The 55379-nt window shown below is 67.5% G+C and carries 57 protein-coding genes and 3 tRNA genes (2 of these 60 cut by a window edge); 10 read left to right on the top strand and 50 right to left on the bottom strand.

Features of this window, described 5'->3' with window-relative positions:
• The 10 genes from BRESU_RS09780 to proS all read right to left on the bottom strand — a co-directional run.
• On the bottom strand, positions 1–97 hold the 5' end (the start) of the coding sequence (locus BRESU_RS09780) for a serine hydrolase domain-containing protein (protein WP_013269382.1). 1088 nt of this gene lie to the left of the window's left edge; only the first 97 of its 1185 coding nucleotides appear in the window; the start codon lies at positions 95–97; the stop codon falls past the left edge of the window.
• 130 nt (positions 98–227) lie between these two features.
• Entirely contained in the window at positions 228–1175 is a 948-nt protein-coding gene (era, locus tag BRESU_RS09775; RefSeq protein ID WP_013269381.1) for a GTPase Era, read from the bottom strand.
• On the bottom strand, positions 1172–1885 hold the full coding sequence (rnc, locus tag BRESU_RS09770) for a ribonuclease III (protein ID WP_013269380.1): 714 nt from the start codon (positions 1883–1885) through the stop codon (positions 1172–1174). Before rnc ends, era begins: the two co-directional genes overlap by 4 nt.
• Entirely contained in the window at positions 1885–2793 is a 909-nt protein-coding gene (lepB, locus tag BRESU_RS09765; protein WP_425358226.1) for a signal peptidase I, read from the bottom strand. The genes rnc and lepB overlap by 1 nt, the downstream gene beginning before the upstream one ends.
• A 322-nt stretch (positions 2794–3115) precedes the next feature.
• Positions 3116–3517, bottom strand: a complete 402-nt coding sequence (gene acpS, locus BRESU_RS09760; protein WP_013269378.1) for a holo-ACP synthase — start codon at positions 3515–3517, stop codon at positions 3116–3118.
• Complete coding sequence (locus tag BRESU_RS09755; RefSeq protein WP_013269377.1) at positions 3514–4281, bottom strand: pyridoxine 5'-phosphate synthase; 768 nt, start codon at positions 4279–4281, stop codon at positions 3514–3516. The genes acpS and BRESU_RS09755 overlap by 4 nt, the downstream gene beginning before the upstream one ends.
• Positions 4278–4862 carry an orotate phosphoribosyltransferase gene (gene pyrE / locus BRESU_RS09750; protein ID WP_013269376.1) on the bottom strand — a complete coding sequence of 195 codons (585 nt, stop codon included), beginning with the start codon at positions 4860–4862 and terminating at the stop codon, positions 4278–4280. Before pyrE ends, BRESU_RS09755 begins: the two co-directional genes overlap by 4 nt.
• A 54-nt stretch (positions 4863–4916) precedes the next feature.
• Positions 4917–5618, bottom strand: coding sequence for an ABC transporter ATP-binding protein (locus BRESU_RS09745; RefSeq protein WP_013269375.1), 702 nt, complete (start codon positions 5616–5618; stop codon positions 4917–4919).
• Positions 5611–6891, bottom strand: coding sequence for a lipoprotein-releasing ABC transporter permease subunit (locus BRESU_RS09740; RefSeq protein WP_041761512.1), 1281 nt, complete (start codon positions 6889–6891; stop codon positions 5611–5613). The genes BRESU_RS09745 and BRESU_RS09740 overlap by 8 nt, the downstream gene beginning before the upstream one ends.
• 17 nt (positions 6892–6908) lie before the next feature.
• Complete coding sequence (gene proS, locus BRESU_RS09735) at positions 6909–8222, bottom strand: proline--tRNA ligase (RefSeq protein ID WP_013269373.1); 1314 nt, start codon at positions 8220–8222, stop codon at positions 6909–6911.
• A 134-nt stretch (positions 8223–8356) separates the two neighbouring features.
• Here proS and BRESU_RS09730 point away from each other — a divergent pair, with 134 nt between their 5' ends.
• Positions 8357–8767: a DUF2141 domain-containing protein gene (locus BRESU_RS09730; protein ID WP_013269372.1), complete on the top strand. Its 411-nt coding sequence runs from the start codon at positions 8357–8359 to the stop codon at positions 8765–8767.
• A 5-nt stretch (positions 8768–8772) separates the two neighbouring features.
• On the top strand, positions 8773–9300 hold the full coding sequence (locus BRESU_RS09725) for a DUF2306 domain-containing protein (protein WP_013269371.1): 528 nt from the start codon (positions 8773–8775) through the stop codon (positions 9298–9300).
• Here the strand turns inward: BRESU_RS09725 and BRESU_RS09720 are convergent.
• From BRESU_RS09720 to BRESU_RS09600, 25 genes are all read right to left on the bottom strand, one after another.
• Positions 9297–9560 carry a DUF1467 family protein gene (locus tag BRESU_RS09720; protein ID WP_013269370.1) on the bottom strand — a complete coding sequence of 88 codons (264 nt, stop codon included), beginning with the start codon at positions 9558–9560 and terminating at the stop codon, positions 9297–9299. The two genes, BRESU_RS09725 and BRESU_RS09720, sit on opposite strands and share 4 nt — an antisense overlap.
• Positions 9560–9982 carry a methylmalonyl-CoA epimerase gene (mce, locus tag BRESU_RS09715; RefSeq protein ID WP_013269369.1) on the bottom strand — a complete coding sequence of 141 codons (423 nt, stop codon included), beginning with the start codon at positions 9980–9982 and terminating at the stop codon, positions 9560–9562. Before mce ends, BRESU_RS09720 begins: the two co-directional genes overlap by 1 nt.
• 22 nt (positions 9983–10004) lie before the next feature.
• On the bottom strand, positions 10005–10934 hold the full coding sequence (locus tag BRESU_RS09710; protein WP_013269368.1) for a hypothetical protein: 930 nt from the start codon (positions 10932–10934) through the stop codon (positions 10005–10007).
• 4 nt (positions 10935–10938) lie between these two features.
• Entirely contained in the window at positions 10939–12615 is a 1677-nt protein-coding gene (locus tag BRESU_RS09705; RefSeq protein ID WP_013269367.1) for a ribonuclease J, read from the bottom strand.
• The gene (locus tag BRESU_RS09700; protein WP_041761507.1) at positions 12612–13394 is read right to left on the bottom strand and encodes a type III pantothenate kinase; all 783 of its coding nucleotides are present in this window, start codon (positions 13392–13394) and stop codon (positions 12612–12614) included. Before BRESU_RS09700 ends, BRESU_RS09705 begins: the two co-directional genes overlap by 4 nt.
• Complete coding sequence (locus BRESU_RS09695; RefSeq protein ID WP_013269365.1) at positions 13391–14152, bottom strand: biotin--[acetyl-CoA-carboxylase] ligase; 762 nt, start codon at positions 14150–14152, stop codon at positions 13391–13393. Before BRESU_RS09695 ends, BRESU_RS09700 begins: the two co-directional genes overlap by 4 nt.
• Before the next feature lie 4 nt (positions 14153–14156).
• Positions 14157–15602 carry an NADH-quinone oxidoreductase subunit NuoN gene (gene nuoN, locus BRESU_RS09690; RefSeq protein ID WP_013269364.1) on the bottom strand — a complete coding sequence of 482 codons (1446 nt, stop codon included), beginning with the start codon at positions 15600–15602 and terminating at the stop codon, positions 14157–14159.
• Positions 15603–15609: 7 nt separating this feature from the next.
• A complete protein-coding gene (locus tag BRESU_RS09685; protein ID WP_013269363.1) occupies positions 15610–17097 on the bottom strand; it encodes an NADH-quinone oxidoreductase subunit M in 1488 nt (495 codons plus the stop codon).
• A gap of 3 nt (positions 17098–17100) precedes the next feature.
• On the bottom strand, positions 17101–19194 hold the full coding sequence (gene nuoL, locus BRESU_RS09680; RefSeq protein ID WP_013269362.1) for an NADH-quinone oxidoreductase subunit L: 2094 nt from the start codon (positions 19192–19194) through the stop codon (positions 17101–17103).
• A 5-nt stretch (positions 19195–19199) separates the two neighbouring features.
• Positions 19200–19508 (bottom strand): NADH-quinone oxidoreductase subunit NuoK, encoded by a 309-nt coding sequence (gene nuoK / locus BRESU_RS09675; RefSeq protein WP_013269361.1) that lies wholly within the window; start codon positions 19506–19508, stop codon positions 19200–19202.
• Positions 19508–20134 carry an NADH-quinone oxidoreductase subunit J gene (locus tag BRESU_RS09670; protein ID WP_013269360.1) on the bottom strand — a complete coding sequence of 209 codons (627 nt, stop codon included), beginning with the start codon at positions 20132–20134 and terminating at the stop codon, positions 19508–19510. Before BRESU_RS09670 ends, nuoK begins: the two co-directional genes overlap by 1 nt.
• 122 nt (positions 20135–20256) lie before the next feature.
• Positions 20257–20748 carry an NADH-quinone oxidoreductase subunit NuoI gene (gene nuoI / locus BRESU_RS09665; RefSeq protein ID WP_013269359.1) on the bottom strand — a complete coding sequence of 164 codons (492 nt, stop codon included), beginning with the start codon at positions 20746–20748 and terminating at the stop codon, positions 20257–20259.
• Positions 20745–20963 carry a hypothetical protein gene (locus BRESU_RS09660; RefSeq protein ID WP_013269358.1) on the bottom strand — a complete coding sequence of 73 codons (219 nt, stop codon included), beginning with the start codon at positions 20961–20963 and terminating at the stop codon, positions 20745–20747. Before BRESU_RS09660 ends, nuoI begins: the two co-directional genes overlap by 4 nt.
• On the bottom strand, positions 20960–22030 hold the full coding sequence (gene nuoH / locus BRESU_RS09655) for an NADH-quinone oxidoreductase subunit NuoH (protein WP_013269357.1): 1071 nt from the start codon (positions 22028–22030) through the stop codon (positions 20960–20962). The genes BRESU_RS09660 and nuoH overlap by 4 nt, the downstream gene beginning before the upstream one ends.
• A gap of 3 nt (positions 22031–22033) precedes the next feature.
• Complete coding sequence (gene nuoG / locus BRESU_RS09650; RefSeq protein WP_013269356.1) at positions 22034–24079, bottom strand: NADH-quinone oxidoreductase subunit NuoG; 2046 nt, start codon at positions 24077–24079, stop codon at positions 22034–22036.
• Positions 24079–24573, bottom strand: a complete 495-nt coding sequence (locus BRESU_RS09645; RefSeq protein ID WP_013269355.1) for a hypothetical protein — start codon at positions 24571–24573, stop codon at positions 24079–24081. Before BRESU_RS09645 ends, nuoG begins: the two co-directional genes overlap by 1 nt.
• Before the next feature lie 3 nt (positions 24574–24576).
• Positions 24577–25890: an NADH-quinone oxidoreductase subunit NuoF gene (gene nuoF / locus BRESU_RS09640; protein WP_013269354.1), complete on the bottom strand. Its 1314-nt coding sequence runs from the start codon at positions 25888–25890 to the stop codon at positions 24577–24579.
• 402 nt (positions 25891–26292) lie between these two features.
• On the bottom strand, positions 26293–26574 hold the full coding sequence (locus BRESU_RS09635) for a hypothetical protein (RefSeq protein WP_013269353.1): 282 nt from the start codon (positions 26572–26574) through the stop codon (positions 26293–26295).
• Complete coding sequence (locus tag BRESU_RS09630; protein ID WP_013269352.1) at positions 26571–26792, bottom strand: hypothetical protein; 222 nt, start codon at positions 26790–26792, stop codon at positions 26571–26573. Before BRESU_RS09630 ends, BRESU_RS09635 begins: the two co-directional genes overlap by 4 nt.
• The gene (gene nuoE, locus BRESU_RS09625) at positions 26789–27457 is read right to left on the bottom strand and encodes an NADH-quinone oxidoreductase subunit NuoE (protein ID WP_013269351.1); all 669 of its coding nucleotides are present in this window, start codon (positions 27455–27457) and stop codon (positions 26789–26791) included. The genes BRESU_RS09630 and nuoE overlap by 4 nt, the downstream gene beginning before the upstream one ends.
• On the bottom strand, positions 27454–27852 hold the full coding sequence (locus tag BRESU_RS09620; protein ID WP_013269350.1) for a hypothetical protein: 399 nt from the start codon (positions 27850–27852) through the stop codon (positions 27454–27456). The genes nuoE and BRESU_RS09620 overlap by 4 nt, the downstream gene beginning before the upstream one ends.
• A 1-nt stretch (position 27853) precedes the next feature.
• Positions 27854–29032, bottom strand: coding sequence for an NADH-quinone oxidoreductase subunit D (locus BRESU_RS09615; protein WP_156796288.1), 1179 nt, complete (start codon positions 29030–29032; stop codon positions 27854–27856).
• Between the two features lie 116 nt (positions 29033–29148).
• The gene (locus BRESU_RS09610; protein ID WP_050762558.1) at positions 29149–29754 is read right to left on the bottom strand and encodes an NADH-quinone oxidoreductase subunit C; all 606 of its coding nucleotides are present in this window, start codon (positions 29752–29754) and stop codon (positions 29149–29151) included.
• Positions 29755–29840: 86 nt separating this feature from the next.
• Positions 29841–30443: a NuoB/complex I 20 kDa subunit family protein gene (locus BRESU_RS09605; RefSeq protein WP_156796139.1), complete on the bottom strand. Its 603-nt coding sequence runs from the start codon at positions 30441–30443 to the stop codon at positions 29841–29843.
• Positions 30413–30790: an NADH-quinone oxidoreductase subunit A gene (locus BRESU_RS09600; protein ID WP_013269346.1), complete on the bottom strand. Its 378-nt coding sequence runs from the start codon at positions 30788–30790 to the stop codon at positions 30413–30415. Before BRESU_RS09600 ends, BRESU_RS09605 begins: the two co-directional genes overlap by 31 nt.
• A gap of 196 nt (positions 30791–30986) precedes the next feature.
• Here BRESU_RS09600 and BRESU_RS09595 point away from each other — a divergent pair, with 196 nt between their 5' ends.
• From BRESU_RS09595 to BRESU_RS09585, 3 genes are all read left to right on the top strand, one after another.
• The gene (locus tag BRESU_RS09595; RefSeq protein ID WP_013269345.1) at positions 30987–32570 is read left to right on the top strand and encodes an AbgT family transporter; all 1584 of its coding nucleotides are present in this window, start codon (positions 30987–30989) and stop codon (positions 32568–32570) included.
• Positions 32571–32671: 101 nt separating this feature from the next.
• A tRNA-Asp gene (locus BRESU_RS09590) sits at positions 32672–32748 on the top strand.
• 184 nt (positions 32749–32932) lie between these two features.
• On the top strand, positions 32933–34180 hold the full coding sequence (locus tag BRESU_RS09585; RefSeq protein WP_013269344.1) for a Coenzyme F420 hydrogenase/dehydrogenase, beta subunit C-terminal domain: 1248 nt from the start codon (positions 32933–32935) through the stop codon (positions 34178–34180).
• A 6-nt stretch (positions 34181–34186) separates the two neighbouring features.
• On the opposite strand, the gene mfd is transcribed toward BRESU_RS09585, so the two are convergent.
• Positions 34187–37639, bottom strand: coding sequence for a transcription-repair coupling factor (mfd, locus tag BRESU_RS09580; RefSeq protein ID WP_013269343.1), 3453 nt, complete (start codon positions 37637–37639; stop codon positions 34187–34189).
• Positions 37639–37959, bottom strand: coding sequence for an FAD assembly factor SdhE (locus BRESU_RS09575; protein WP_013269342.1), 321 nt, complete (start codon positions 37957–37959; stop codon positions 37639–37641). The genes mfd and BRESU_RS09575 overlap by 1 nt, the downstream gene beginning before the upstream one ends.
• Positions 37960–38057: 98 nt before the next feature.
• Here BRESU_RS09575 and recG point away from each other — a divergent pair, with 98 nt between their 5' ends.
• Positions 38058–40148 carry an ATP-dependent DNA helicase RecG gene (gene recG / locus BRESU_RS09570; protein WP_013269341.1) on the top strand — a complete coding sequence of 697 codons (2091 nt, stop codon included), beginning with the start codon at positions 38058–38060 and terminating at the stop codon, positions 40146–40148.
• Here recG and BRESU_RS09565 read toward each other — a convergent pair.
• From BRESU_RS09565 to kdsA, 4 genes are all read right to left on the bottom strand, one after another.
• On the bottom strand, positions 40145–41245 hold the full coding sequence (locus tag BRESU_RS09565) for a DUF3089 domain-containing protein (protein ID WP_013269340.1): 1101 nt from the start codon (positions 41243–41245) through the stop codon (positions 40145–40147). The two genes, recG and BRESU_RS09565, sit on opposite strands and share 4 nt — an antisense overlap.
• Before the next feature lie 2 nt (positions 41246–41247).
• The gene (rfaD, locus tag BRESU_RS09560; RefSeq protein ID WP_041762362.1) at positions 41248–42237 is read right to left on the bottom strand and encodes an ADP-glyceromanno-heptose 6-epimerase; all 990 of its coding nucleotides are present in this window, start codon (positions 42235–42237) and stop codon (positions 41248–41250) included.
• Positions 42238–42245: 8 nt separating this feature from the next.
• Positions 42246–43706 carry a D-glycero-beta-D-manno-heptose 1-phosphate adenylyltransferase gene (gene rfaE2, locus BRESU_RS09555; protein ID WP_013269338.1) on the bottom strand — a complete coding sequence of 487 codons (1461 nt, stop codon included), beginning with the start codon at positions 43704–43706 and terminating at the stop codon, positions 42246–42248.
• Positions 43707–43878: 172 nt separating this feature from the next.
• Entirely contained in the window at positions 43879–44745 is an 867-nt protein-coding gene (gene kdsA / locus BRESU_RS09550) for a 3-deoxy-8-phosphooctulonate synthase (RefSeq protein WP_013269336.1), read from the bottom strand.
• Positions 44746–44862: 117 nt separating this feature from the next.
• Here kdsA and BRESU_RS09545 point away from each other — a divergent pair, with 117 nt between their 5' ends.
• Entirely contained in the window at positions 44863–46335 is a 1473-nt protein-coding gene (locus BRESU_RS09545) for a cryptochrome/photolyase family protein (RefSeq protein WP_013269335.1), read from the top strand.
• 33 nt (positions 46336–46368) lie between these two features.
• Complete coding sequence (locus BRESU_RS09540) at positions 46369–47589, top strand: SAM-dependent methyltransferase (protein WP_013269334.1); 1221 nt, start codon at positions 46369–46371, stop codon at positions 47587–47589.
• On the opposite strand, the gene BRESU_RS09535 is transcribed toward BRESU_RS09540, so the two are convergent.
• Complete coding sequence (locus tag BRESU_RS09535; RefSeq protein WP_245528555.1) at positions 47576–49150, bottom strand: cryptochrome/photolyase family protein; 1575 nt, start codon at positions 49148–49150, stop codon at positions 47576–47578. The two genes, BRESU_RS09540 and BRESU_RS09535, sit on opposite strands and share 14 nt — an antisense overlap.
• Between BRESU_RS09535 and sseA the strand changes: the two genes are divergently transcribed.
• Positions 49149–49982, top strand: a complete 834-nt coding sequence (gene sseA / locus BRESU_RS09530) for a 3-mercaptopyruvate sulfurtransferase (RefSeq protein WP_013269332.1) — start codon at positions 49149–49151, stop codon at positions 49980–49982. The two genes, BRESU_RS09535 and sseA, sit on opposite strands and share 2 nt — an antisense overlap.
• Before the next feature lie 4 nt (positions 49983–49986).
• Here the strand turns inward: sseA and BRESU_RS09525 are convergent, their stop codons facing one another.
• Positions 49987–51315, bottom strand: coding sequence for a dicarboxylate/amino acid:cation symporter (locus tag BRESU_RS09525; RefSeq protein ID WP_013269331.1), 1329 nt, complete (start codon positions 51313–51315; stop codon positions 49987–49989).
• Positions 51316–51364: 49 nt separating this feature from the next.
• Positions 51365–52477, bottom strand: coding sequence for an amino acid ABC transporter substrate-binding protein (locus tag BRESU_RS09520; RefSeq protein ID WP_013269330.1), 1113 nt, complete (start codon positions 52475–52477; stop codon positions 51365–51367).
• Positions 52478–52577: 100 nt separating this feature from the next.
• Between BRESU_RS09520 and metC the strand changes: the two genes are divergently transcribed.
• Positions 52578–53744 (top strand): cystathionine beta-lyase, encoded by a 1167-nt coding sequence (gene metC, locus BRESU_RS09515; protein ID WP_013269329.1) that lies wholly within the window; start codon positions 52578–52580, stop codon positions 53742–53744.
• Here the strand turns inward: metC and BRESU_RS17160 are convergent.
• The 6 genes from BRESU_RS17160 to BRESU_RS09485 form a co-directional block, all read right to left on the bottom strand.
• On the bottom strand, positions 53741–54001 hold the full coding sequence (locus BRESU_RS17160; protein ID WP_013269328.1) for a hypothetical protein: 261 nt from the start codon (positions 53999–54001) through the stop codon (positions 53741–53743). The two genes, metC and BRESU_RS17160, sit on opposite strands and share 4 nt — an antisense overlap.
• Before the next feature lie 22 nt (positions 54002–54023).
• Positions 54024–54100: transfer RNA gene (locus tag BRESU_RS09505), tRNA-Arg, on the bottom strand.
• A 104-nt stretch (positions 54101–54204) separates the two neighbouring features.
• Positions 54205–54510 carry an ETC complex I subunit gene (locus tag BRESU_RS09500; protein ID WP_013269327.1) on the bottom strand — a complete coding sequence of 102 codons (306 nt, stop codon included), beginning with the start codon at positions 54508–54510 and terminating at the stop codon, positions 54205–54207.
• A 128-nt stretch (positions 54511–54638) separates the two neighbouring features.
• Positions 54639–54715: transfer RNA gene (locus BRESU_RS09495), tRNA-Pro, on the bottom strand.
• 48 nt (positions 54716–54763) lie between these two features.
• On the bottom strand, positions 54764–55240 hold the full coding sequence (locus BRESU_RS09490; RefSeq protein WP_013269326.1) for a DUF192 domain-containing protein: 477 nt from the start codon (positions 55238–55240) through the stop codon (positions 54764–54766).
• A gap of 21 nt (positions 55241–55261) precedes the next feature.
• On the bottom strand, positions 55262–55379 hold the 3' portion of the coding sequence (locus BRESU_RS09485; protein ID WP_013269325.1) for a cold-shock protein. The gene runs 443 nt beyond the window's last position; the window shows 118 of its 561 coding nt (coding positions 444–561); its start codon lies off the right edge, out of view; it ends in the stop codon at positions 55262–55264.

Raw genomic sequence — 55379 nt, 5'->3', positions numbered from 1 at the left:
CCGGCAAGGCGGCCTCGTACGAAGACGGCGTCGGCAGGGGCCGGGTCGTCCAGGCCGCGGCAAGGGCGGCTCCGCCCAGCAGGACGGCGACGGCCATGAGACTGAGGACGAGCCGAGGATGAGCCCCCGAGGTACGCGGAACATGGAACATCAGGCTTGGTAGCGACTCCCGGCGATTCGTCACGCCCGACCGGCGTTTCCGCGCTCAACTCTGCGCGAGCCGCGTCCTAGACGTCGAAATCGAGTCCGAACTGGGCATAGAGGGCCCGGCTGTCCTGCCATTTCGGGTCGACCTTGACCGTCAGGAACAGGTGGACGGGACGGTCCAGCAATTCGGTCAGTTCCTCGCGCGACTTCTGGCCGATCCACTTCAGGGTCTGGCCGCCCTTGCCCAGAACGATGGGCCGCTGGCTCTCGCGCTCGACATAGATGGTCTGTTCGATGCGCGCCGAGCCGTCGGCCTTTTCGTCGAAGGCGGTCGTCTCGACCGCCGCCGAATAGGGCAGCTCCTCGTGGACGCGCAGGTAGACCTTCTCGCGCGTGATCTCGGCCGCCAGGACGCGGATCGGCACGTCGGCGGACTGGTCCTCGGGATAGAGCCAGTGCCCTTCGGGCATCGACAGGGCCAGTCGCTGCTTCAGGTCGTCCACGCCGTCCCCGGACAGGGCCGAGATCATATAGACCTCGGAATAGACGCCAGTCTCGAACAGGGCGTGCGAGAGGGCCAGCAGGGTGTCGCGGCGCATCCCGTCGATCTTGTTCAGCGCCAGGATGACCTGGGTGTTCGAGGCCTTCAGGTTGGCGATGATGGTCTCGGTGTCCTCGGCCGAGCGCCGATCAGCGGCCTCGCCCTCCTTGCCCGCTGACGCGATATGGGACGCTGCGTCGATCAGGTGGACAACCACGTCCGCGTCCTGGGCCCCGCCCCAGGCCGAAGCGACCATGGCCCGATCGAGACGCCGCCGCGGCGTGAAGATCCCGGGCGTGTCGACCAGCACGATCTGGCTCTCGCCCTCCATCGCGATGCCGCGCACCGGGAAACGGGTCGTCTGGACCTTCTGGGTGACGATGGAGACCTTGGACCCCGTCAGCCGGTTCACCAGCGTGGACTTGCCGGCATTGGGCGCGCCGATGATGGCGGCGAAGCCCGCGCGGGGGTTTGTGGGTTCGGTCAAATCACGCCTTCTCGTTGAAGCAATGCGGTCGCGGCCGCCTTTTCCGCGTCCTGACGCGAACGCCCGACCGCGGTCAAGGGTTCGACGCCCTCGATGGAGACCTCGACCGTGAAGGTCGGGGCATGGTCGGACCCGGTCTGGGACGCCACACGATAGCTGGGCAGCGGACGCCCGTGGCCCTGGGCCCATTCCTGCAGCGCGGATTTCGGATTGTTCAGGGCCCGCGGCGCGGGCGAAGCCAGTTCATGGGCCCAGGCCCGGTCGAACACGGCGCGCGCGGCCTCCAGGCCACCATCCAGAAACACGGCGGCCAGCAAGGCCTCCACGGCGTCGGCCACCACGCCTTCCTTGCGCCGGCCGCCGGTCTTGGTCTCACCGGGGGACAGGCGCAGGGCGTCGCCGATCTTCAGGGCCTCGCCCACCCGACCGCAGGCGTGCTTGTCGACGAGCGCATGCAGGCGAGAGGACAGTTCACCCTCGTCCGCCGCCGGAAAGTCGTGATGAAGACGCTGCGCCACCAGCAGGCCCAGAACCCGGTCACCCAGGAACTCCAGCCGTTCATTGTGTCGGGCGGGCTTGCCGGCGGCCTTGTCGGCCCCCTCCCCCACGCTGGAATGGGTCAGCGCCCGCTCCAGCAGGGCGGGATCGCGAAAGTCATGGCCAAGGCGTTGGACCAGCGCGGTCACTGCCTCGGCGCGGATATTTGCCATCAGTCGAGGATCTTGAAGAAGCGGCTCAGACGGATGTTCTGGAACCAGCTGACCGGGTTCCACAGCGAGGCCCCCGGCTCCCAGGAGAACATGATGATCTCGGCCTTGCCGACGAGATTCTCGTCCGGCACCAGGCCGACACCGGCCGATTCCTGCACGCGGCTGTCGATCGAGTTGTCGCGGTTGTCGCCCATCATGAAGTAGTGGCCGACGGGGACCTCATAGACGCCCGTATCGTCCAGATCGCCGCCCGGACCGAAGTCCTGCGTCATGAAGGTCCGGCCGTTGGGAAGCGTCTCGCGCACCTGGGTCACCGGACGGGGCCCGAAGACGTCGGCGACTTCGGACGCGCCGACGGTCACGTCCTGAACCGCCGTGCCGTTGATGTAGAGCTTGTTGGCGATCATCTGGATTCTGTCGCCGGGCAGGCCGATCACGCGCTTGATGTAGTCGGTCTTGTCGTCGCGCGGCAGTTTGAACACGACGATGTCGCCCCGGTTGGGCGCGCGGCCGAACACGCGGTCGTCTCCCAGCGGCAGGTTGACCGGCAGGCCCGACGAGAACTTCGAATAACCATAGGCCCACTTCGACACGACGATGTAGTCGCCCTCGTAGAGGTTGGGCTCCATCGAAGCCGAGGGGATGGTGAAGGGCTGAAACAGCAGCACCCGCAGGACGAAGGCGATGGCCAGGGCCACGACGATCGTTTTCACGATTTCCAGCGTCTCGGAGGCCGCCGAGCCACCCTCGTCGTCGTCGTCGCGGGTCGCGACGCGGGCGGCCGCCGGGATCTTCTCCTTGCGATCGTCGAACGGCGCATCGCCCTGATCGCTCCAGATCGGGCGCGGCGCGGAGGTGGAGGTCACGGGCGGCGGGGCGGCCGGCGCAACGGGCGTTTCCGGCGCGATCGCAGCCTCGACACGCGTCGCGTCCGCCTCGGTATACGGATCGGGATCCTGCGCCGGCGCCTGATGCGCATCGAGCGCTTCGGGTGCGTCGCTTTCGGAGGCGGCGAAGGCTTCCTCGGTGGTCTCCGGGGCGCGGTGATCCGGGCCGTGCTCCGCCGGGGCCGCGGTCTCGTGGGCGGCCACGCCCGGGGTCTCCGGCGTGGTCGTCGGGCCGTCGTGCGTCTCGTCCGCGCGCGGGTCGCGCTTGATCTCTTCGCTCATCGTCTGAAAGCCTGTCCCCGGCCGCGCGACGCGGCCTCGTCTCCGCACGCGTATATATCGATTACGCCATCGGCAAGGCTTCGATCACCACGAAGGCGAGTGCATAGGGGTGTTCGTCCGACAGGGTCAGATGAATGTGCGCGGTGTGGCCCGGCGGCGTCAGGCGGGCCAGATGGTCGGCGGCCGGCCCGGTCAGGGCCAGCGTCGGCTGACCCGACCGCAGGTTCACCACCCCCATGTCCTTCCAGTAGACATCGCGGCGCATGCCGGTGCCCAGCGCCTTGGCACAGGCCTCTTTGGCGGCGAACCGCTTGGCGTAGCTCCAAGCCGCATCGGGCTTGCGCTCCGATCTTGTGCGCTCGATCTCGGTGAAGCAGCGTTGTTTGAACCGATCGCCGAACCGATCGATGGACGCCTGGATCCGCCGGATGTCCGACAGGTCTGCGCCGACGCCGATGATCACAGGGCAGGCTCCGCCGCCCGGGCCTGGTCCATCAGGGCCCGCATCCGCCCGATCGCCGGGCCAAGCCCGACGAAGATCGCCTCTCCGATCAGGAAGTGGCCGATGTTCAGTTCCATGATCTCGGGAATGGCGGCGACGGCGGCGACGGTCTCGTAGTCGATCCCGTGACCCGCGTGGACCTCAAGGCCCAGGGCATGGGCCTGGGTCGCGCCTGCCTTCAGCGCGACCAGCTCGCGCTCGGCATCGTCCGGCCGGCCGTCGCGGACCGCGTCGCAGTACGCCCCGGTATGAAGCTCGACCACGGCCGCGCCTGTCCGGTGCGCCGCCGCGATCTGGGCCGGATCGGCCCCGATGAACAGGGAGACGCGCGAACCGGCCTCGTTCAGACGACCGACCACAGGCGTGATCCAGTTGTGTCCGCCGACCACGTCCAGGCCGCCCTCGGTCGTCCGTTCCTCGCGCTTCTCGGGCACCAGGCAGACGGCACGGGGCCGGTGATGCAGGGCGATGGCCAGCATCTCCTGCGTCACCGCCATCTCGAGGTTCAGGGGCCGGTCCTGATCGCGCAGCACGGCCGACAGATGATCGATATCGGCGTCCGAGATATGACGGCGGTCTTCGCGCAGATGCGCCGTGATGCCGTCGGCTCCGGCCTCCAGCGCCTCGCGCGCGGCACGGACGGGATCGGGATAGAGGCCCCCGCGCGCATTCCGCACGGTGGCGACGTGATCGATGTTGACGCCCAGGCGGACCCTGTCGGTCATTTCGACAGCCTGCGGCTGCCCGGATCCTCGACCGGGAGGGCGGCGAGCTCGGGCGGCAGGGCGTCGGCGGGATAGGCCGGCACGTCCAGTGTGGCCAGGGCGACAAGCGGCACGCCGACGTCGGCGCGACCGCCCGAACGATCGACGATGCAGGCGGCCGCCACGACCTCACCGCCCGCCTCGCGGATGGCGACGATGCATTCGCGGCTGCTCAGGCCCGTGGTGACGATGTCCTCGACCATCACGACCTTCTGGCCCGGCTCCACGTGAAAGCCGCGCCGCAGCTTGAAGCTGCCGCCCTCGCGCTCGACGTACATCGAGGGGACACCCAGATGCCGCGCGGTTTCGTAGCCCGGGATGATCCCGCCGACGGCCGGCGAGATGGCGACATCCACCGGCCCGACGGCGGCGACGATCTTGTCGGCCAGCGCCTTGCACAGGCGCTCGCAGCGGCGGGCGTCCATGAACACGAGGTTCTTCTGCAGGAAGACGGGGCTGTGCAGCCCGGAGGACAGCACGAAATGCCCCTCGCGCAGGGCACCGGCGGCCCGGAATTCGTCGAGAACGTGTTCGGAGGTCATGGCCCGTTCTAGGACCGGATCGCGCTCAGGTGAAGCGTGGCCTTATGCCATGCGTCAGTATTCCCGACCCTCGGCCGGACGTTCTTCCAGATGGCCGTCCTTCAGGGCGAAGACGCGGTCCATGTGACCGGCCAGCTCCATGTTGTGGGTGGCGATCAGGGCGGCGACTCCGGTCTCCTTGACCAGCTTCTGCAGGGCCTCGAACACCGTCTGGCTGGTGGCGGGATCCAGGTTGCCGGTCGGCTCGTCCGCCAGCAGCAGCCGCGGGCTGTTGGCGAGGGCGCGGGCCAGGGCGACGCGTTGCTGTTCTCCGCCCGACATCTGGGCCGGTTGATGAAGGGTGCGTTCGGCCAGACCCAGCGACCCCAGGGCCACCTCGGCGCGGGCACGGGCGTCCGTTTCCGAATAGCCGGCGATCCGCATGGGCAGGGCCACGTTGTCGCGCGCGTCGAACTCCGGCAGCAGATGGTGGAACTGGTAGACGAAGCCGATCCGCGACAGGCGCAGCCGCGTGCGCGCCCGCTCATCGAGGCTGCCGACGTCTTCGCCGTCGATCCGCACCTCGCCAGAGGTGGGCCGTTCCAGCAGACCGGCGGCGTGCAGCAGGGAGGATTTGCCCGATCCCGAGGGACCGATCAGCCCGACCAGTTCGCCCGGGAAGATGTCGAGGTCGACGCCCTTCAGGACGGTCAGACCGCCCTGGCCCGTCGTATAGGTGCGGGTGATGCCGCGAAGGCTGAGGACAGGACTACTCATAACGCAGGGCCTCGACCGGATCGATGCGCGAGGCGTTCCACGACGGCGGCAGGCTGGCCACGCAGCTCATGATAAGCGACCAGACGGCGACCCAGAAGACGTCGACCGGATCGACCTCGGCGGGGATGGCGTCCAGCATATAGACGTCGGCGTTGAACAGCTGGACGCCCGTGATGGCCTCCAGGAAATGCTGGATGGGGCCGATGTTCAGGCAGAACAGCAGGCCGAGTGTCAGGCCCGCCAGCGTACCGGCCACGCCGATGGTCGCGCCGGCCATGAAGAAGATGCGCAGGATCGACGAGGGACTGGCCCCGATCGTCCGCAGGATGGCGATGTCCCGCCCCTTGTTCTTCACCAGCATGACGATGCCGGAAATGATGTTCATGGCGGCGATGGCGACGACGAGGCCCAGGATGATGGACATGGCGACCCGCTCCACCTTCAGGGCACCCCAGAAGGCGGCGAGACGGTCGCGCCAGTCCTGGACGAAAGCTGCCGGTCCGGCGGCCGCGCGCACGGGCGCGATGTACTCGCCGACCCGGTCGGGGTTCGCGACCTTCATCTCGATCACGTCCCAGACACCCTCCTTGCCGAAGAAGAGCTGGGCCTGCTCCAGCGGCATGAAGATGAAGATGCGGTCGTAGTCGGCCGTGCCGGACGAATAGGTGCCACCGACGCGATAGGTCTTGGACAGTCCGCCCAGGTTGCCGAAGGCCGAATCGGCCCCCGTCGGCGAATAGATCTGGATCGGATCGCCGACCCGCAGACCCAGCTGATCGGCCAGGGCCTGCCCGATCAGGACATTGTCGCCGCCATAGGCACCCTGACCGAAACTGGCCTTGGCCTGGGCCGACAGGCTGGACGACACATATTGCATCGTGTCCAGATCCTCGGGACGAAGACCGCGCACCACGCCACCGGTCGTCTGACCGCCGGCGATAATCAAGGCTTGAGATTCGGTCAGCGGACTGACGCTGACCACGCCCTCGACGCCCCGCAGCCGATCGACGATGGCGTCACGATTGGGTGCGTTCAGCACCTCGCCCTGGACGTACATATGACCGTTGAAGCTCAGCATCCGGCCCAGCAGTTCGGTGCGGAACCCGGCCATGATGCTCATGACGCTGATCAGCACCGCGACGGCCAGCATGATGCCGACGAAGCTGATGATGGCGATGGTCGCGACCCCCCCCTCCTTGCGCTTGGCGCGCAGGTAGCGGAGCGCCAGGCCGATTTCCCACGCGGAAAAGGCCCCGGCCGGTTTGGGCGGCATCCCCAAGGGCGTCGCGATCAACCGATGCGCTCCATCGCCTGATCCAGCGGCAGGGTCGACTTCTCGCCCGAGGCGCGGCGCTTCAGCTCGACGACGCCCTCGGCGACGCCCTTGGGCCCGATCGTCAGCTGCCACGGAATACCGATCAGGTCGGCGGTGGCGAACTTGCCGCCCGGACGCTCGTCGGTGTCGTCGTACAGGACCGACTTGCCGGCGGCCTCCAGGGCCTCGACGGCCGCCTCGCACGCCTCGCAGACGCCCGGATCGTTGGCGCGCAGGTTGATGACGACCACGTCGAACGGGGCCACGGCGTCCGGCCAGATGATGCCGGCGTCATCGTGGCTGGCCTCGATGATCGCGCCCAACAGGCGGGAGACCCCCACGCCGTACGAGCCCATGTGGACCTCGGTGTCCTGCCCGTCGGGGCCGGCCACCTTGGCCTTCATCGGGGCGGAGTACTTGGTGCCGAAATAGAAGATGTGGCCGACCTCGATGCCGCGCGCAGTCAGGCGGTCGCCGTCCGCCGTCTGGCTTTCGAACTGTGCGGCGTCGTGCATTTCCTCGGTCGCCGCATAAAGCGAGGTGCGACCGTCGACGATGGCCTGCAGGTCATTCCAGTCGACGTCCGCCCCGGGGGCCGGCATCTCGACCAGCTGCTTGTCGCAGAACACCTGGCTCTCGCCCGTGTCGGCGAGGACGATGAACTCGTGGCTCAGATCGCCCCCGATCGGGCCGGTGTCGGCGCGCATCGGCACCGCCTTCAGACCCATCCGGGCAAAGGTGTTCAGATAGGCCACGAACATGCGGTTGTAGGCGCGGCGGGCCGAGGCCTCGTCGATGTCGAAGGAATAGGCGTCCTTCATCAGGAACTCGCGGCCGCGCATGACGCCGAAGCGCGGACGGCGCTCGTCGCGGAACTTCCACTGGATGTGGAAGAGGTTCAGCGGCAGCGCTTTGTAGCTCTTCACGAAGCCGCGGAAGATGTCGGTGATCATCTCCTCGTTGGTGGGGCCGTACAGCAGCTCGCGCTCATGCCGGTCGGTGATGCGCAGCATCTCGGGACCGTAGGCGTCGTAACGTCCCGACTCGCGCCAGAGGTCGGCCAGCTGCAGGGTCGGCATCAGCAGCTCGACGGCCCCTGCCCGCTCCTGCTCCTCGCGCACGATCTGTTCGATGCGGTTCAGGACGCGCAGTCCTAGCGGCAGCCAGGCATAGATGCCGGCGGCCTCCTGTTTGATCATCCCGGCGCGCAGCATCAGCTGGTGGGACACGATCTGGGCGTCGCTGGGCGCCTCTTTCAGTGTGGGCAGGAAATAGCGCGACAGGCGCATCGGTCGGTCCTTGCGTGGGGTGGTCTGCTCTAGCCCGTGCGGGCGAACCTTGGCAACGCGATGGCGAGCCGATTGACACAGTCAACGTCAGATGCTTTGTGTTTCAAAGTGCTTTTCATAGAAGGGAACTGATCATGCGTCTTTTGCTTGCGGCCGTTCTGGCTACCGCCGCCTTGCCCGGCCTCGCCAAGGCCGGAACGGTCGAGGTTCGATTGACGGGAGCCCGACAGGGCGGGCCCGTGATGGTTCAGCTCTGCTCCGAGTCCGAGGGGATGACCCGTTGTTCGCGTAACGCCCGCGTCGCGGTCAGCAACGGCGTCGCGATCGCCCGGTTCGAAAACGTCCCCGCCGGTCGCTACGGCGTCGGTGCCTTTCAGGACATCGATGGCAACGGCCGCCTCGGCTTCAGCATGATGGGCCGCCCGAGCGAGCCCTGGGGCTACAGCCGCAACGCCCCTGCGGTCATGGGCCCGCCGAACTTCGCGGACGCGGCCGTCAACGTCGGCGCGGCCGGCGGTGTCATCCCTGTCCAGCTGGGGCTCTGAGCGCCATGAACCTCGACCTCGTCCCGCTCGGCTGGATCCACAGCCTCGCCTGCCTGGTCGCTCTCGCGGCCGGAGGCTTCGTGTTCGTTACCCGCAAGGGCACGCGCCGGCATCGACAGGTCGGCCTGGCCTTCGTGGTGTCCCAGATCGTGCTGAACGCCACGGCGCTGGGCATCTATCAGGTGGGCCAGTTCTTCTTTCCACACGTGCTGGCGATCATCACCCTGGTGCTGATCGCGATCGGCTGGGGCGCGGGCCGGCTGATCCGGCACCATGGCGGGTGGCGCTTCGTCCACCTCAGTTCAATGATCCTCAGCTATTACCTGCTGATCGGCGGCGGAGTGAACGAGGTCTATCTGCGCATCGATGCGCTGAAGGCCGTCCTGAACCGCGAGGGGCCGCAACTGATCGGCATGACCCATGGCGTGGTCATGCTGGCTTTCCTGGTCCTGCTGCTGGGCTGGAACGCGGTGGAAATCGTGAGGATGATCCTCAGAAACCGTCGGCGCTCCCCCCGAATGGCCGCCGCCTAGACGCCGGGCGGAGCCATGTCCGGCAGGGGCATCCAGCCGATGAAGACCAGGAACATCACGAAGGCCCAGACGATCAGGGCGACCCAGGTAGTCGTGATGAACTTGCGCTTCAGGTTCGGCGTCTTGGGTGCCCCCCACTGGGTGCCGTCGGTCGGAGGCTCGTGCGTCTCGGCCGAGGTGCCCAGCGGCAGGATGCCGAACAGCACCACCCACCAGACGACGACGTAGATGGCGAACATGGTCAGGGGGCCGATGGGCATCAGTGCGGGTCCTTGGGGGTTTCCATCAGCTCGATCAGCACGCCGCCCATGTCCTTGGGATGCAGGAACAGGATGGGGGTGCCGTGCGCCCCGATGCGGGGTTCCCCCGTGCCGAGGATCGAGGCTCCCCGGGCGCGCAGGGCGTCGCGGGCCTCAAGGATGTCCTCGACCTCGAAACAGACGTGATGCTGGCCGCCCCTGGGGTTTTTGGCGAGGAAGCCGTGAATGGGGCTGTCGTCGCCCAGCGGCTCGATCAGTTCGATCTGGCTATTGGGCAGGTCGATGAAGCAGACGCGCACGCCCTGGGCCGGCAGGTCGAACGGTTCGCCGGCCCGGGTGGCACCGAGCATGTCACGATACAGGGCGACGCTGGCCTCGATGGAGGGGGTCGCGACGCCGATGTGGTTCAGTCTGCCGATCATGCCGACGCTATGGCCCCTCGCCTCACCCCGGGCAAGCCGCGCCGATGCCGGGAGCCCGCAAGGCCAGCAGGGTGGATCGTCGCACCTCGGCCGAGATCAGGCCCGCGTCTTCCAGAATACAGCCGACGACGGTGTTGGAGTTGGGGGCCAGCAGACCATAGGGCTGATCCAGGGCGTTCAGGCGCTGGCGCGCCGCTTCCAGCGCGGCGGGCGCGGCGGCCACGTCGGCCGGGTCGCGGCTGACGATGGTCATTTCGTGCAGCGCCTCGCCGGAACTGGGGAAGTCGTAGGCCTGGTCGTCATAGGGCGCGATGCGGGCCGACAGGCGCTCCGGATCGCCGGTGTGGATCGGGAATTTCGCCTCCTGGCTGGCCGAAAAGGCCAGCGCCTCGCCCTCCTCCGGCACGACCAGGATGTAGGCATGGCGGGGAAACAGGAGGTAGTGCGCCATCCATTTGGTGACCCAGACCAGCGGCGGATCGTCCGGCCCGAGGGCGTGGGCACCGACGTAGATGCCCGGCGGCATGACGCGGCTGTCGATGCGCCCGTTCACCGCCTGGATCCGGTCGATCATGACCTGGTCCAGCAGGAAGGTCCCCCCTGTCGACGCCTGCTCGAAATGGTCGCGGATATCCGGTGCCGAGGGATTCGGGCCGAGGGTCGGCCCGTGGATCACGCGAAACGCCTGGTCCGACGTCGGCGTCTCGCCCGTCGTGCTGAACCACAGGACGCCGAGCTCGTGCGCGGTGCGAGAAGCCGGGTTCTCGCCCCGGAAGGTGGACAGGCTGAGGCACAGGTTCGCGACGGCGAACAGGACCACGAACCCGGTCGCCCCCTGCCCGGCGATCACGGCCCATTTGCGCCAGCCGGTCAGCAGATGACGCGCTGTGCCGATGCGATGGCGCAGGCGGCGTGCCCGGTCCCGAACCCTGTCGAACACCGGGCGCGCCACGATTTTAGAGCCTCAGGATGACCGTCTCGACGATCGGACGGCGATCCCAGATCTGCTGGCTGGCCTTCTTCAGCACCCGGCCGACGGCCTGTTCGACGACCATGTCGTCGTCCCGCGCCTCGCCCTTCAGGCTGTTGACGGCCTGTTCGACCCGTTCGGCCAGATCGTCCAGCGAATCGCCGAGCGTCGTGACCTCGTCGCCCGGCAGACCGATGCCGCGGACGTCGATGTCGCTGACGATCTTGCCCCGCTTGTCCATGGCGAAGCTGACGACCAGCACGCCATTGGTCGAGGCGTGGCGGCGCTCGCGCAGGGCCTCGCCCTTCTCGGTCACCACCATGCCGCCGTCGACGTACAGACGACCGTTCGGGACCTCGTCGACGATGGCCGCCGCGCCGGGGGCCAAGCGCACCAGATCGCCGTTCCGGGGCGTCACCGTCTCGGGCACGCCCAGATCGCGGGCGAGCGCGGCATGTTCCATCAGGTGACGGCGCATGCCGTGCGTCGGAACCGAGACGCGCGGGCGGGCCCACGCATACATCTGGCGCATCTCGTCGCGGCACGGGTGGCCGGAGACGTGAATGCCGGGGTGGTCCTTCTCGGTGTAGAGGCGCACCCCCCGGTCGGCGAGCCGGTCCTGAAGCTCGGCGATCGCCAGCTCGTTGCCGGGAATGACCCGCGACGAGAAGATGCAGTGGTCGCCCAGACCCAGTTTGATGAAGGGGTGCGATCCATCGGCGACGCGCGACAGGGCCGCGCGGTCCTCGCCCTGGCTGCCGGTGCACAGATACAGGATCTCGTCGGCGGGCCAGTGACGGGCCTCGTCCTCGGACAGTATAGCCTTCGAGTCATTGAACAGGCCGACGTGCTTCGCCGCCGCCGTGATCCGGTGCATCGAGCGACCGGCCAGGGCCACGCGGCGACCGGCCTTGTCCGCCGCCTTGATGACGCTGACCATGCGGGCGACGTTGGAGGCGAAACAGCCGACGGCGATCTTGCCCTTCTTCAGGCTGCCGATCAGGGCGATCAGCCCGTCTTGGGCCTCCAGCTCCGACCCTGCCTCGCCCTCGACGAAGACATTGGTGGAATCGCAGACCATGGCCAGCAGGCCCTCGTCGCCCATCTTCTGGATGGCGGCGATGTCGGTCGGCTTGCCGATGATCGGGTTGGGATCCAGCTTCCAGTCGCCGGTGTGGAAGACGGTGCCCAGCGGCGTCGCGATCTTCAGCCCGCTCGGCTCGGCGATCGAGTGCGTCATGGTGATGAAGTCGATCGCGAACGGGCCGAGATCGACGTGGCCGCCCATCGGCACCTCGATGATCTTCACGTCGCGAAGACCGCGGTCGCGCAGTTTCTCGCGGATCAGGAAGGCGGTGAAGGGCGTGGCGTACAGCGGGGCCTTCATCCGCTCCCACAGCCACGGCAGGGCCCCGATGTGGTCCTCGTGCGCGTGGGTCAGCAGGATGCCTCGGATGGTCTCGCCCTCAAGGAAGGCGGGGTCCGGCACGATGATATCAACGCCCGGCGTCGACTGGTCGCCGAAGGTCACGCCGACGTCGACGATGATCCACTGGCGATCGTCTTCGGGGCCGTAGCCGTAGCAGTTGAGGTTCATACCGACCTCGCCAGAGCCGCCGAGCGGCAGGTAGACGAGTTCGTCGTTCGCTTTGATTTTTGTCATGTGTCCGTCAGATGGGTATTGCGGCGCCAGATTTCGAGCAGGCCGCGGATGGTCAGGTCCGGATCGAACCGGTCGATGCTTTCAGTTGCGCCTTCGAACAGGGAGGCCACGCCTCCGGTGCCGACGACGGTCATGGGTTTTCCCCACTCGGCCTTGATCCGGGCGACCATGCCCTCGATCAGGCTGACATAGCCCCAGAAGACCCCCGACTGCATATTGGACACGGTGTCCTTGCCGATCACCCGGTCCGGACGCTGGATCGCAATGCGCGGCAGCATGGCCGCGGCCTCATGCAGGGCCTGGAGGCTGAGGTTGATGCCGGGCGCGATGGCTCCGCCCTCGAACGCTCCGTCGGCCGCGACGATGTCGAAGGTGGTGGCGGTGCCGCTGTCGATCACGATCAGGTCGCCCGTATAGACCAGGTGGGCCCCGATGGCGTTGACCAGGCGGTCGGCCCCGGCCTCGCTGGGCTTGTTGATCCGCACCGGAATGCCGAGCTGGACGTTGTCGCCGATGACCAGGGGTTCCACCGACAGATATCGGCGCGCGAGGTTTCGCAGGTTGAAGATCGACTGCGGCACGACGCTGGAGATGATGCAGCCCGTGAGGGAGGCGAGATCGATCTTCCGCATGGCCAGAAGCTGGGTCAGCCAGACGGCGTATTCGTCGGCGGTACGGCTGGCCTCGGTCGCGGTGCGCCACTGGGCGATCCAGGTCTCGCCGTCATGGACGGCGAACAGCGTATTGGTGTTGCCCTGTTCGATGGCGAGCAGCATCAGGCGGCCCTCTCGTGCGCGTCGGGGCCGAAGAAAACGTCGCCGGCCGAGATGAGCCGAAGCTGGCCGTCGGCCGTGCGCAGACGCAGCGCGCCGTCGGGGGCCACCCCGTCGGCGATACCCGTCACCGTCTCATGTCCCAGCCGCGCGACGCAGGGCCCGTCGAGCCCTTGCGTGCGGGTGGTCCAGGCGTCGAGGATCGGCGCAAATCCCAGGGTCTCCCAGCGGGTCTGCCAGATGGCGAAGGCCTCGGCCAGAACAGTCGCGGCGGCCTCGACGGACGGCGGATAGGCGATGTCGGACCGCAGATGAGAGGCCAGGCTGGTCGCGGGCCGCTCCGTTGCGTCCGGCGCATGGGCCAGGTTCACGCCGATGCCGACGGCCAGCCACAAGGCAGCGGAGGCGTGGGTCCCGGATTCGATCAGGATGCCCGATGCCTTGTCGCCGTCCAGCATCACGTCATTGGGCCATTTGATGCTCACCACGCCCGGAACGGCGAAAGCGTCCAGCAGGTCGGCGACGGCGAGGGCCGCGACGAAAGTCACCTGCGCTGCCTCGGCCGGCGGCTTGCGGGTCAGGGTCAGCAGGGTGGCGAACAGGTTGCCGGTTTCGCTGTTCCATTCCCGGCCGCGGCGGCCGCGCCCCGCGGCCTGACGGCGCGCGACGATCCACTGAACCGCTGTCTCGCCCGCCTCGGCGCGGCGGCGCGCTTCGGCATTGGTGGAATCGATCTCGTCGAGCAGATGGAGAACGGGCGTCACCGCCCTACTTGGCTCCGAACCCGGTGGCGGCGATGCGGGTCAGCGGCTCCAGCCAGGTCAGGCCGACGATGACCAGCGGGAAGCTGAAGGCCGCGCAGGCCCAGCCGATCCACTGCGCCTCGACGGGGGCCTTGTCCGTGGCGACGACGTCGTCGGGGGCCGCGTCGAACCACATCAACTTGATGATCCGCAGGTAGTAGAAGGCGGCCACGACCGAAGCCACCAGACCCGCCGCCGCCACCATCCAGTAACCGGCCGAGGCGGCTGCGCCGAACACGTAGTACTTGCCCCAGAAGCCGGAAAACGGCGGCATGCCCAGCACGGACAGCGACAGAACGGTGATGGCGATGGCGGTGACCGGCCGGTCCTTCTTGAGGCCCGCCAGGTCGGCGATCTTGCGGATGGGGCGACCATTCCGGCTCAGCGACAGCAGGATGGCGAAGAAGCCCATGGTGTCGATCATGTACAGCGTCATGAACATGACCATGGCCTGCAGGCCCTGCTCCGTACCCGCGGCGATGCCGAGGATGGCGTAGCCGATGTTGGCGATGGACGAATAGGCCAGCAGGCGCTGGATGTCCTTCTGCGCCAGACCGCCCCAGGCCCCGACGACGAAGCTGGCGAGCGCGATCAGGATCAGCACCTGGGCCCATTGATCGTGCGCCTGCAGGAAGCCTTCGCTCAGGGCGCGGGCGAACAGGACCATGGCGGCCATCTTGGGGGCCGTCGTGAAGAAGGCCACGACCGGCGTCGGCGCACCCTCGTAGACGTCGGGCGTCCACATGTGGAACGGGGCCGCTGAGACCTTGAACGCCAGGCCGCAGATCAGGAACACCAGGCCGAAGATCAGACCGGGCCCCGGATTGGCCGTGGCATAGGCGGCGATGTCCTCGAAATGCATCGAGCCCGAGAAGCCGTAGATCAGGCTGGAGCCGTACAGCAGCAGGCCGGACGACAGGGCACCCAGCACGAAATACTTCAGCCCGGCCTCGGACGCCTTCAGGTCATCGCGGTGATAGGCGGCGAGAATGTAGAGCGCGAGCGAGTGCAGCTCGACGCCGACGTACAGCGAGATCAGGTCGCCGGACGAGACCATCATGCCCATGCCGACGGCGGCCAGGACGATCAGGATCGGGAACTCGAACCGGGCGATGCCGGTGCGCTGCATCCAGCCGCCGCCCAGCACCACGGCCACGGCCGAGGCCAGGTAGATGGCGACCTTGGCATAGATGGCCAGCGGATCGGCGACATAGGCTCCGTTGAAGGCGGTGCCGAGCGGGCCGGTGGCGGCCACGGCGGCGGCCGCGATCAGCAGCGCCACCGACAGGATGGACACCAGCCGCGCCGACTTCTCGCCGATGAAGGCGCCGACCATCAGCAGGACGAGCGCGCCGATCGCGAGCGTCAGTTCCGAGGCGGCAAGGGTCAGGGCTTGGGACAGGTCAGGCATCATTCTCTCACCCGCCGGTCGCGAGCTGCCAACCGTTGACGACGGCGTCGACAGAAGCGGCGGTGTAGTTCAGGACCAGGTCCGGCTGCACGCCCAGCCAGATGGTACCGACGATCAGGGGAACGAAGATGACCAGCTCGCGCAGGTCGATGTCCTTGATCGTGGCCAGGGCCGGGTTGGTGATCTCGCCGAACATGACGTTGCGGTACAGGGTCAGGGCGTAGACGGCCGACAGGATGACGCCGGTCGCGGCCACGAAGGCAGCCCAGGTCGAGGCCTGATAGACGCCGGTCATCGTCAGCATCTCGCCGATGAAGCCCGAGGTGCCCGGCAGGCCGACGTTGGCCATGGTGAACATCAGGAAGATGGCCGCGTACCAGGGCATCCGGTTGGTCAGGCCGCCGTAGAAGGCGATCTCGCGGGTGTGCATCCGGTCGTAGACGACGCCGACGCACAGGAAGAGCGCGCCCGAGATCAGGCCGTGGCTCAGCATCTGGAAGATGGCGCCCTGCATCCCCTGGGCGTTGCCGGCGAAGATGCCCATGGTCACGAAGCCCATGTGGGCCACCGACGAATAGGCGATCAGCTTCTTGATGTCCGTCTGACGGAAGGCGACCAGCGAGGTGTAGGCGATGGCGATCACCGACAGGGTGAACACCAGCGGCTGATACTGGATCGACGCCTCCGGGAACATCGGCACGTTGAACAGGATGAAGCCGTAGCCGCCGAGCTTCAGCAGGATGCCGGCCAGGATGACCGAACCGGCCGTCGGCGCCTGCACGTGGGCGTCCGGCAGCCAGGTGTGGACGGGCCACATCGGCATCTTGACCGCGAACGAGGCGAAGAAGGCCAGCCACAGCACCGACTGGGCCTGCGGGCTGAAGGCGAAGGTCTTCAGCTCGGGAATGCTGGTCGTGCCGGCCTCGTTGGCCATCCACAGCATGGCCAACAGCATCAGGACGGACCCGAGCAGGGTGTAGAGGAAGAACTTGTAGGCGGCGTAGATCCGGTTCGCCCCGCCCCACACGCCGATGATGATGAACATCGGCACCAGGGTGCCTTCGAAGAAGATGTAGAACAGGAACAGGTCCAGCGAGGTGAACACCCCGATGACCAGGGTCTCCAGCACCAGGAAGGCGATCATGTAGTCGACGACGCGGGTCTCGATCGACTTCCAGCTGGCCAGGATACAGATCGGCATCAGGAAGGCCGTCAGCAGGACGAACAGGATCGAGATGCCGTCGACGCCGAGGTGATAGCCGGCCCCGGCGAACCAGGCGTAGTTCTCTACGAACTGATAGGCCGGGTTCGTGCTGTCGAACGACAGCACCAGCACCGCCGACACGGCCAGGGTCACCAGCGTCGTGACCAGCGCGCCCCAGCGGGCGATGTCGTCACGGCGCGCAGGGGCGGCAAACCGGCCCGCCAGGATCAGAAGCGCCCCGACCAGCGGCAGGAACGTGACGACGCTCAGGATATTGGGGATCGCACCCATAACTCAGGCACCCCAGGTGTAGATGGCGAAGGCGAGCAGACCGGCCACGCCGATCAGCATCACGAACGCGTAGTAGTAGACATAGCCAGACTGGAACTTGGACAGCCAGCCGGCCGATTTCAGCGATCCCCAGGCCGCGCCGTTGGGACCCAGGCCGTCGATGATCCGCACGTCACAGACCTTCCAGAAGAAGTCGCCCAGCGCCTTGGCGCCCTTGACGAAGACGAGGTCATACAGCTCGTCGAAGAACCACTTGTTGTAGAGGAAGGTCCACAGCGGTCCCTCCTTCTCGGCCATCCGCTTCGCCAGCCCCTCGCGCAGGACATAGTAGTAGGCGGCGATGGCGGCCCCCAGCAGGGTCACGACCAGCGGCGACCACTTCACCCACAGCGGAACCTCGTGGCTCTCGTGCAGGACGTGGTTGTCCGGACCGTTGAAGATGGCGCCGCGCCAGAACTCGGTCTCGTGATGGCCGATGAAGTCGGGCGCGAAGACGAAGCCCGCCGCGACCGCGCCGACCGACAGAAGGATCAACGGCACCAGCATGACCCAGGGGCTCTCGTGCGGCTTCATCGGACCATGGTGGCCATGGCCGTGGTCGTCATGGGCATGGTCGTCCGGCAGGGGCTCGGAATGGGTCTCCAGCTGCGCCGGATGCGCCGCGTGGTCGTCGTGGCCGTGCGCATGCGCATGGGCGTCTTCCTTCCACGCCGGCTTGTTGTGGAAGGTCATGAAGATCAGCCGCCACGAATAGTAGCTCGTAAGACCTGCCGCAAAGATGCCGACGAAGAAGGCGAAATACCCCGCCGCGGAATGACCGCTCGTCGCCGCCGCATAGGCGCTCTCGATGATCGAATCCTTGGAATAGAAGCCGGCGAAGCCGCCGATCTCGGGGATACCCAGGCCGGTGATGGCGATCGTGCCGATCATCATGACGGCATAGGTGACGGGCAACAGCTTCCACAGCCCGCCCATCTTCCGCATGTCCTGCTCGTGGTGCATCCCGTGGATGACCGAGCCGGCCCCGAGGAACAGCAGGGCCTTGAAAAAGGCGTGGGTGAACAGGTGGAACATGGCGGACTCGTAGACGCCGACGCCCGCCGCGAAGAACATGTAGCCCAGCTGCGAACAGGTCGAATAGGCGATGACCCGCTTGATGTCGTTCTGCATCAGGCCGACCGTCGCTGCGAACAGGGCCGTGACCGCGCCGGTAATGGCGATCAGCAGCGAGGCCGTCGGGGCGTATTCGTAGATCGGGCTCAGCAGGCAGACCATGTAGACGCCGGCCGTGACCATGGTCGCGGCGTGGATCAGGGCCGACACAGGCGTCGGACCTTCCATGGCGTCGGGCAGCCAGGTGTGCAGGAAGAACTGGGCCGACTTGCCCATGGCGCCGACGAACAGAAGCACGCCCGCCAGATCCAGCGCCGACCAGGTGTGACCCAGGAATTCCCAGCCCTGCCCCTGTTTCGCGGCGATCAGCGGGAACAGCTCGGCGAACTCGATCGTGCCGAACATCCAGAAGACGGTGATGATGCCGAGCGCGAAGCCGAAGTCGCCGACCCGGTTGACGACGAAAGCCTTGATGGCGGCGGCGGACGCGGTCGATTTCTTGAACCAGAAGCCGATCAGCAGATAGGACGCCAGCCCCACGCCCTCCCAGCCGAAGAACAGCTGCATGAAGTCCGCGGCGGTCACCAGGGCCAGCATGGCGAAGGTGAACAGGGACAGATAGGCGAAGAAGCGCGGCCGGCTGTCGTCCTCGGCCATATAGCCCCAGGAATACAGGTGCACGAGCGACGAGACGCTGGTGACCACGACCAGCATAACCGCCGACAGGGCGTCGATCCGGATCGACCAGGCGGACTGGAAGTCGCCGACGTTGATGAAGGGCGCGATCGTGACCGTGAACGGTTCGAGGTGTCCCCACGTCCACTGGCTGAACACCGTCCAGGCCACGGCGCACGAGAAGAACAGCAGGCCCGTCGTGACGGCCTGCGACGGGATATCGCCGATGCGGCGGCCGAAGAAGCCGGCGATCGCGGCACCGAGCAGCGGGGCGAAGACGCCGAGCGTGACGAGCAGTTCGAGAGGCACTCCGGTCAGCCCTTCATCACGTTGGCGTCGTCAACCGCGATGTCGCCGCGGTTGCGGAAGAAGGTCACCAGGATGGCCAAGCCCACGGCGGCCTCGGCCGCCGCCACGGTCAGGACGAACATGGCCATGATCTGCCCCTGGACGTCGTTCAGATAGGCCGAGAAGGCGACGAAGTTGATGTTCACGGCCAGCAGGATCAGCTCGACCGACATCAGGATGATGATGACGTTCTTGCGGTTCACGAAGATGCCGAAGACACCGATGGTGAACAGCATGGCGGCGACCGCCAGATAGTGTTGCAGACCGACGTCCATCAGCGCAGCTCCTCGCCGGTGACGCCGGCCCCGGTGACCACGCCCTTGATCTCGACCGAGGTCTTGCGGTCGCGGTTGGTCTGGGCACCCGGATCCTGACGCCGGACCGACGGCTTCTTGCGAAGGGTCAGGACGATGGCGCCGATCATGGCGATCAGCAGCACGATCCCGGCCGCCTGGAAGAAGTAGATGTAGTCCGTGTAGAGCACCCGCCCGATCGTCTCGACGTTCGAGGCATCGGCGGTGGCGACAGCGGGAGCCACGGCGTCAGACGCCGCCCCGCCCTGCACCACGACGATCGAGATCATGACCATCTCGGCCAGCAGCACGCCGGCCACGATCGCCGCGAGCGGCAGGTAGGTCGCGTAGCCTTCCCGCAGCCGCACGAAGTCGACGTCCAGCATCATGACGACGAAGAGGAACAGCACCGCCACGGCACCCACGTAGACGACCACCAGCAGCATCGCGAGGAACTCGGCCCCCAGCAGCACGAACAGCCCGGCCGACGAGAAGAAGGCCAGGATCAACCACAGGACGCTGTGCACAGGGTTGCGCGCGGTCACGACCAGAAGGCCGGACACCACGGCCACCGCCGAGAGCAGATAGAAGGCTATGCCTTGCAGCATGGGAGGCTTTCGCCCTTTCCGAATTGGTGCGGCGCAATCGCCGCACCTCTTAGACAGCGTTCGCTTCAAAATGAAGCGAGCAATTCGTATTCCGTCCCTCTCCCGGAGTGAGAGGGAAATCCTCACCGATAGGGCGCGTCCAGTTCCAGGTTCCTGGCGATCTGGCGTTCCCAGCGGTCGCCGTTGTCCAGCAGGCGCGCCTTGTCATAGAGCAGCTCCTCGCGGGTCTCGGTCGCGAACTCGCTGTTGGGGCCCTCGACGATGGCGTCCACCGGGCAGGCCTCCTGGCACAGGCCGCAGTAGATGCATTTGACCATGTCGATGTCGTAGCGCGTCGTGCGGCGGCTGCCGTCGCTGCGCGGCTCCGATTCGATCGTGATGGCCTGGGCCGGGCAGATGGCTTCGCACAGCTTGCAGGCGATGCAGCGTTCCTCGCCATTGGCATAGCGGCGCAGCGCGTGCTCGCCCCGGAAGCGAGGCGACTGGGGATTACGCTCGAACGGATAGTTGATGGTGTGCTTGGGGCGGAAGAACTCGCGCATGGTGAGCCCGAAGGCCCCCACCATGTCGATCAGCATCGCGCCCTTCGCGGCCTGGGCGATACGGGTAATCATCGGATGGGGTCTCCGGGACGGCGGCAGTCGCGGCGATAGCGATCCGTGTCGGTGTTCATGATGGCGCACAGGCGAACGCGTTCGGCCTCCTGTCGCTCGATGCCTTCCTGACGGCGCTGCCACTGATAGACGGACGCGGGCTCCGCCTCATAGGCGGGCGGCAGGCAGCCGGTCAGGGCGATGGCGGTGATGGACAGGGCGACCATCCGGATCATGCCCCGACCACGAAGACGCGCCAGGCCGACACGATCACCACGGCCACCAGCGAGGTCGGCAGGAAGATCTTCCAGCCCAGCCGCATCAGCTGATCATAGCGGTAGCGGGGCACGAAGGTCTTCACCATCGCGAACATGAAGAACCAGAAGACAATCTTGGTCGCCAGCACCAGGAACAGCAGCAGGTTCACCAGGAACGGCGGCCAGTCGGCGGTGAAGTCGATCGGGAATCCGGGGTTCCAGCCGCCGAAGAACAGCAGGCTGATCATGGCGCACATGAAGACGATGTTGGCGTATTCGCCGATCATGAACAGCAGGTAGGGCGTCGAGGAATATTCGACCTGATACCCGGCCACGAGCTCGGATTCGGCCTCGGGCAGATCGAACGGAGGACGGTTGGTTTCGGCCAGGGCCGAGATAAAGAACATCATCGTCACCGGGATCATCACGACGATCAGCGGCCAGGTGTCGAGACCGCCCCCGAAAGCGAACCAGTTCCAGATCCAGCCTTCCTGGGCCGTGACGATCGACGACAGGTTCATGGTCCCGGCCAGAAGGATCACGTTGATGATGATCAGGCCGATGGAGACTTCGTACGACACCATCTGCGCGGCCGACCGCAGCGATCCCAGGAACGGATACTTCGAGTTCGAAGCCCAGCCGCCCATGATGATGCCGTAGACGCCCAGCGAACTGATGGCGAAAATGTAGAGGATGCCGACGTTCAGGTCGGACACGACCCAGCCCGGGGCGAACGGAATGGCGGCCCAGGCCACGAAGGCCAGGACGAAGCTGATCAGCGGGGCCAGCAGGAAGACCGCCTTGTCGGCCCCGGCGGGAACGACGATTTCCTTCAGCACGAACTTCAGGAAGTCGGCGAACGACTGCAGCAGGCCGAACGGACCCACGACGTTGGGCCCCTTGCGCATCATCACGGCCGCCCAGATCTTGCGATCCGCCAGCAGCAGGAAGGCCAGGGACAGCAGGATCCCGACCGTGACGATCAGGATGCCGCCCGTGGTGATCAGGGTCCAGCCGACGGGGCCCGTCCAGAAACTCTCGGTCATGCTCTACTCCGCCGCCAGCAGGGCCGGAGACATGCGCAGGGCGCTGAGCTCGGCCATGGTCGCGCTGGCGCGCGCGATCGGGTTGTTCAGATAGGGGTCGGTCACGGCCGAGGTGAGGGCCACGTCGCCCAGATCGCCCTTGGTCCCCAGGCTCGCCACGTCGAACGATGCCGCCGGAGCCAGATAGTCGATCCGTCCAAAGGTCGGATGATCGGCCATCAACCGCGTGCGCAGCTGGTCCAGGGTGTCGTACGGCAGGGTGTGGCCGACGCGCTCGGACAGGGCGCGCAGGATGGCCCAGTCTTCCTTGGCTTCGCCCTTCGGGAAGACAGCGCGTTCGCCCATCTGCACCCGGCCCTCGGTGTTGACGTAGAGGCCCGACTTCTCGGTCCAGGCCGCCCCCGGCAGGATGACGTCGGCGGTATGCGCGCCCCGGTCGCCGTGGCTGCCCAGATAGACCTTGAAGGCCTTGGACGGGCCGGTCTCGATCTCGTCCGCTCCCAGCAGGAACAGGACGTCGAGCGCACCCGGCTGCACCATCTCATGGGCCGACTTGCCGCCCGATGCCGGCACAAAGCCCATGTCCAGGCCGCCGACGCGGGCGGCGGCGTGATGCAGGACGTTGAAGCCGTTCCAGCCGTCCTTGACGACACCCAGCTTGCGGGCGAGGGCGCCGAGCGCATTGAGCACGGCGGGGCCATTTGCGCCCGACAAGGCCCCCGAACCGATGACGATGGCCGGGCGTTCGGCGTTCGACAGGGCGTCGGCGGCCGCCTTCGGCAGCTTGGACAGGGTCTTCGTCCCGCGACCGATCAGGTCGTAGTCGTAGGTCAGGTCGGCGGCGTCGCCGATCACGCCGACGCGGGTCTTGCCGGCCAGCCACGACTTGCGGATACGCTGGTTCAGCAGCGGGCCTTCGGTGCGCGGATTGACGCCGACCAGAAGGATCGAGTCGGCCTCTTCCAGACCCTGCAGGCCCGTGTTGAACAGCCAGCCTTCGCGGGGCCCATGGCCCAGGGCCGATCCGTCCTGGCGGCAGTCGGTGTTGGACGAGCCGAGAGCGCGGAACAGGTCCAGCGCCGCCTTCATCGACTCCGCGTCCTGAAGGTCGCCGGCGATGACGCCGATCCGGTCGGCCGGAGCCGCCTTGAGCGTCGAGGCGACCGCGTTCAGCGCCTCGTCCCACGAGGCGACGCGCAGCTTGCCGTTCTCACGCACATAGGGGCGGTCCAGACGACGCGCCTGCAGGCCGTCGACGACGTAGCGGCTCTTGTCCGAAAGCCACTCCTCGTTGATGCCCTCGTGCACGCGCGGCAGGATGCGCATGATCTCGGCGCCCTTGGACTGGGCCGAGATGTTGGAGCCCAGGGCGTCCATGACGTCGATGGTCTCGGTCTTCTTCAGTTCCCACGGGCGATAGTGGAACTGCCACGGACGGTGCGTCAGGGCTCCGACCGGGCACAGGTCGTTGACGTTGCCCGACAGCTCGGACCCCACGGCCTGTTCCAGATAGGTGGTGATCTCGGCGTCCTCTCCACGGCTGATCATGCCGATGTCCGGCACGCCCGCCACTTCCGACACGAACCGCACGCAGCGGGTGCACTGGATGCACCGCGTCATGAAGGTCTTGATGGTCGGACCCATGTTCTTTTCTTCGACCGCGCGCTTGTTCTCCGCATAGCGGGACCCGTCGCGGCCATAGCCCATGGCCTGGTCTTGCAGGTCGCACTCGCCGCCCTGGTCGCAGATCGGGCAATCCAGCGGGTGGTTGATGAGCAGGAACTCCATCACCCCCTCGCGGGCCTTCTTCACCATCGGCGTGTCGGTGAAGATCTCCTGGTTCTCCGCGGCCGGCAGGGCGCACGACGCCTGCGGCTTGGGCGGTCCGGGCTTCACCTCGACCAGGCACATGCGGCAGTTGCCGGCGATCGACAGCCGCTCGTGGTAGCAGAAACGCGGGATCTCGTGCCCGGCGCGCTCGGCGACCTGAAGCACGGTCATGCCGGGCTCGAACTCGACTTCGACGCCGTTGACCTTGGCGACGGGCATCAGCTTACCTCTTCTTCAGCGCGGACAGGCATCATGGCCTGCTGCGTCGTGCCGTCCGGCAATGTCTGGGTGATCTCGATCTCTTCGCCGCGAATGACGTAGCGAACAACGGCGTCCCCGGCCTGGTCCATCCAGCGGACGGCTTCGGGGTCGGGCAGATCCAGAGGCTTCCAGACCACCAGACCGTCGCCGGCGCGGCACTGGGCCTTCATGATCCCGCCATCGACCGGCGCGCGCCACTGGGCGTTGACGACCTGACCTTCCAGTCCGGTCAGTTCGATGTCCGCCAGCTGCTGGCCGTGGATGGCGGCCAGACCCGCGCGGCAGACGCGGCGCAGGTCGACAGCGGTCAGCACGGCGGGCGACTGGGCCACCGCATCGGAGACCGGAGCCGTCGCGGCGACCTTTTCGGCCGGCGTAGCGGCGGTCTCGGCAGGCTCGCCGCAGGCCGCCAGCGCCACCGCCGCCACAGTCAGGATCAGGGCGCGCCGCATCCCCTACTCCGCCGCGATCGCGTGGCCGGCGAAGTTCGCGCGGCGGGTGCGGTACTGCGAGATGCGGTCCTCGATCTCGTGGCGGAAATGGCGGATCAGCCCCTGGACCGGCCAGGCGGCGGCGTCGCCGAGCGCGCAGATGGTGTGGCCCTCGATCTGGGTCGAGACTTCCAGCAGCATGTCGATCTCGCCCGGATCGGCCTCGCCCACGGCCATCCGCTCCAGCACGCGCCACATCCAGCCGGTGCCTTCGCGGCAAGGCGTGCACTGGCCGCAGCTCTCGTGCTTGTAGAAATAGCTGATGCGCGCGATCGCCTTCACCAGGTCGGTGGAGTTGTCCATCACGACCACGGCCGCCGTGCCCAGACCCGACTTCATCTCACGCAGACTGTCGAAGTCCATCAGCGCGACCTCGCTCATCTCGCGCGTGATCAGGGGCACCGAGACGCCGCCCGGGATGATGGCCTTCAGATTGTCCCAGCCGCCGCGCACGCCACCGCAGTGATCCTCGATCAGCTGGCGCAGCGGGATCGACATGGCTTCTTCGACATTGCACGGCCGGTTCACGTGGCCGCTGATGCTCATCAGCTTGGTGCCGGTGTTGTTCGGACGGCCGAAGCCGGCGAACCATTCGGCCCCCCGACGCAGGATGGTGCCGACGACGGCGATCGACTCGACGTTGTTGACCGTGGTCGGGCAACCGTAGAGGCCCGCACCGGCCGGGAACGGCGGCTTCAGGCGCGGCTGGCCCTTCTTGCCCTCGAGGCTTTCTAGCAGGGCGGTCTCTTCGCCGCAGATGTAGGCGCCCGCGCCGTGGTGAATGTAGACGTCGAAGTCCCAGCCGTGGATGTTGTTCTTGCCGATCAGCCGGGCCTCATAGGCCTGCTTGACCGCCGCCTCCATCCGCTCGCGCTCGAGCACATACTCGCCGCGCAGATAGATGTAGCAGGCGTGGGCCTGCATCGCGAAGGAGGCGATCAGGCAGCCCTCGATCAGCAGGTGGGGATCATGGCGCATGATCTCCCGGTCCTTGCAGGTGCCGGGCTCGGATTCGTCGGCGTTGACGACCAGGTAGTGAGGACGATCCTTCACCTCCTTGGGCATGAAGGACCACTTCAGGCCGGTCGAGAAGCCGGCGCCGCCTCGGCCGCGCAGGCCCGAGTTCTTGACGTTGGTGATGAGCCAGTCGCGGCCCATGTCCAGCATGTCCTTCGTGGCGTTCCAGCAGCCGCGGTTCTTCGCGCCTTCCAGACCCCAATCCTGGAGACCGTACAGGTTGGTGAAGATGCGATCCTTGTCTTCCAGCAGACCGACCATCAGAGAGCCTCCCCTGCCCCGACCACCCCGGCCGTTCCCGCTGCCGCGTGGGCGCGAGAGTTCGCTTCGGCGATCGCCGCGAGAGCGTTCGTCGGGCGGAGGCGTCCGCTCTCCGACTGGGGATGCTGGGCGTTCAGGCGCATTCGGGGAACCGGGGGACACGGGCGAAGGGGACGGCGAGGTGGGACGCGGCGGCTGGGGCTGCACCGAGGCGCCGCTCAGCGACAGGGAACCGGCCACCATCAGATTGGCCATGACCAGACCGGCGACGTTGCGCCGGGCGGGCTTGCGGGTCGATTTCCTGGATGTCACGACGATCCCCCGAGCGTCTTGCGATCCGCGATACTGCACCGCTTGTGGCACAGTCGCGCGACGGCCGGCCGGCGGCAAGGCGAACGACGGTCATCGCGTCGAACCTTCCAGCTCGGCCATGCGCTGGCGGTGGTGACGGGTGCGCAGGAAGGTCGTGGCGATCACCATCGCCCATCCGGCGGCCAGCATGCCGTAGCCGACGACGATCGTGCCGGCAGGCAGACCCAGAAGCTCGCGCGAGGCCGCGACGCAGAACAGGGCGGCGAGAATGATCAGCGCCAGCCCGCCCCAGCGCAGGGGCAGAGCGACCTGTCGCAGCTCCTTGCGATAGGCGGCGCGGCCTTCTTCGGTCTCGAGGTCCGGCGCGGTCACTGATCGCCCTCGCCCCTGGACGCGTCGGACTCACCCGCCTTGCGCGCCTTGGCGAACATGGCGGCACCGATGGCGAAGAAGGCCGCGCCGACGCCCACGAAGGCCAGCCGGTCGCCGTCGGTGAGGCCCAGGATGAGGAAGGTCACCCCGATCGCGAAAAACGCGGCTCCGCTGCCCTGAAGGGCCTTCGGTGATTTGGGGTCGCTGGCCTCGCTCATGCGGGCACCGGCGCAGGATCGCTGTTCGGCAGCTTCGAGATCGGCTTGGCGGCCGTGCCGTCATAGAGCCCGGGATCGGTCAGGGTCAGCGGTCCGCCCTCGGGCGCCGAGTTCACGCGGTCGATGCGCGTACCCGGCTTCGGGGCCTTGCCCGCCGCGAAGTCGTCGATGATCTGGTTCAGGTCGGCAGCGGTCAGATCCTCGAAATAGTAGTCGTTGATCATGGCCATCGGGGCGTTGACGCAGGCCCCCAGGCACTCGACCTCTTCCCAGTAGAACTTGCCGTCGGCCGACAGGGTCTGCTTTTCACCGATCCGGCTCTTGCAGACCTTCATCAGCTCGCCCGAGCCGCGCAGCATGCAAGGCGTCGTGCCGCAGACCTGGATCAGGGCCGCCGAGCCGACCGGCTCCAGCATGAACATCGTGTAGAAGGTCGCGACCTCCAGCACCCGGATGTAGGCCATGTCGAGCTTGTCGGCGATGGCGCGGATGGCGGGCTCGGAGACCCAGCCCTCCTGCTTCTGCACCAGCCACAGCATGGGGATCACGGCCGAACGCGCGCGGTCGGCCGGGTATTTGGCGATCCACCAGTCGACCTTCTTCATCGTCTCCTTCGAGAAGGCGAACGAGGCCGGTTGATCCTTGGCGAGACGACGGACGCTCATGCTCTACCCATCCAGCGATTGAGACGCGCGCTCCAGACCGCCTTGCCGGCATGGGCGAGATCGCGCGACAGCCAGGACATCGGCGGCGCGAACCGCACGGCCAGCTGGCTGAGGAAGATGAAGCCGCTCATCCAGACGATGGAGCGCAGATTGGCTTCCAGGAAGCCTCGGCCCTCCTCCAGATAGCCGGCCCTGTAGGCCCCGCGCACCAGGGTCACGCCGGCAATCCCGGGCGTGGCGACGACTGCGGAAGCGAGGGCGAACTTCGCCCGACCCATGATCGCGCGACGCTTCGGCGAAAAGGCGAACTGGATCAGCACCGCCGTCAGCAGGAAGCCCGAAAAGGCGATCCACTGAAGCGGAGTGAAAACGGGATCGACGGCGAAGGCGCTCATGTCAGCGATCGACCTCGCCGAAGACGATGTCGAGCGAGCCGAGGATGGCGGACACGTCGGCCAGCATGTGGCCGCGGTTCATCCAGTCCATGGCCTGCAGGTGACGGAAGCCCGGGGCGCTGATCTTCACCCGGTACGGCTTGTTGGTGCCGTCCGAGACCAGATAGATTCCGAACTCGCCCTTGGGGGCCTCGACGGCGGCATAGACCTCGCCAGCCGGGGTGTGGAACCCTTCGGTGTAGAGCTTGAAGTGATGGATAAGGGCTTCCATCGACCGCTTCATCTCGCCCCGCGTGGGTGGCACGATCTTGTTGTTCTCGACCATCACGGGCTCGCCCGGACAGTTGCGCAGCTTGTGGATGCACTGCTCCATGATGTGCACCGACTGCTTCATCTCTTCCACGCGAACGAGATAGCGGTCCCAGCAGTCGCCGTTCTTGCCGACCACCACGTCGAAATCGAGCTCGGCATAGCATTCGTAGGGCTGCGACTTGCGCAGGTCCCAGGCGATGTCCGAGCCGCGCAGCATCACGCCGGAGAAGCCCCACTCAAGGGCCTGTTCCTTGGAGACGATGCCGATGTCGACGTTGCGCTGTTTGAAGATGCGGTTCTCGGTGACCAGGCTCTCGATATCGGCCAGGGCCGTCGGGAACTCGGCGCACCAGCGGCCGATGTCGTCGATCAGGGCCATCGGCAAGTCCTGATGGACGCCGCCCGGCCGGAAATAGTTGGCGTGCAGGCGCGCGCCGCAAGCCCGCTCGTAGAACACCATCAGCTTTTCGCGCTGCTCGAACCCCCACAGGGGTGGCGTCAGGGCCCCGACGTCCAGCGCCTGGGTCGTGACGTTCAGCATGTGCGACAGGATGCGGCCGATTTCCGAATACAGGACGCGGATGAGCTGGGCCCGGTACGGGACCTCGATCCCCATCAGCCGCTCGATGGCCAAGCAGAAGGCATGCTCCTGGTTCATCGGTGCGACGTAGTCGAGCCGGTCCAGATAGGGCACGTTCTGGAGGTAGGTGCGCGCCTCCATCAGCTTCTCGGTGCCGCGGTGCAGCAGGCCGATGTGCGGATCGACGCGCTCGACCACTTCCCCGTCCAGCTCCAGCACCAGACGCAGCACGCCGTGCGCGGCCGGGTGCTGCGGGCCGAAGTTGATGGTGAACTTGCGGTCGTCCATCTCCCGCGCGTGAGCGGTCCGGGGATCGCCGAAGGCGATGTGGCCCAGGTCGTCGGCGACGACGTCCAGCTCGGCGCGGGTGGGCGATGCGTTGGCGATGGGGTGTCCGTCAGCCATCAGGCTTTCCCTCCCGACGGCGCGGTCGCGCCCACGGCTTTCGCCTGCGCCGCCTTTTCGTCACCGGGCAGGACGTCGGCCGGATACTCCGCGCCCTCCCAGGGCGACAGGAAATCGAAGTTGCGGAATTCCTGCGTCAGCTTGACGGGTTCATAGACCACCCGCTTCTGCTCCTCGTCGTACCGGACCTCGACATAGCCGGTCATGGGGAAATCCTTGCGCAGCGGATGGCCCTGGAACCCGTAGTCGGTCAGCAGGCGACGCAGGTCCGGATGGTCCGAGAACAGCATGCCGTACATGTCGAACGCCTCGCGCTCGAACCATTCGGCTGACGGATACACGGAGATGACGGTCGGGACCGGCGCGACCTCGTCGGTCGTGACCTTGACCCGGACGCGGGCGTTCCGGGTCAGGCTGAGAAGATGATAGACGACGTCGAACCGTTCGGCCCGGTCGGGATAGTCGACGCCGCAGACATCCAGCAGCTGCTGGAAGCCGAAGCGGTCGCGCAGGTCCGTCAGCACGCCCACGATCCGGTCGCGGTGGCAGGTCAGGGTCAGTTCGCCATAGGCCACGGTCGCGTCGACCTGCAGCGCAGCGACCATCTCCTGGCCCAGCGGCGTCAGCACGGCGGTGTTGGCGGCGACGGTCGCCAGGTGGCCGGTCGCGTATTTGGGCTGTTCGAACTCGGTCACCGGTCGATGGTCCCCGTGCGACGGATCTTCTTCTGCAGCTGCAGCAGGCCGTAGATTAGCGCCTCGGCGGTGGGCGGGCAGCCCGGCACATAGGCATCCACCGGCACGATCCGGTCGCAGCCGCGAACGACGCTGTAGCTGTAGTGGTAGTAGCCACCGCCGTTGGCGCAGCTGCCCATCGACAGCACGTAGCGCGGGTCCGGCATCTGGTCGTAGACCTTGCGCAGGGCCGGAGCCATCTTGTTGGTCAGGGTTCCGGCCACGATCATCAGGTCCGACTGACGCGGGCTGGCGCGCGGAGCCATGCCGAAGCGCTCCAGATCATAGCGCGGCATCGAGGCCTGGATCATCTCCACGGCGCAGCAGGCCAGACCGAACGTCATCCACATCAGCGACCCCGTACGGGCCCAGTTGATGACGTCATCCAGCGAGGCCGTAAGAAACCCCTGCTCGGCGATCTCGGTGTTGACCGCCTCGAAGAACTTGTCGTGGATCTTGGGATCATAGCCCTCGACCGTGGAGCGACCGCCCTGGCCATAGGCCGTGGGCAGCGGGCTGCTCGGAGCGATTATTGCCATTCCAGCGCGCCCTTCTTCCATTCGTAGATGAAGCCGACCGTGAGCACGCCGAGGAAGGCCATCATCGACCAGAAGGCGAACACCATGGCCCCTTGCCCCAGGTCAAAGATCGATACCGCCCAGGGGAACAGGAAGGCCACTTCCAGGTCGAAGATGATGAAGAGGATCGACACGAGGTAGAACCGCACGTCGAACTTCATCCGTGCGTCGTCGAAGGCGTTGAACCCGCACTCATAGGCCGACAGCTTTTCGGAGTCGGGGTTCGAGGGAGCCAGCACCCAGGCGGCGACCATGAAGCCGATGCCCAGCACCGTCGCGATCCCGAGGAAGATCACGATGGGCAGATATTGCAGAAGGAAAGCGTTCATTCGGAAAATGTCCCTGCCGACGGGGGAGGCGGCGGATTCGGCGCTTTCTAGACCCAAGATCGCGGCGGTTCAAACCCATGCGACGAAAGGATTATTGTTGCGAGCCGTTCGCATAGATTGACGCACCGGGGTTGCCCTTGCGGCCCTCCATCTGACCTTATGGCCGCTTTCCCTCCGTAAAGGACAGCGCCTGCCCATGAGCGACGTGACTCCCGATCAGCTGCCGCCCGCCAGAGGTTTCCTGGGTTTCATCGAGCGAACCGGAAATCGACTGCCGGATCCTGTCTTCCTGTTCCTGTGGCTGATCGTGGGCATGGTGGCGCTCAGCCTGGTCGGTGCGCACCTGGGCTGGTCGGCGGTCAATCCGGTGACGCAGGAAGTCCTGCTGGCCCAGAGCCTGCTGTCTTCCGAGAACCTCGAGAAGCTGATCATCGGGATGCCCCGGACGCTGGCGGACTTTCCGCCTCTGGGGATCGTCATCACCATCATCTACGGGGCCGCCGTCGCCGAACGCACGGGCCTGTTCACCACGGCCATCCGGGGCGCGCTCCTGAACGCGCCCAAGATCATCCTGACGCCCGTGGTGGTGATCGTCGGCATGGTCTCGCACCATGCGTCCGACGCCTCCTATGTCGTCGTCATCCCCCTCGCCGCCGTGATTTTCGCAGCGGCAGGAAGACATCCCCTGGCGGGGCTCGCGGCCGGTTTCGCGGCCGTGTCGGGCGGCTATGCGGGCAATCTGTTTCCGGGGGCGTCCGATGCCCTGATCCTGGGAATCACCGAGCCCGCCGCCCACCTGATCGATCCCGGCTATAAGGTCAGCATCGCCGGCAACTGGTTCTTCATCGTGGGCGTCGTGCTGGTCTTCACGCCCATCGTCTGGTTCCTGACCGACCGGGTCATCGAACCGCGCCTCGGCCAGTGGGTGCCCGCCAAGGGCGTCGCCCCGCCCGCGAAGGAAGAGCGCGAGCCCCTGACCGGCATCGAGAAGAAGGGTCTGGTCTTCGCCGGCCTGGCCTTGCTGGGCATGATCGCCCTGTGGACGCTCATCACCCTTCTGCCCGGGTCGCCCTTCGTCGATCCGGAAGCCGAACCGGCCCAGACGTTCAATCCCCTGTACCGATCGCTCGCGGCCTTCTTCGCCGTGACCTTCTTCGTGACCGGTGCCGCCTACGGCGTCGGGGCCTCGACGATCCGCAGCCATCGGGACCTGGTCCGGATGATGGGCGAAGGCATCTCGGTCCTGGCCCCCTATATCGTGCTGGCCTTCTTCGCCGCCCACTTCGTGGCCATGTTCAACTGGTCCGGTCTGGGGCCGATCCTGGCCGTCAATGCCGCTGCGAGCCTGCGCGAGCTGGCCATGCCGACCCCCCTCCTGCTGATTTCGGTCGTGCTGGTGTCGTGCTTCTTCGACCTTTTCATCGGCTCGGCCTCCGCCAAGTGGTCGGCCCTGGCTCCGATTGTGGTGCCGATGTTCATGCTGCTGGGCATCAGCCCCGAGATGACCACGGCCGCGTACCGGATGGGCGATTCGGTCACCAACATCGCCACGCCGCTGATGAGCTATTTCCCGCTGATCCTGGCCTTCGCCCAGCGCTGGGATCCGCGATTCGGCCTCGGTTCGCTGATGGCGACCATGCTGCCCTATGCCGGGTCCTTCCTGGTGGCCGGGTTGATCATGGTGGCGGCCTGGGTCGCGCTGGACCTGCCGCTGGGACCGGGCGTGGGGGTGCATTACGAGCCGCCGGCCCCCGCATCCAGCCCGGTGACCGTGGGTTGATGAGGAAGTTTCGGAATTGGCTCTGATCGTCGCTTGACACACCGGCGAGCCCCCGCCTAAACGACGCCCCTCGCCGGGACGGAAACGCCGCGGCGGGAAACGCGGGTGTAGCTCAGTTGGTTAGAGTGCCGGCCTGTCACGCCGGAGGTCGCGGGTTCGAGTCCCGTCACTCGCGCCATCTCTTCTGAAGCAGAAGGGATGGCGCACTTCCCCCCTCTTTTCGTTCGAAGACGGTTCGACGCGGTCGCTCGCTGTTTGAGCGCGTTTGGCTGCCCGTCTCGTCCGCCGTGCTTGACGCCTTGTGTGCGGCGTGGGTTTCTCATGATCCGGCCAAGCCACGCCGGTGCCTGGGGACGCCCGACTTGCCCGCTTCCGCCGACCCCGCCGCCCCCGTCTGGGCCCCGCCCGTACGCCCCCCCGTTCCCCGCAACCTGTGCACCGACTGCGGCGTGTCGCGGATGGAAGACCCGACGCTGTGCGGCAAGGCCTGTCAGTTCATCAAGCCGGACTATCCGGCCATGGAGACGAGGGTGCATGGACGGCCGCGCGACCCGGCCAGCCGCCCTGACGAACTGTTCTTCGGGCCCGTGAAGCGGATGGTCCGCGCCTCGCTGAAGACCCCCGCGCCCGGCGCGCAATGGACCGGCATCACCACCCGAATCGGCGAACGGCTTCTGGAGACCGGCGCGGTGGACGCGGTCCTGACCATGGCCCCCGATCCCGACGACAAATGGCGGCCCATGCCGGTGCTGGTTACCCAGGCGTCGGCCATGGCCGAGGTGCGCGGCATGCGGATGGGCTATGCGCCCCTGCTGGCCCTGCTGGAAGCCGCGAGGGCGCAAGGGTACCGCCGTCTCGCCGTCATCGGCATCCCTTGCCAGGTCTATGCCCTGCGCAGTCTGGAAGCCGATCTGGGGCTGGACGCCCTCTACGTCGTCGGCACGCCCTGTTCGGACAACACCACGACCGAGCGGTTCCACGAGTTCCTGGCCCTGCTGTCGGAGCACCCCGACACCATCACCTATCTGGAGTTCCGCGCCGACTATCATGTCGAGCTGCGGTTCACGGACGGCCGGGTGAAGACCATCCCCTTCCTGTCCCTGCCGATTTCGCAGCTGGCTCCGGACTTCTTCCCCCTCACCTGCAGGACCTGCGTAGACTACACCAATGCCCTGGCGGACATCACGGTGGGCTATATGGCGGGTCAGGGCGAGCAGTGGCTGCTGGTCCGCAACGACCGTGGCGAGGAACTGCTGGACCTGCTCGGCGATGAGGTTGTGCTGTCCGAGCCCGGCGACAAGGGCAGGCGCAAGGTCGCCGTGGCCGGCTTCATCACCAATGTCGAACGCGCGGCGGGGGGCCTTCCCCTGCGCCGGATGCCTGACTGGGTCCGTCCGATCGTCAGCTGGTTGCAGCCGCGCACCGGGCCGCGCGGCCTGGAATTCGCCCGCACCCGGCTTGAGATGAAGGCGGCCGAGACCGTGATCCATCTACGGCGCGAGGAACCGCGCCGGATGAAGTCGATGATCCCGGACCACGTCTGGAAGCTGGTCGAGCCCTACGGCCTCAGACCGGCCGAGGGTGAACGCGACGATCACCCGGCCGACTGAAGGCACTCACGCCCGCGCCACCCGGGCCAAGTCGGTCGTGATCCGCTCGGCGACCTTCAGACGGTCCTCGGATGTCGGCCAGTCACCCTTGACCACGACCTTCTGGTCCGGCCGGATCTTCCAGGTCGCGTGGTTCTTCTGGATCAGCCCGACCAGGCCCACGGGATTAGGGAAGCGGTTGTCGCGTAGCGTCAGGACGCAGCCCTTGGGCCCGATATCGATGCGCTCGATACAGGCCGTCTTGCAGCTGGCCTTGATGCCGACGATGCGAAGCAGCTGCTTGGCCTCGTCCGGCAGGGGCCCGAACCGGTCGATCAGCTCGGCGGCCAGGGCCTCGCGCGTCTCGTTGTTCTCGGCGTCGGACAGACGGCGATAAAGGCTGAGACGGACGTTGAGGTCCGAGACGTAATCTTCGGGAATCAGGACCGCCGCGCCGACGTTGATGGCCGGCGACCATCCGCGATCGACCACGCCCTCGCTGCCGTTCTGGCGCAGCTCTGCGACCGCGTCCTCCAGCATCTGCTGGTACAGCTCGACCCCGACCTCGCGGATGTGGCCGGACTGCTCGTCGCCCAGCAGATTGCCGCCGCCGCGCTGGTCCAGATCGTGGCTGGCCAGCTGGAAGCCGGCGCCGAGGTTGTCGAGCGACTGCAACACCTGCAGGCGCCGCTCGGCCGACAGGGTCAGCGGCCGCTTAGGATCGACCGTCAGATAGGCGAAGGCGCGGGCCTTTGAGCGGCCGATGCGTCCCCGGATCTGGTGCAGCTGCGCCAGGCCGAACATGTCGGCCTTGTGCACGATCAATGTGTTGGCGGTCGGAATGTCGATGCCGCTTTCGACGATGGTGGTGGAGACCAGCACATCATAGCTGCCGTCGTAGAAGGCGCTCATCACGTCTTCCAGCTGGGTCGGCGACATCTGGCCGTGGCCGACGACGAACTTGATCTCCGGCACCTGGACGCGCAGGAACTCCTCGATATCCGGCAGGTCCGACAGGCGCGGACAGACATAGAAGGCTTGGCCGCCGCGATACTTCTCGCGCAGCAGGGCCTCGCGCACCATGACGGCATCCCAAGGCGCGACATAGGTCCGCACCGCCAGGCGATCGACCGGCGGGGTGGCGATGATCGACATCTCACGGATGCCCGACAGCGCCATCTGCAGGGTGCGCGGGATCGGGGTGGCGGTCAGGGTCAGCAGGTGGACGTCGGCGCGGAGGCTCTTGAGCTTCTCCTTGTGCTTGACGCCGAAGTGCTGCTCCTCGTCGACGATAACGAGGCCCAGGTCCTTGAACCCGACCTGCTCCGACAGCACCGCATGGGTGCCCACGACGATCTCGAAGCTGCCGTCCTTCAGACCCGCACGCGTCTCGGCAGCGTCCCTGGCGGTGACCATGCGCGACAGATGGCGCACCTTGATGGGCCAGCCGGCGAACCGCTCCGAGAAGGTCTTGAAGTGCTGGCGGGCCAGCAGGGTCGTCGGGCAGACGATCGCGACCTGCTGGCCGGTCATGGCCACCACGAAGGCGGCACGGATGGCCACCTCGGTCTTGCCGAAGCCGACATCGCCGCAGATCAGGCGATCCATCGGCACGCCCTTGCCGAGATCCTCCAGCACATCGCCGATGGCGTTCAGCTGGTCGTCGGTCTCGTCATAGGGGAAGCGGGCACAGAACTCGTCGAACAGCCCGTGCGGTGGCGTGATCGCCTCGCCGACGCGAAGCGCCCGCTTGGCGGCCAGGGCGATGAGCCCCTCGGCCATGTCGCGCAGACGGGCCTTGGCCTTGGCCTTGCGCCCCTGCCAGGCCGCGCCGCCCAGCCGGTCCAGCTGAACGCCGTCGGATTCGGATCCGTAGCGGGTCAGCAGGTCGATGTTTTCAACGGGCAGATAGAGCTTGCTGTCCCCGGCGTAGAGCAGCTCGAGGCAGTCGTGCGGGGCTTCCTGGATGTCGAGGGTCTTCAGGCCTTCGTAGCGGCCGATGCCGTGATCCAGGTGGACGACGAGGTCGCCGGTCGTAAGCGCCGAGGCCTCGGCCAGGAAGTTGGAGGCGCGGCGCTTCCGCTTCGGCCGCGCCAGCCGGTCGCCGAGGATGTCGGTTTCGGAGATGACGGCGATCTCGGGCGTGGTGAAGCCGTGCTCCACCGGCAGGATGGCCCGCAGATACAGGTCCTTCGACGCCGCCTGGACATCGGCCCAGTCGCGCACGGCGACGACATGCTCCAGCCCGTGATCGGCCAGCATGACGCCGAGACGATCGGACGAGCCTTCGCTCCAGGACGCGAACAGGACTCGTTTGCCCTCGGCCCTCAGCTGGGCGGCGTGGGCCGCGACGGCCTCGAACAGATTGACGCTGTCCTGCGCGCGTTCGGCCGCGAAGGTCCGCCCCAGACGTCCGCCGGCGTCCTCGGCCGCCGCGTCGAAGGGCGACAGACGACGCACCTGACGGCCGGCCAGGGCGGAGTTCCAATCCGCGTCCGGCAGATACAGCTGCTCGGGGGCCAGCGCGCGGTTGGCCGCCCCGCCCTTGGCCTTGGACGCCTCGCGCCGCGCCTCGTAGGCATCGCGGGTCAGCGCCCAGCGTTCCGCCCGCGCGGCCTCGCCCTGATGGTCCAGGAAGATCGCCGCACGGTCCGGAAGATAGTCGAACAGCGTCTCCAGATGCGGATAGAGCAGCGGCAGCCAGTGCTCCATGCCCTGCCGCCGCGCGCCCTCGCTGACGGCCGCGTAGAGGGGATCGTCACCCGCAGCGCCGAACAGGTTCAGGTAGCCGGTCCGGAAGCGGCTGATGGTCTCGGCGTTCAGCAGGGCCTCGGAGACGGGCGACAGGGCCACGGCGCGCCGCTGGCCCGTGGATCGCTGGGTCGCCGGATCGAAGGTCCGGATCGATTCCAGCTCCGAGCCGAACATGTCGAGCCGCACCGGTTCCTCGAACCCCGGCGGGAAGACGTCGATCACCCCGCCCCGGACGGCATACTCGCCCCGCTCGTTGACGGTCGAGGCGCGCATATAGCCGTTGGTCGTGAAATAGGTCTCCAGCGCCGCGGTATCGAGCTCCAGACCCACCACGGCGTCGAACCCGGCCGAAGTCGTCACCGCGCGCGGTGGGGTCCTCTGCATCGCCGCGGCGACGGTGGTGACCAGCAAGAGCGGCTTGCGCTCGTCCGGATCGCGGCGCGCAAGGGCGGTCAGGGCGGCCATCCGCTCCGCCGAGACGCCCGAGGTCGGGCTCAGCCGGTCATAGGGCAGGCAGTCCCAGGCCGGGAACTCCAGCACGTCGATGTCCGCGGCGAAAAACTGGAACGCCTGGACGAAGGCGTTGGCCCGCGCATAGTCCCGGCCCACGAACACGCCGATCCCGCCCGATGATTTCAGGCGCTCGGCGACCACCAGGGCATCCAGCCCCTCCGGCGCGCCGCCCAGTTCGTGATCGGTTCGCCGTTCCACGCTGGCTCCGTCCATCAGCCCGCTCCCTCGGCGACCGCCGCGGCGACATGGGCGCGCATGAAGGTCCGCAGCCGGGTCATCAGCGGCGTCTCGTGTTCGGCCGGCGTCGGATTTGTCTCGATGATCCAGGCATAGAGTTCGTGATCGTTGTCCTCGGCCAGCAGCGCCTCGAGGCTGTCCAGATCGGCGTCGCTCAGGCCCGGCCCTTCCCGCTCCATGAACGGTCCCAGCACCAGATCGGCCTCGCGGAACCCGCGCCGCCATGCCCGGAAGGTGATCCGGCCCAGCCGCTGCCGGCGGATTTCGGTTTCGGCACGCGCATCGTTATCGGCCACAAGAATCCTTGCCCGGTCCATTCATCCAATGAGGCCTGTCAGATAGAGGTCCCGGACCCGTTTCGCCAGCGCGGCCTTGGCGTCTAATGTCGCGGCCGATGCGGCCCCAGATTCTCTTTCCCCTGTTCGCCGAGGTTTCCAGCCTGAAAGGCGTGGGACCGCGCACCCTGCCGCTGGTCCAGAAGCTGGCGGGGCCTCTGGTGCGCGACGTGCTGTTCCTCGCGCCCGTCGGCGTCATCACGCGGCGCAGGACCAATGCCGCCGATGCGATCGAGGGCGAGGTCGGGGTGTTCGACGTCGTCGTCGACCGCATGATCGCGCCGGGCCGGCCGGGCGTTCCGCTGAAGGTCCGCGCCAGCGACGAGACCGGCTTCGTCCACCTGATCTGGTTCGGCGGCAGTCCGCAGCATATCGACCGGCAGCTGCCCCGGGGCGAGCGACGGCTGGTGTCCGGCAAGGTCGAACGGTTCAACGGCGAGGTGCAGATCGTGCATCCCGACTGGATCGTGCCGCTGGACAAGGGCGAGGAGATCCCGTCGGTCGAGCCCGTCTATCCGGCGACGCAGGGGCTGGCGTCGCGGAACGTCCGGAAACTGGCGCTCGGGGCCCTCGCGGTGACCCCCGATCCGGACGAGTGGCAGGACGCGGCCTGGCTGGCCCGACGCCGCTGGCCCGGCTGGAAGGCCGCGCTGGACGCGCTGCACGCGCCGACGGGCGAGGCCGACCTGTCGCCCGACAGCCCGGCGCGGGAGCGGCTCGCCTTTGACGAACTGCTGGCCCATCAGCTGGCGCTGGCGCGGCGTCGCCGGGCCCGGCAGATCACGCCCGCGCCCGTGATCCGCGAGAATGCGGCGTCGGCCGCCCTGCTGGCCGCCCTGCCCTTCTCCCTGACCGGGGCCCAGGCCCAGGCCATGGCCGAGATCCGGCGCGATCTGGCGTCGGGCGAGCAGATGGGCCGGCTGCTGCAGGGCGATGTCGGCTCCGGCAAGACGGCCGTCGCGGCCCTGGCCATGGCCGACGCGGCAGGGGCCGGCTTCCAGGCGGCGCTGATGGCGCCGACCGAGATCCTGGCCCGTCAGCATTTCCAGCGGCTCGCTCCGATGCTGGAGGCCGCCGGCCTGCCGACGATCCTGCTGACCGGGCGCGATACGGCCGCCGAACGCCGCGCCCGCCTGGCGGCCCTCGCATCGGGCGAGGCGAGGATCGCCATCGGCACCCACGCCCTGTTCCAGGACGCCGTCCGCTTCGACCGCCTGGCCCTGGCGATCATTGACGAACAGCATCGCTTCGGCGTCAACGAGCGGGCCCGGCTTCAGGCCAAGGCCGATCCCCGGATCGGGGGTGTCCATCTGCTGACCATGTCGGCCACGCCCATTCCGCGCACGCTCGAGCTGACCCAGTACGGCGAGCTGGAGGTCAGCCGCCTGACCGAGAAACCGCCCGGCCGGACCCCGGTCGCCACGGCCGTCCTGCCCCTGGCCCGCATCGGCGAGGTTGCGGCGCGGCTCAAGGCGGCTGTCGAAACGGGCGCCCAGGCCTACTGGATCTGTCCGCTCGTCGCGGAATCGGAAGCGTCCGATCTGGCCGCCGCCGAGGAACGGGCGCGCGACCTCAGGCGCATCCTGAACATCGAGATCGGTCTCGCCCACGGCCAGATGCCGGGGGCCGAGCGCGAGGCCGTCATGGCCGACTTCGCCGATGGCCGCCTGCCGGTTCTGGTGGCCACGACGGTGGTCGAGGTCGGGGTGGACGTGCCGAACGCCACCATTATGGTCATCGAGCATGCCGACCGGTTCGGCCTGGCCCAGCTTCACCAGCTGCGGGGCCGGGTCGGACGGGGGGCGAAATCCAGCGCCTGCATCCTGTTGTACGGTGGTCAGGATGGAGCGCTCGGCGAGACGGCGCGCGAGCGGCTGGAGACCCTGCGGCGGACCGAGGACGGCTTCGAGATCGCCGAGGAGGATTTCCGGTTGCGCGGCGGGGGGGATCCGCTGGGCCTGCGACAGAGCGGCTTTCCGGCCTATCGGTTCGCCGATCCGATCCGGCACCGGTCGTTGATGCTGGCCGCCTCGGACGACGCACGGATGGTTCTGGGACGCGACCCCGACCTCGCGTCCCCGCGGGGTCAGGCCATCCAGGTGCTCGAGGCGCTGTTCGACTGGAGAACCGACCGGTCCGGGCTCGACTAGGGCGCGTCGGACGCGTTCCAGACGGCGAGCCGGCGATCAACGTCCGCTTCAATGTCCGCGTAGAACAAATTGTACTGACGGGCTTTTCGACGATCCGCCCAGTTCCCGACCTCCTTGAACGACTCGGTCGTAAGCTCGCTATGGCGCAGCAGGCCGTCGCGGCACTGGGTCGCGACCGCTCGGTCGATGAAGGCCGGACGCAGCCCCCATTCGAGGCCGGTGGCATTGGCGGCGCCCCGATGCCGACGCGCCGGGACAGGGGCGGTGTCGCTGGACCCGCTCACGGGGTTCACGCACAGGGCTGTCCGGCTGTCCAGATCCACCAGACGACCTCTACCATCCCAGACCAGAGCGCGACGCAGACGTCTCCAAGCGGCCCCGTCGTTGTGCTCGTCGACCTGCGACCAGCCGATGACGCAGCCCGTCTGGGTCGCCGTGGCGCAGGGCGGGGTCGAGGGGCCCAGCCCTTCCACCGCGACGATGACATCGATCAGATAGACCGCGACCAGACGGCGGCTGAGGTCCGGGTCCGCGCCGATCCGCTCCTGGAGCAGGCGGTCGATCAGATCGGCCCCCTGCTCCACACCCGCCAGCACCAGCGGCCCGTCCGGATGGGCGGCCAGCCAGGTCTCGAAGGCCGCCAGCGCATCGCCATAGGCAAAGGCGCGGGCGTCCCGCGCATCGTCGCGGAGGGTCAGGCGCGTGTAGAGGGAGGCCTGACGGTAACGCGGCACGCTGATCGATCCCGCCCGCGCGAAAGGCCCGGCGTAGTTCGGGATGACGACCCGCTCCAGATAGGCGTCGGCCTTCGGGTCGCCGATCGGACCGTTCCAGTCCCTGCCGCCGTCGAAGGTCGTCGAATGCAGGAAGAAGACGGCGGCGTTGCCGGCACCGGGGACGCTGACGTCGCGCATCGCCCATGCGGCGGCCGAGGCGTAGTCGGGCGCGGGCGGCGGCGTATAGGTCTGGAAAGGGATCTTGGGGTCCAGGCCCGCCTTCAGGATGTCGCCCCGCCAGATGCCGACGGCGGCCGCGACCAGCAGCACCAGCCCGATGCCGAGCCAGCCCACCGTCTGGCGCACGGTCAGACCCGGCAATCTCACCTGTAGGGATCCGGGCTGGAGAGCCAGGTCTGGACGTAGCGCCGCACGCCCTCCTCCAGAGGCGTGGACTGTCCCCCGAAGCCGAGCGCGCGGACACGGTCCATCCTGGCCTTGGTGAAATACTGATACCGGTCCCGGATGGCCTCGGGCATGTCGATATAGGTCACGGACGGCTCGCGGCCGGCCGCCGCGAAGGTCGCGTTGGCTAGATCGAGGAACGATCGCGCCTGCCCGGACCCGGCGTTGAAGATCCCGCTGACCCCGGGCGTGCCCAGCAGCCAGTCGACGATGTCGACGACGTCGTCCACGAACACGAAGTCGCGCAGCTGGCCGCCGTCGGCATAGTCGGGGTGGTGCGAGCGGAACAGGCTGACGGGCTCGCCCGCGGCCACCTTTGGCCAGATCTGGGCGATGACCGACTTCATCCCGCCCTTGTGGCCCTCGTTGGGGCCATAGACGTTGAAGAACTTCAGACCCGCCCACTGTTTGGGGGCATGGTCGCGGGCGGCTTCACGCACCGCATACTGGTCGAACAATTTCTTCGAATAACCGTAAGCATTTAGCGGCTGGAGCTGCGAGATCGACGCAAGATCGTCAGCATCCTCGAAACCGGCCTCGCCATCGCCGTAGGTGGCGGCCGAGGACGCGTAGATCATCCGCGCGTCGTTTAAGGCGCACCAGTCCCAGAGGTCGCGCGACAGGCTGAAGTTGGTCCGCAGGATCAGGTCGGCATCCAGCTCCGTCGTGGAGGAGATCGCCCCCATATGGACGATGGCGCTGACCCGAGCCGCGTGCCGGTCCAGCTGAAGGAACAGCTCCTCGGGCTGCCAGAAGTCGGCGATCGCCGACTTGGCGATGTTGCGCCACTTGCCCAGGTTCGCGTCTTCCAGCCGGTCGCAGACGACGACGTCCCAGCGGTCCTCGGCGCACAGGCGCGAGACGATGTTGGATCCGATGAAGCCGGCCCCGCCGGTGACCACGATCATGCGCCGCATCAGCCCGCTCCGCCCTGCATTCTGGCGATCGTGCCGGTGGTGGAATAGCCGTCCGCGAACGCGGCCAGACGAACCTCCCCGCCCCAGCTCTCGACCAGGTCGCCACCGACCACGCCCTTGCGCGTATAGTCGGCCCCCTTGATCAGGACGTCGGGCCGCAGGCGTTCGATCAGGGCGATCGGCGTCGGATCGTCGAAGGAGGTGACCCGGTCCACGCTGGCGAGGCCGCCGATGACCACGGCGCGGCTGTCGAGGTCGTTTACGGGACGGCCCTCGCCCTTCAGGCGGCGGACCGAGTCGTCGGTGTTCAGCGCCACGACCAGCCGGTCGCACCACGACCGGGCTTGGGCCAGATAGGCGACATGGCCCCGGTGCAGGATGTCGAAACAGCCGTTGGTGAAGCCGACCTTCAGACCCTGACGCCGCCAGGCCTCGACCTCGGCGGCGAGGTCGTCGAGCGCGGTGACCTTGGCCAGAGCCGTACCGGCGTGCTGGCTCATCTCGGCCTCGATCAGTTCGGCGGGGGTGACGACGGCGGTCCCGCTCTTTCCGACGACGACGCCCGACGCGAAGATGGCGAGCTGAACGGCCTGTTCCAGTGACGCGCCCGCGCCCAGCGCCAGACCGAGGGCCGCCAGACCGGTGTCGCCGGCGCCGGAGACGTCGAACACCTCGCGCGCCCGTCCGGGGAAATGCTGCGCCGGCTCTCCACGCCGCATCAGGCTCATGCCCTTGCCGGCGCGGGTGACGACGATGGCCCGAGCGGTCGTGGCGTCCAGCAGGGCCTGAAGCGCGACCTCGATCTCGGCGTCCGTCTCGACCGGCAGGCCGGTGGCGCCGGCCAGTTCGGACGCATTGGGCTTGATCAGATCGACCGCGCCGTAGCGGGCGAAATCCCGGCCCTTCGGATCGACGATGACCACGGCACCGGTTTGTTGCGCCTGCCAGAGGGCCGCGCGGATCAGCCGTTCCGTCACCACGCCCTTGGCGTAGTCCGACAGGAGAATCGCGGAAGCATTTGAAAACACGTCCTCGCGGGCGAAGGCGCCGACGGCGACTTCTTCCTCGTCCAGTCGCATCAGCTGCTGGCCGCCGGAGACGTAGCGGGTCTTGACGATGGTGCCGGCGGCCTCCGTCCGGTCGATGAAGTCCTCGATCCGAGGCTCTGCGGAGACCAGCCGGGCCAGTTCCTCGCCCGCGGCATCGGCCCCCGTGACGCCGCCCAGACGAGCCAGCCCTCCGAGCGCCGCGACGTTGCGGGCCACATTGCCGACGCCGCCGGGCATCGAAACTGTGCGGCGCGACCGCAGGACCGGGATCGGTGCCTCGGGCGAAATCCGGCTGACCTCGCCATAGACATAGCGGTCCAGCATCAGGTCGCCGACGCAAGCCACCGTCTGACCGCGCGCGCGATCGAGCAGGCTTTGCAGGGCGCCGAGGTCCAGGGTGCGGTCAACCATGGGTCTGAGCTAAAGCCCGGCGACGGTTCGCACAACCGTCGTCTGGACACCTGGACTCCCGTCCGGGGAGTCCAGCTTGTCCAATGAGTCCAGATCGGCCACCCGCATCGGCGTCATTGAGACATTCCCGCACACAGCTGCGTCAAAAGCGGTCGCAGACGACGCGCGAGATTCAGGCGGCCTTCGCCATCCGCGCCTTGGACAGGTCGTCATAGGCCAGCAGCTCGGCCGCCAGGGCCTCGAACTGATCCAGCGGCACCATGTTCGGGCCGTCCGACGGGGCGTGGTCGGGGTCCTGGTGGGTCTCCATGAAGACCGCATCGACGCCGACGGCCACGGCCGCACGGGCCAGGACCGGCACGAACTCGCGCTGGCCGCCCGAGGAGGTCCCCTGCCCGCCCGGCTGCTGGACGCTGTGGGTCGCGTCGAACACGACCGGGCAGCCGATCTCGCGCAGGACCGGCAGGGCGCGCATGTCCGACACCAGGGTGTTGTAGCCGAAGCTGGCTCCGCGCTCGCAGGCCATGACGTTCGGATTGCCGGCCCCGACGACCTTGGCGATGACATTCTTCATGTCCCAGGGGGCCAAAAACTGGCCCTTCTTGATGTTGATGGCCTTGCCCGTGGCCGCGGCGGCCAGCAGCAGGTCGGTCTGGCGGCTGAGGAAGGCCGGGATCTGCAGCACGTCGACCGCCTGGGCCGCCACGCGCGCCTGTTCCTCGGAATGGACGTCGGTCAGGACCGGCAGGCCGGTGACCTGGCGGATCTCGTCGAAGATCGGCAGCGACTGTTCCAGTCCAAGGCCGCGCGCGGCGTTCGCGCTGGTGCGGTTCGCCTTGTCGAAGCTCGTCTTGTAGATGATGCCGACGTTCAGCCGCTGGCCGATCTCCTTCAGGGCATGGGCCATCTCCAGCGCGTGCTGGCGGCTTTCCAGCTGGCACGGCCCGGCGATGAAGGCGATCCGCGCGCCGCCGCCGATGACGACGGGGGTGGTGATGCCGTTGCCGGACAGGGTGATGACGGCGTTGGGGGCGCTCATGGGCGGGCCTTCTGAAAGCGACGTTCTGACGGGTGGTGCGTTGGCCTTTGCACCCTTATGGGGCGGTCAGGTGGCCGTTCGCGCCTGATGTTTCAACCTACCACGGAGACTCGCGGCGTGACCACCAAGGCGCAGGACGGACCGGCCCCCGTTATCCTCTGGTTCCGCCGCGACCTGCGGCTCGCCGACAATCCGGCGCTGAACAAGGCCCACGCGACCGGACGGCCGGTCGTGCCCGTCTACATCCACGACGAAGGCACGGCCGTGCGGCCGGCCGGCGCGGCCTCGCTGTGGTGGCTGGACAAGTCGCTGCGGGCGCTGGCCGGGTCGCTGGCCGAGCGCGGCGCGACCCTGATCCTGCGACGCGGTGATTCGGAGACGGAACTCCGACGCCTGATCGATCAGACCGGGGCGGACACCGTCTTCCTGAACCGACTGTTCGAGCCGGAGGCCTGGACCCGGGACGCCGACATCGCCCATGGCCTGAAGACGGACGGGGTCGAATGCCGGGGGTCCAACGGATCGCTTCTGGCGCTGCCGGGTTCGCTGCTGAACGGGTCCGGCGGGCCCTACAAGGTCTTCACACCCTTCATGAAGGCCCTGCGCGCCCAGGCCGAGCCGCCCGCCCACACGACCGGGCCCCGCCAGCTCGGCGCTGCGCCCGGGCTGGAGAGCGACGACCTCGACGCCTGGGGCCTGCACCCCACCCGCCCCGACTGGTCGAAAGGCTTCGACTGGACGCCGGGCGAGGACGGCGCGACCGCCGCCCTGCACCGTTTCGTATCGGGAGGTCTCGCGGACTATTCCAACGGCCGCGATCGCCCGGCCGAGCCCGCCACCAGCCGGCTGTCCCCCCACCTGCATTTCGGAGAGATCAGTCCCTGGCGCGCCTGGATCGCAGCGCGCGACGCGGCCGACGGCGGCAAGGTCACGTCCGGCGAGGCCGACAAGTTCATCGCCGAACTGATCTGGCGCGATTTCTCGGCCCACCTGCTGCACCATTTCCCGACCCTGCCGGACAAGGCCTTCCGGCCGGAATACGACGCCATGCCGTGGCGGGACGACGAACCGGGCTTCCTCGCCTGGACCCGGGGCATGACTGGCTATCCCATCGTCGATGCGGGTATGCGCGAGCTGTGGGCCACGGGCGTGATGCACAACCGCGTGCGGATGATCGTGGCGTCGTTCCTGATCAAGGACCTGCTGATCGACTGGCGGCGCGGCGAGGCCTGGTTCTGGGACACCCTGGTGGATGCCGACCTGGCGTCGAATTCCCAGAATTGGCAGTGGGTCGCTGGATCCGGAGCCGATGCTTCACCGTACTTCCGAATCTTCAATCCGGTCACCCAGGGTCAGAAGTTCGATGCCGAGGCTCGCTACGTCAAACGCTGGATCCCCGAACTGGCGCCTGTCCCCGCCAGATGGATCCACGCGCCCTGGAACGCTCCGCCCGAGATCCTGCGCGATTGCGGCATCCGGCTCGGCACGACCTATCCCCGCCCGATCGTCGACCACGCCAGAGCGCGAGAGCGTGCCCTCGCCGCACTCAAGACCGTCACGGCCGAAAGACAAGATGCCGCAGCCGATTGACCGGCGTTCGGCCTTCAACGCAGGTTGCCCCGCATGACTGTCCAGACTGATCACTCCGAGGTCGCCCTCGACCGGACGCCGCGGGTCTTCGCCCTGCTGATCCGGCTGCTCTCGGCCAACTGGACCTATGGCCGGCTGACCCTGACCTTGCCCAATGGCGAGGTGCACAGGCTGGAGGGTGAAACGCCGGGCCCCAACGCCATCATGAACGTGCTGGACTATCGCTTCGCGGGGCGTGTGCTGGCCAACGGCGATATCGGCTATGCCGAGGGCTATATGGCCGGTGAGTGGGACAGCCCGCATCTGGCCGTGCTGCTGGAGACCCTGGCCAACAACTACGACCACATCCGCCGGCTGTTCGACGGCAATGTCGTCATGCTCGCAGTCAACTGGATCGCCCACAAGCTCAACCGCAACAGCCGCAGCGGGTCGAGAAAGAACATCACCGCCCACTACGACCTGGGCAATGCCTTCTATGCCGAGTGGCTGGACCGTTCGATGACCTATTCGTCGGCGAAATTCCTGAGCCCGTCCGAGCCGCTGGAGGTGGCCCAGACCCGCAAATACGCCGCCCTGGCCCAGGCCATGGACCTGCAGCCCGGCATGAGCGTGCTGGAGATCGGCTGCGGCTGGGGCGGGTTCGCTGAGTACGCGGCCAAGGAAATCGGCGCGACCGTCACCGGCGTCACCATCTCGCAGGAACAGCATGATCTGGCGCGCGAGCGTCTGTTCAATGCCGGTCTGTCGGAGCGGACGAAGATCGAGCTGATGGACTATCGCGACATCACCGGCACCTTCGACCGGGTCGCCTCCATCGAAATGTTCGAGGCGGTCGGCAAGGAGTACTGGGGGGCCTATTTCGACAAGGTCCACGACGTGCTGAAGCCCGGCGGGCGCGCCGGCCTGCAGATCATCACCATCCAGGAAGAGCTGTTCGAGGAATACAACGCCCGGACCGACTTCATCCAGAAATACGTCTTCCCCGGCGGCATGCTGCCGTCGGAGGCCCGGCTGCAGCCGGTCGTGGAGGCGGCGGGGCTGAGCTGGGACAGCGTGGACCGGTTCGGAATCGACTATGCCGATACCCTCAGCCGGTGGGACCAGCGGTTCCAGGCCGCCTGGGACGACATCCGCAAGATGGGCGGGTTCGACGAACGCTTCCGCCGACTGTGGCGCTTCTATCTGGCCTACTGCGAGGCCGGTTTCCGGTCCCGCCGGACCGACGTGATCCAGCTGGCCCTCAGCCGGGCCTGACCACGGCCCCCAGCAGCGTCCGCGCGGCCTCGGCCTCGGCCAGCAGGGCGGCGCGGCGCTCGGGGCCGAAATTGTCGAGCGTGCGATAGGGCATGGCCAGCCGGACGTTGTCGCGCAGCCGCGCCCGGTTCCGCTCCAGAAAGCCCCAGTACAGACGATTGAACGGACAGGCGTTATCGCCGGTTTTGGCCTTCACGTCGTACCGGCACGACCCGCAATAGTCGCTCATCCGGTCGATGTAGGCCCCGGACGCGGCATAGGGCTTGGAGCCCATGATCCCGCCGTCGGCGAAGGTCGCCATGCCCCGGGTATTGGGCATCTCCACCCATTCGTAGGCGTCGGCATAGACGCTCAGATACCAGTCATCGACGGGGTCGGGGTGGACGCCCAGCAGCATGGCGAGGTTGCCCGTCACCATCAGGCGCTGGATGTGGTGGGCATAGGCGTTGTCGCGCGTCGTGGCCACGACATCGGCCACGCAGGCCATGTCCGTCTCGCCCGACCAGAAGAACCACGGCAGGTCGCGGTCCGCGTCGAGGAAGTTGCGCTGGCGATACTCGGGCACCTTCAGCCAGTAGATCCCGCGCACGAACTCCCGCCAGCCGAGGATCTGCCGGATGAAGCCCTCGACGGCGTTCAACGGAGCGCGGCCGGCACGGAACTCCGCGTCGGCCCGGCGGCAGACGTCCAGGGCGTCCAGCAGGCCCAGGTTCAGCGAGGTCGAGATCAGCCCGTGCCACATCCAGGGCTCGCCGAGGGCCATGGCGTCCTGCCAGTCGCCGAAGCGCGGCAGGACCTCGGACAGGAAGTCGGCCAGCACGGCCTCGGCCTGCGCCGCCGTCGTCGGCCAGCCGAAGGCATCGGTGGTGCCGAAATGGTCGGGAAACAGGCGCTCGACGTCGGCGATGGCCTCGACCGCGACGGCATCGGGCGGCGTTCGCAGGCGGGCGGGCGGGCGAACGCCCTTGGTCAGGCCTTTTCGGTTCTCGGCGTCGTAGTTCCATTTGCCGCCCACCGGCTGGCCGTCGTCCAGCAGGATGCCGGTCTCCTTTCGCATCTCGCGATAGAAGAACTCCATGCGTAGCTGCGACTTGCCCGAGGACCAGCGCCGGAACCGGTCGTGCGAACAGATGAAACGGTCGTCGTGGCGGATGTCGCAGGGCACGCCGGACGATCGGGCGAAGGCGGACAGCGCCTCGGCCAGCCGCCATTCGCCGCATTCGGTCATGACCACGGCCTCGAACGGCTGGTCCGACAGCGCCCGTTCCAGCTCGCCCGCAATGCTGTGGGTGTTGTCCGGATCGTCGATCCGGACGTAGCGGACCACGATGTCCCGGGCCTCCAGCCGCAGGGCGAAGGCGCGCATGGCGGCGAAGATGAGGGCGATCTTCTGCTTGTGGTGACCGACATAGGTCGCCTCGTCCCGCACCTCGGCCATCAGAACGACGTCGCGCGCGGGGTCGAGGTCGGTCAGAGCGGACAGGCCGTCCGACAGCTGATCGCCCAGGACCAGCCGCAGGACGCCTCCGCCTTCGTGTCCGTGCATGCTAGTCTCGGCCATGGCCTCGTTCCTGATCTCCACCGAAGACCTCGCCCGCGACCTCGGGGCGCCCGATCTCCGGATCGTCGATGCCAGCTGGCACCTGGATGGCCGCGACGCCCGCGCCGAGTTCGAACGGCTGCGAATCCCCGGCGCGGTCTTCTTCGACCTCGACGCAGTGTCTGACCACACCACGGACCTGCCGCACATGCTGCCCACCGCCGCAGCCTTCGCCGACGCGGCGGGCGCGCTGGGGATTTCGGCGACCGACCGGATCGTCGTCTACGACACCGTGGGCCTGTTCTCGGCCGCGCGGGTCTGGTGGACCTTCCGGCTGATGGGGGCCCGGGATGTCCGCGTCCTCGACGGCGGCCTGCCCCGCTGGCGGGCGGAGGACAGACCGACAGACGCGGGGCCCGTGTCCGCTGTCGCTCCCGCCCGCTTCGAACCGGCCGGGCGATCCGGTGCCGTCGCGGACATGGCCATGGTGCTGGCCGCTCTGAGCGGCGACGCCCAGATCGTCGACGCCCGCCCCGCGCCCCGTTTCAGGGGCGAGGCCGCCGAACCGCGGGCCGGTCTTCGGCCCGGCCACATGCCCGGGGCGCTGAGCCTGCCCTTCAAGACGCTGCTGGACGAGACAGGCCGTCTGCTCCCCGCGCCCGATCTGCGGCAGCGGTTCGCCGACGCCGGGGTGACGTTCGACCGGCCGATCATCACCAGCTGCGGATCCGGCGTGACGGCAGCCATCCTGACGCTGGCCCTGGCCGAGCTCGGCGAGGACAGCGCCCTTTACGACGGGGCCTGGGCCGAATGGGGCGGCCGGTCGGATACGGCGGTCGCGACCGGCCCCTGAACCGTCAGGCGACGGTTGCCACCGTGACCGGTGGGTCCGGCTCGATCACGACCGGGTCATCCTTCTCGCCCCGCGACACGACCGTCGCGAGCACCAGATCACCGGTCACGTTCAGCACGGTCCGGCACATGTCGAGGAAGCGGTCCACGCCCAGGATCAGGCCGATGCCTTCGGCCGGCACGCCCACCATGACGAGGATCATGGCGATGACCGGCAGGGATCCCGCAGGGACCCCGGCCGTTCCGACGCCGCCCAGGATGCAGACCAGCATCACGACCACCTGCTGGGTGATCGACAGTTCGATCTGGAAGAACTGGGCCAGGAACAGCACGGTGACACCCTCGAACAGGGCGGTCCCGTTCTGGTTGGCCGTGGCACCCACCGTCAGGACGAAACGGGCGATCTTGCGCGGAAGCTTCAGCTCCTCTTCGGCAGCCTTGAGAGCGACCGGAAGGGTGGCGTTGGACGAGGCGGTCGAGAAGGCCACGATCATCGGGCGCTGAACGCCCCTGAAGAACGTCAGCGGGTTCATACCCCCGCCGATCCAGACGACCAGCGGATAGACGACGAACATGTGGATCGCCATCGCGCCCACGGCGACGCCGACGAAGGCCGCCAGCCGCACCAGCAGATCCCAGCCGAACAGGGCCGCCAGGTTGAACATCAGGCAGGCGATGGCGATCGGTGCCAGCTTGATGACCAGATTGATCAACTTCATCGTGACCTCGAGGATGCCCTCGATGACGTTCTGGAGTTTGTCGGTGTTCGGGCTCCTGGCCATGACGAGCCCGATGCCGAACAGCAGGGCGAAGATCATGATCGGCAGGATCTGGTTCTCGGCCGCCGCGGTGAAGACGTTCGACGGGATCAGATCCAGGAAGAAGGTGCCGAACTGGACGCTCTCGGGCGCCTTTTCCACGATGGCGGCAGCGCCTTCCGCGCCCTGGGCCAGCAGGGCCTGGGCCAGGGCCGGGTCGACGCCGTCGCCGGGCCGGAAATAGTTGACCATGCCCAGACCGATGACGACGGCGATGGCGGACACCAGGATCGTCAGCAGCAGGGTCTTGATCCCCGCCCGACCCAGCGACTGCAGGTCGCCCATTTCAGCCACGCCGACGACAAGGGCGGAGAACAGCAGCGGGATCACCAGCATGAACAGCAGGCGCAGGAAGATCTGGCCTGCCGGGCCCGTCACATTCGATGTCACCCACTGTACCCAGGCGACATCCGGGCCGATGTACTGATTGACGTAGAGCCCCGCGCCCAGCCCGATCACGAACCCGATCAGCATCAGCCAGTGAAGCGGGATCCCGCCCTTTTTCGTCGTATCCATTCGTCCCCCGAAGGTGCCCCTCGCAGCGTTTGCGCGGCGGCCCGGATGTCTATCGCACCGGCAGGCCGTAGATCAGCCCGGCCGGTCGTCCATTCCATTGTGCATTGAGACCGCGCGCCAGGTCGAGCGCCGATTGCGACCCCAGGTTCCGCTCGAAGATTTCGCCGTAGTTGCCGACGCCCGCGATGGCGTCCCTGGCCCAGTCATCGGACAGACCCATCCGCGATCCGAACTCGCCTTCCACGCCGAGAAGGCGCCGCACCTGGGGATCTCGCGCCTCTGCGGCCTGATCCTCGACATTGGCCTGGGTCACCCCGAGTTCCTCGGCCAGCACGAGGGCGTTCTGGGTCCAGCGCACGATGGCGGTCCACTGCTCGTCGCCGCGGCGAACGACCGGACCCAGCGGTTCCTTGGAGATGACGTCGGGCAGGATCACATGCTGGCTCGAATCGCCGAGCGTCGTCCGGGCGGCTGCCAGTGCCGACACATCGGCAGAAAACGCATCGCAGTCCTCGCGCCCGTAGGCCTGGCGCGCAGCCTCTTCGGTCGGCAGCACGACGGCGCGATACTCGATCCCGCGGCTGCGGAAATAGTCCTCGACGTTCAGGGCGCTGGTCGAGCCGGACTGCAGGCAGATCCGCGCGCCGTTCAGCTCCGCCGCGCTGTTCAGGTTCAGCGCCCGGCGGACCAGAAAACCCTGGCCGTCGTAATAGTTGATGCCGGCGAAGCTCAGCCGCCCGCCCGTATCCCGCTCCATGGTCCAGGACGTGTTCCGCCACAGGACGTCGACGCGGCCGTCCTCCAGGGCCTGAAACCGGTTCTCCGCCGACAGCGGCACGAACCGCACCGCATCGGGATCGCCGACGACGGCGGCGGCCAGCCCGCGACAGAAGTCGACGTCGAAGCCCCGCCACTCTCCGCGATTGTCGGTGTAGGCGAACCCCACGAGACCCTGGTTGACCCCGCAGTTCAGACGTCCACGCCGCTTGATGGCGACGAGGGTCGGGCTGGGGGGAAGCTCGCCGGCTGTGGTCGCCGTCCGTGTGGGGGTCGAGGCCTCGAGGTCGGTCGAGGTGTCCTCGCTGCGGCCACAGGCGGCCAGACAGGCGACCGCCACCACGGCGGCCATCCGCATCAGAAAACCCGTGGCCCGATCGCCCATGGTTCGTCCCGCCTTGCGCCTTCGCGACTCTGCGTCGCCCCTTGCGCCCCCGCCGCTTTAGAGGCCTTTGGAGGCCTGTTCGCAACCCACGGAGGGGACCTTGGACCCGCTTTCGGACCGTACCCGGCTGATCGCGTCCGCCACGCGGCGCGGAAAGGGCCGCCGGCCGGTCAATCCTCCCGTCGAACGGGCATCGACCCTGCTGTCCGACTCGGTGGCCGACATGCGCGATGCCGGTCAGGGCCCGCTGTATGGCATCGAAGGCACCGCATCCCAGACCGCGTTGCGCGCCGCTCTGGCCGATCTCGAGCAGGCGCGCGATTGCTGGCTTGTCCCGTCAGGCCTCGCAGCCGTGACCCTGCCGCTGATCGCGCTGACGAAGCCCGGCGACGAAATCCTGACGACCGACGCCGTCTATGGCCCGGTGCGCCGGTTCCTGACCCGTCATATGGCGGCGCGCGGTGTCGTCACGCGGTTTCATCCGCCCGAAGCCCCGGCCGCCGGCATCGCCGAAAGGATCAGCGATCGCACGCGTGTAATCCTGATCGAATCGCCCGCTTCGCTGACGTTCGCGATGATCGATGTGCCCGCGCTCGCCGCCGCCGCGCGCGCCCGGAACGTCCTGACGGTGATGGACAACACCTGGGCGGCGGGCCTGGCCTTCAAGCCGCTGGTTCACGGCGTCGACGTCAGCGTCCAGGCCCTGACCAAATACGTCGGGGGCCACTCCGACCTCATGCTCGGGGCGGTGTCGGCCGGCGATCCCGCGCTTTGCACGCTCATCGCCGATGCGGTCGAGGACATCGGACTATGTGTGTCGCCCGACGATGCCTGGCTGGCCTTGAGAGGCCTCCGGACAATGCCGCTGCGCTATTCGGAACAGGCGCGGTCGGCGTTGACAGTCGCTGACTGGATGGCCGCGCGCCCGGAGGTCGCCCGGGTTCTCTATCCCGCCCGCCCCGACGACCCCGCCCATGACGTGTGGGCGCGGCATTATACCGGCGCGGCGTCGCTGTTCGGCGTGGTGATGAGAGGCGGGAGTCGCGCCGACGCCGAAGCCCTGCTGAACGGTCTGACCCTGTTCGGTCTCGGCTATTCCTGGGGCGGGTTCGAAAGCCTGATCACCCTGGAGACGCCGCAGATGGCCTGGCGCGAGGCCCCGCCGACGCTGGAGGGTCCGCTGCTGCGGATTCACGTGGGGCTGGAAGAGCCCGCCGATCTGATCGCGGACCTCGAGGCCGGTCTCGCCGGCTGGCCTCAAACCTAGCCGCCGATTTCCGGCATCATGCCCGTGACGAACCCCCGCATCCCGGTCTGGGGCTGCAGCATGCCGCGCAGGAAGTTGACCGTGTTGGCGGCCTCGTCCTCGAACACGAACCGGCTCTGGACGAAGCGGCAGTTGACGAAGCTGGGCTGCTGTCCGCCCTTGTAGACCAGCTGGGCGTTCTGGAAGGCGCAGTCGGTGAAGGTCTTGCCGTCCAGCGTCACCCGGCCCTGCAGGGTCTGGTTCTTGATATCGGCCATCGGCAGGTCCTCGTGGAAACGGTGGCGCACCCAGCAGGACTCGAACCTGCAACATCCCGCTTAGAAGGCGGGTGCTCTATCCGGTTGAGCTATGGGTGCTCGGGTTGAACGGTTAGCCGTAAAGCGCGTCCCGGCTCAAGCACCGGGGCTTCCCGCGGCTCAAGCAGCAAGCCGCCGCGCGGCGCGCGTCAGCCGCCCTGTGCCTAGTGCGTCCAGGGCTGCTTGCGGTTGGTGGCGAAGTTGTCAGCATAGGCCTTCAGGATCACCGGCGCTTCCTGCGGCTCGTGCAGCCGGAACGGAATGCCGTGCCGCTCGGCGTAGGCCACGGCTTCCTCACGCGTCTCGAACGTCAGCCGCACCTGGCCGTTCATGTCCGACGAGCTGGTCCAGCCCATCAGCGGATCGATGGTGCGGGCCGAGGCGGGCTCGAAATCCAGCCGCCAGTCCCTGGACTTGGCCTTGCCCGACTGCATCGCGGTCTTGGCGGGGCGATAGATGCGGGCCAGCATGGCGGATCTCATTCAGGAGGTGGGCTCAAGCAGCGAGCGACCGCGTCGCGAGCGGTAGCCCCCTTATAGCAAGAAATGGGCTCAAGTCGCGAGACGCCGCGCGCCGAGCGATGGCCCCACAGGGACAATGGTCGGAGTGAGAGGATTCGAACCTCCGACCCTCTGGTCCCAAACCAGATGCGCTACCAGGCTGCGCTACACTCCGGCGGAGGGGTCTGCCAGCATCCGGAGGCCGCTGCAACGGAAGATCGCCTCAGGGCTTGAAAAAGGGGTGCCGCACGGTCGACCCGGGAACGGCCCCGATCTCCTCGGCCCGCCCTGCCCGCAGCTCCAGCACCCCGTTGGCCGCGCCGTTCGACGGCAGCGTCGTCTCCGAATAGGGCGTGGCGTGGCTGGCGATCGACACGATGCGGCCCGTCGGATCGATGTAGAGGATGTCCAGCGAACTGGGCGTGTTCTTCATCCAGAAGCCCTGTTCCTCCGCGACCGGAAACTGGAACAGCATGCCGCGATCGTCCTCCAGCGGCGGTCGGAACATCAGGCCCCGCTGACGCTCGGCCTCGTCATCCGCGATCTCGACCAGAAACTGATGCTCGCCGCTGGCGGTGACGATGGTGAGCGCTTCCAGCGGGCGGCCCGCGGCGTCCACGGGCCCGGCCTCCTTGGCACAGGCGCCGGTCAGCAGGGCCAGACCCAGTCCGATGGTGGTCAGCAAACGTTTCGACAGCATGTCCGCCCTTTCGGGGCGGGATCAGCCGCCCGGCTTGATTTCGGCCACCACCAGCCCCTTGGGACCCGTCGCGAACCGCACCGCCACCGTCTCGCCGGGAACCAGATCGTCCAGTCCGCAGCGCCGCAGCGTCTCGATA

It is taken from the genome of Brevundimonas subvibrioides ATCC 15264, from assembly GCF_000144605.1.
Taxonomy (GTDB): Bacteria; Pseudomonadota; Alphaproteobacteria; order Caulobacterales; family Caulobacteraceae; genus Brevundimonas; species Brevundimonas subvibrioides.
The sequence above is the reverse complement of the archived record's forward strand: the minus strand, read 5'-3'. Positions and strand labels throughout refer to the sequence as shown.

Coding starts and splice junctions, on each gene's coding strand:
- BRESU_RS09720 (WP_013269370.1), bottom strand. CDS start 9,560: ATGCCCATCGGCCCCCTGACCATGTTCGCCATCTACGTCGTCGTCTGG.
- BRESU_RS09660 (WP_013269358.1), bottom strand. CDS start 20,963: ATGATCCGGATGGTCGCCCTGTCCATCACCGCCATCGCCCTGACCGGC.
- nuoK (WP_013269361.1), bottom strand. CDS start 19,508: ATGGACGTCGGTCTGCAACACTATCTGGCGGTCGCCGCCATGCTGTTC.
- nuoE (WP_013269351.1), bottom strand. CDS start 27,457: ATGAGCGTCCGTCGTCTCGCCAAGGATCAACCGGCCTCGTTCGCCTTC.
- nuoH (WP_013269357.1), bottom strand. CDS start 22,030: ATGACCGAGAGTTTCTGGACGGGCCCCGTCGGCTGGACCCTGATCACC.
- BRESU_RS09745 (WP_013269375.1), bottom strand. CDS start 5,618: ATGAGTAGTCCTGTCCTCAGCCTTCGCGGCATCACCCGCACCTATACG.
- mfd (WP_013269343.1), bottom strand. CDS start 37,639: ATGGACGGAGCCAGCGTGGAACGGCGAACCGATCACGAACTGGGCGGC.
- BRESU_RS09525 (WP_013269331.1), bottom strand. CDS start 51,315: ATGGATACGACGAAAAAGGGCGGGATCCCGCTTCACTGGCTGATGCTG.
- BRESU_RS09630 (WP_013269352.1), bottom strand. CDS start 26,792: ATGAGCGAGGCCAGCGACCCCAAATCACCGAAGGCCCTTCAGGGCAGC.
- sseA (WP_013269332.1), top strand. CDS start 49,149: ATGGCCTCGTTCCTGATCTCCACCGAAGACCTCGCCCGCGACCTCGGG.
- BRESU_RS17160 (WP_013269328.1), bottom strand. CDS start 54,001: ATGGCCGATATCAAGAACCAGACCCTGCAGGGCCGGGTGACGCTGGAC.
- BRESU_RS09740 (WP_041761512.1), bottom strand. CDS start 6,891: ATGCCGCCCAAACCGGCCGGGGCCTTTTCCGCGTGGGAAATCGGCCTG.
- rfaD (WP_041762362.1), bottom strand. CDS start 42,237: ATGATCGTGGTCACCGGCGGGGCCGGCTTCATCGGATCCAACATCGTC.
- BRESU_RS09610 (WP_050762558.1), bottom strand. CDS start 29,754: ATGGTCGCTGCGCTGCAGGTCGACGCGACCGTGGCCTATGGCGAACTG.
- BRESU_RS09520 (WP_013269330.1), bottom strand. CDS start 52,477: ATGGGCGATCGGGCCACGGGTTTTCTGATGCGGATGGCCGCCGTGGTG.
- BRESU_RS09685 (WP_013269363.1), bottom strand. CDS start 17,097: ATGGGTGCGATCCCCAATATCCTGAGCGTCGTCACGTTCCTGCCGCTG.
- BRESU_RS09535 (WP_245528555.1), bottom strand. CDS start 49,150: ATGGCCGAGACTAGCATGCACGGACACGAAGGCGGAGGCGTCCTGCGG.
- BRESU_RS09705 (WP_013269367.1), bottom strand. CDS start 12,615: ATGACAAAAATCAAAGCGAACGACGAACTCGTCTACCTGCCGCTCGGC.
- BRESU_RS09600 (WP_013269346.1), bottom strand. CDS start 30,790: ATGAACGCTTTCCTTCTGCAATATCTGCCCATCGTGATCTTCCTCGGG.
- proS (WP_013269373.1), bottom strand. CDS start 8,222: ATGCGCCTGTCGCGCTATTTCCTGCCCACACTGAAAGAGGCGCCCAGC.
- rnc (WP_013269380.1), bottom strand. CDS start 1,885: ATGGCAAATATCCGCGCCGAGGCAGTGACCGCGCTGGTCCAACGCCTT.
- nuoI (WP_013269359.1), bottom strand. CDS start 20,748: ATGATTACCCGTATCGCCCAGGCCGCGAAGGGCGCGATGCTGATCGAC.
- BRESU_RS09540 (WP_013269334.1), top strand. CDS start 46,369: ATGACTGTCCAGACTGATCACTCCGAGGTCGCCCTCGACCGGACGCCG.
- BRESU_RS09605 (WP_156796139.1), bottom strand. CDS start 30,443: ATGGAAGAAGGGCGCGCTGGAATGGCAATAATCGCTCCGAGCAGCCCG.
- BRESU_RS09615 (WP_156796288.1), bottom strand. CDS start 29,032: ATGGACGACCGCAAGTTCACCATCAACTTCGGCCCGCAGCACCCGGCC.
- pyrE (WP_013269376.1), bottom strand. CDS start 4,862: ATGACCTCCGAACACGTTCTCGACGAATTCCGGGCCGCCGGTGCCCTG.
- kdsA (WP_013269336.1), bottom strand. CDS start 44,745: ATGAGCGCCCCCAACGCCGTCATCACCCTGTCCGGCAACGGCATCACC.
- BRESU_RS09500 (WP_013269327.1), bottom strand. CDS start 54,510: ATGCTGGCCCGCATCTATCGCCCCGCCAAGACCGCGATGCAGTCGGGC.
- recG (WP_013269341.1), top strand. CDS start 38,058: ATGCGGCCCCAGATTCTCTTTCCCCTGTTCGCCGAGGTTTCCAGCCTG.
- BRESU_RS09620 (WP_013269350.1), bottom strand. CDS start 27,852: ATGAGCGCCTTCGCCGTCGATCCCGTTTTCACTCCGCTTCAGTGGATC.
- nuoF (WP_013269354.1), bottom strand. CDS start 25,890: ATGGTCGGTCTGCTGGAAGACAAGGATCGCATCTTCACCAACCTGTAC.
- BRESU_RS09730 (WP_013269372.1), top strand. CDS start 8,357: ATGCGTCTTTTGCTTGCGGCCGTTCTGGCTACCGCCGCCTTGCCCGGC.
- BRESU_RS09595 (WP_013269345.1), top strand. CDS start 30,987: ATGAGCGACGTGACTCCCGATCAGCTGCCGCCCGCCAGAGGTTTCCTG.
- BRESU_RS09670 (WP_013269360.1), bottom strand. CDS start 20,134: ATGCTGCAAGGCATAGCCTTCTATCTGCTCTCGGCGGTGGCCGTGGTG.
- mce (WP_013269369.1), bottom strand. CDS start 9,982: ATGATCGGCAGACTGAACCACATCGGCGTCGCGACCCCCTCCATCGAG.
- rfaE2 (WP_013269338.1), bottom strand. CDS start 43,706: ATGGTTGACCGCACCCTGGACCTCGGCGCCCTGCAAAGCCTGCTCGAT.
- BRESU_RS09490 (WP_013269326.1), bottom strand. CDS start 55,240: ATGCTGTCGAAACGTTTGCTGACCACCATCGGACTGGGTCTGGCCCTG.
- nuoN (WP_013269364.1), bottom strand. CDS start 15,602: ATGCCTGACCTGTCCCAAGCCCTGACCCTTGCCGCCTCGGAACTGACG.
- BRESU_RS09725 (WP_013269371.1), top strand. CDS start 8,773: ATGAACCTCGACCTCGTCCCGCTCGGCTGGATCCACAGCCTCGCCTGC.
- nuoG (WP_013269356.1), bottom strand. CDS start 24,079: ATGCCCGTCGCCAAGGTCAACGGCGTCGAAGTCGAGTTCGAGCCCGGC.
- BRESU_RS09645 (WP_013269355.1), bottom strand. CDS start 24,573: ATGCGGCGCGCCCTGATCCTGACTGTGGCGGCGGTGGCGCTGGCGGCC.
- BRESU_RS09755 (WP_013269377.1), bottom strand. CDS start 4,281: ATGACCGACAGGGTCCGCCTGGGCGTCAACATCGATCACGTCGCCACC.